This is a genomic window from Pseudomonas sp. (assembly GCF_050739775.1).
Classification (GTDB): Bacteria; Pseudomonadota; Gammaproteobacteria; order Pseudomonadales; family Pseudomonadaceae; genus Aquipseudomonas.
The window spans coordinates 56158-101380 of record NZ_JBOICA010000016.1; the positions used below are offsets into that span (position 1 = coordinate 56158).

General features: G+C 62.0%; 43 protein-coding genes (1 of these 43 cut by a window edge). 17 read left to right on the plus strand and 26 right to left on the minus strand.

Annotated elements, in window-relative coordinates:
- Positions 1–1270 carry the 5' portion of a DNA polymerase II gene (locus tag ACRESH_RS10585; RefSeq protein ID WP_431741938.1) on the minus strand. The gene continues 1091 nt to the left of window position 1, outside the view, so only the first 1270 of its 2361 coding nucleotides appear in the window; its start codon is at positions 1268–1270; its stop codon lies off the left edge, out of view.
- A 42-nt stretch (positions 1271–1312) separates the two neighbouring features.
- The gene (locus tag ACRESH_RS10590; protein ID WP_431741979.1) at positions 1313–2521 is read right to left on the minus strand and encodes an MFS transporter; all 1209 of its coding nucleotides are present in this window, start codon (positions 2519–2521) and stop codon (positions 1313–1315) included.
- 123 nt (positions 2522–2644) lie between these two features.
- Here ACRESH_RS10590 and ACRESH_RS10595 point away from each other — a divergent pair, with 123 nt between their 5' ends.
- A complete protein-coding gene (locus tag ACRESH_RS10595) occupies positions 2645–3559 on the plus strand; it encodes a LysR family transcriptional regulator (RefSeq protein WP_431741939.1) in 915 nt (304 codons plus the stop codon).
- On the opposite strand, the gene ACRESH_RS10600 is transcribed toward ACRESH_RS10595, so the two are convergent.
- The gene (locus ACRESH_RS10600) at positions 3556–4476 is read right to left on the minus strand and encodes a LysR substrate-binding domain-containing protein (RefSeq protein WP_431741940.1); all 921 of its coding nucleotides are present in this window, start codon (positions 4474–4476) and stop codon (positions 3556–3558) included. The two genes, ACRESH_RS10595 and ACRESH_RS10600, sit on opposite strands and share 4 nt — an antisense overlap.
- Positions 4477–4586: 110 nt before the next feature.
- Between ACRESH_RS10600 and ACRESH_RS10605 the strand changes: the two genes are divergently transcribed.
- The 5 genes from ACRESH_RS10605 (at position 4587) to ACRESH_RS10625 (ending at position 8050) form a co-directional block, all read left to right on the plus strand.
- Positions 4587–5204 carry a LysE family translocator gene (locus tag ACRESH_RS10605; protein ID WP_431741941.1) on the plus strand — a complete coding sequence of 206 codons (618 nt, stop codon included), beginning with the start codon at positions 4587–4589 and terminating at the stop codon, positions 5202–5204.
- A 182-nt stretch (positions 5205–5386) separates the two neighbouring features.
- A complete protein-coding gene (locus ACRESH_RS10610; protein ID WP_431741942.1) occupies positions 5387–6079 on the plus strand; it encodes a sel1 repeat family protein in 693 nt (230 codons plus the stop codon).
- A 104-nt stretch (positions 6080–6183) separates the two neighbouring features.
- Positions 6184–6882: an AzlC family ABC transporter permease gene (locus ACRESH_RS10615; RefSeq protein ID WP_431741943.1), complete on the plus strand. Its 699-nt coding sequence runs from the start codon at positions 6184–6186 to the stop codon at positions 6880–6882.
- The gene (locus ACRESH_RS10620) at positions 6879–7202 is read left to right on the plus strand and encodes an AzlD domain-containing protein (RefSeq protein WP_431741944.1); all 324 of its coding nucleotides are present in this window, start codon (positions 6879–6881) and stop codon (positions 7200–7202) included. Before ACRESH_RS10615 ends, ACRESH_RS10620 begins: the two co-directional genes overlap by 4 nt.
- A complete protein-coding gene (locus tag ACRESH_RS10625; protein WP_431741945.1) occupies positions 7199–8050 on the plus strand; it encodes an AraC family ligand binding domain-containing protein in 852 nt (283 codons plus the stop codon). The genes ACRESH_RS10620 and ACRESH_RS10625 overlap by 4 nt, the downstream gene beginning before the upstream one ends.
- 64 nt (positions 8051–8114) lie before the next feature.
- Here the strand turns inward: ACRESH_RS10625 and ahpF are convergent, their stop codons facing one another.
- From ahpF to galU, 7 genes are all read right to left on the minus strand, one after another.
- The gene (ahpF, locus tag ACRESH_RS10630) at positions 8115–9677 is read right to left on the minus strand and encodes an alkyl hydroperoxide reductase subunit F (protein WP_431741946.1); all 1563 of its coding nucleotides are present in this window, start codon (positions 9675–9677) and stop codon (positions 8115–8117) included.
- Between the two features lie 121 nt (positions 9678–9798).
- Positions 9799–10362: an alkyl hydroperoxide reductase subunit C gene (gene ahpC / locus ACRESH_RS10635; RefSeq protein ID WP_136476852.1), complete on the minus strand. Its 564-nt coding sequence runs from the start codon at positions 10360–10362 to the stop codon at positions 9799–9801.
- A gap of 134 nt (positions 10363–10496) precedes the next feature.
- Positions 10497–13040, minus strand: a complete 2544-nt coding sequence (locus tag ACRESH_RS10640; RefSeq protein WP_431741947.1) for a fimbria/pilus outer membrane usher protein — start codon at positions 13038–13040, stop codon at positions 10497–10499.
- 20 nt (positions 13041–13060) lie between these two features.
- Positions 13061–13801, minus strand: coding sequence for a fimbrial biogenesis chaperone (locus tag ACRESH_RS10645; RefSeq protein WP_431741948.1), 741 nt, complete (start codon positions 13799–13801; stop codon positions 13061–13063).
- A 61-nt stretch (positions 13802–13862) separates the two neighbouring features.
- Positions 13863–14390: a fimbrial protein gene (locus tag ACRESH_RS10650; protein WP_431741949.1), complete on the minus strand. Its 528-nt coding sequence runs from the start codon at positions 14388–14390 to the stop codon at positions 13863–13865.
- Between the two features lie 194 nt (positions 14391–14584).
- Positions 14585–15943 (minus strand): glutathione-disulfide reductase, encoded by a 1359-nt coding sequence (gorA, locus tag ACRESH_RS10655; protein WP_431741950.1) that lies wholly within the window; start codon positions 15941–15943, stop codon positions 14585–14587.
- A 94-nt stretch (positions 15944–16037) separates the two neighbouring features.
- A complete protein-coding gene (gene galU / locus ACRESH_RS10660) occupies positions 16038–16877 on the minus strand; it encodes a UTP--glucose-1-phosphate uridylyltransferase GalU (RefSeq protein ID WP_431741951.1) in 840 nt (279 codons plus the stop codon).
- A gap of 379 nt (positions 16878–17256) precedes the next feature.
- Between galU and ACRESH_RS10665 the strand changes: the two genes are divergently transcribed.
- Complete coding sequence (locus ACRESH_RS10665) at positions 17257–17985, plus strand: DUF899 domain-containing protein (RefSeq protein ID WP_431741952.1); 729 nt, start codon at positions 17257–17259, stop codon at positions 17983–17985.
- A 7-nt stretch (positions 17986–17992) separates the two neighbouring features.
- Here the strand turns inward: ACRESH_RS10665 and ACRESH_RS10670 are convergent, their stop codons facing one another.
- The gene (locus ACRESH_RS10670; RefSeq protein WP_431741953.1) at positions 17993–19135 is read right to left on the minus strand and encodes a DUF1624 domain-containing protein; all 1143 of its coding nucleotides are present in this window, start codon (positions 19133–19135) and stop codon (positions 17993–17995) included.
- A 76-nt stretch (positions 19136–19211) separates the two neighbouring features.
- Positions 19212–20129 carry a LysR family transcriptional regulator gene (locus ACRESH_RS10675; protein ID WP_431741954.1) on the minus strand — a complete coding sequence of 306 codons (918 nt, stop codon included), beginning with the start codon at positions 20127–20129 and terminating at the stop codon, positions 19212–19214.
- Positions 20130–20262: 133 nt separating this feature from the next.
- Between ACRESH_RS10675 and ampC the strand changes: the two genes are divergently transcribed.
- On the plus strand, positions 20263–21429 hold the full coding sequence (gene ampC / locus ACRESH_RS10680; RefSeq protein WP_431741980.1) for a class C beta-lactamase: 1167 nt from the start codon (positions 20263–20265) through the stop codon (positions 21427–21429).
- A 51-nt stretch (positions 21430–21480) separates the two neighbouring features.
- On the opposite strand, the gene ACRESH_RS10685 is transcribed toward ampC, so the two are convergent.
- The gene (locus ACRESH_RS10685; RefSeq protein WP_431741955.1) at positions 21481–22275 is read right to left on the minus strand and encodes a helix-turn-helix transcriptional regulator; all 795 of its coding nucleotides are present in this window, start codon (positions 22273–22275) and stop codon (positions 21481–21483) included.
- 163 nt (positions 22276–22438) lie between these two features.
- Between ACRESH_RS10685 and ACRESH_RS10690 the strand changes: the two genes are divergently transcribed.
- The 3 genes from ACRESH_RS10690 to ACRESH_RS10700 all read left to right on the plus strand — a co-directional run bounded on the left by ACRESH_RS10690 (position 22439) and on the right by ACRESH_RS10700 (position 25883).
- On the plus strand, positions 22439–23560 hold the full coding sequence (locus tag ACRESH_RS10690; protein WP_431741956.1) for a P1 family peptidase: 1122 nt from the start codon (positions 22439–22441) through the stop codon (positions 23558–23560).
- Positions 23561–23645: 85 nt separating this feature from the next.
- Entirely contained in the window at positions 23646–25019 is a 1374-nt protein-coding gene (gene ppnN / locus ACRESH_RS10695) for a nucleotide 5'-monophosphate nucleosidase PpnN (protein WP_431741957.1), read from the plus strand.
- 180 nt (positions 25020–25199) lie between these two features.
- The gene (locus ACRESH_RS10700; RefSeq protein WP_431741958.1) at positions 25200–25883 is read left to right on the plus strand and encodes a TIGR04211 family SH3 domain-containing protein; all 684 of its coding nucleotides are present in this window, start codon (positions 25200–25202) and stop codon (positions 25881–25883) included.
- 97 nt (positions 25884–25980) lie between these two features.
- Here the strand turns inward: ACRESH_RS10700 and dsdC are convergent, their stop codons facing one another.
- Both dsdC and dsdA read right to left on the minus strand, forming a co-directional pair.
- Positions 25981–26913, minus strand: coding sequence for a DNA-binding transcriptional regulator DsdC (dsdC, locus tag ACRESH_RS10705; RefSeq protein ID WP_431741981.1), 933 nt, complete (start codon positions 26911–26913; stop codon positions 25981–25983).
- A gap of 2 nt (positions 26914–26915) precedes the next feature.
- Positions 26916–28268: a D-serine ammonia-lyase gene (gene dsdA, locus ACRESH_RS10710; protein ID WP_431741959.1), complete on the minus strand. Its 1353-nt coding sequence runs from the start codon at positions 28266–28268 to the stop codon at positions 26916–26918.
- Between the two features lie 180 nt (positions 28269–28448).
- On the opposite strand from dsdA, the gene fusA reads away from it, so the two are divergent.
- Entirely contained in the window at positions 28449–30554 is a 2106-nt protein-coding gene (gene fusA, locus ACRESH_RS10715; RefSeq protein WP_431741960.1) for an elongation factor G, read from the plus strand.
- A gap of 52 nt (positions 30555–30606) precedes the next feature.
- Positions 30607–31329: a GNAT family N-acetyltransferase gene (locus ACRESH_RS10720; RefSeq protein WP_431741961.1), complete on the plus strand. Its 723-nt coding sequence runs from the start codon at positions 30607–30609 to the stop codon at positions 31327–31329.
- Here the strand turns inward: ACRESH_RS10720 and ACRESH_RS10725 are convergent.
- Positions 31326–32219 (minus strand): LysR family transcriptional regulator, encoded by an 894-nt coding sequence (locus tag ACRESH_RS10725; RefSeq protein ID WP_431741962.1) that lies wholly within the window; start codon positions 32217–32219, stop codon positions 31326–31328. The two genes, ACRESH_RS10720 and ACRESH_RS10725, sit on opposite strands and share 4 nt — an antisense overlap.
- A gap of 111 nt (positions 32220–32330) precedes the next feature.
- Between ACRESH_RS10725 and argC the strand changes: the two genes are divergently transcribed.
- Positions 32331–33263, plus strand: coding sequence for an N-acetyl-gamma-glutamyl-phosphate reductase (argC, locus tag ACRESH_RS10730; RefSeq protein WP_431741963.1), 933 nt, complete (start codon positions 32331–32333; stop codon positions 33261–33263).
- A 47-nt stretch (positions 33264–33310) separates the two neighbouring features.
- Here argC and ACRESH_RS10735 read toward each other — a convergent pair whose 3' ends face one another.
- Positions 33311–33664, minus strand: coding sequence for an SH3 domain-containing protein (locus ACRESH_RS10735; RefSeq protein WP_431741964.1), 354 nt, complete (start codon positions 33662–33664; stop codon positions 33311–33313).
- A gap of 73 nt (positions 33665–33737) precedes the next feature.
- Complete coding sequence (locus tag ACRESH_RS10740; protein ID WP_431741965.1) at positions 33738–34589, minus strand: CAP domain-containing protein; 852 nt, start codon at positions 34587–34589, stop codon at positions 33738–33740.
- Between the two features lie 134 nt (positions 34590–34723).
- Between ACRESH_RS10740 and ACRESH_RS10745 the strand changes: the two genes are divergently transcribed.
- Together ACRESH_RS10745 and ACRESH_RS10750 are read left to right on the plus strand one after the other, a co-directional pair.
- Positions 34724–35338 carry a cell wall hydrolase gene (locus ACRESH_RS10745; RefSeq protein ID WP_431741966.1) on the plus strand — a complete coding sequence of 205 codons (615 nt, stop codon included), beginning with the start codon at positions 34724–34726 and terminating at the stop codon, positions 35336–35338.
- 427 nt (positions 35339–35765) lie between these two features.
- Positions 35766–37094 (plus strand): IS110 family transposase, encoded by a 1329-nt coding sequence (locus tag ACRESH_RS10750; protein WP_431741967.1) that lies wholly within the window; start codon positions 35766–35768, stop codon positions 37092–37094.
- Between the two features lie 46 nt (positions 37095–37140).
- Here ACRESH_RS10750 and ACRESH_RS10755 read toward each other — a convergent pair whose 3' ends face one another.
- The 8 genes from ACRESH_RS10755 to ACRESH_RS10790 are packed head-to-tail and all read right to left on the minus strand — an operon-like array spanning position 37141 to position 43253.
- Positions 37141–38058, minus strand: a complete 918-nt coding sequence (locus ACRESH_RS10755; protein ID WP_431741968.1) for a metal ABC transporter substrate-binding protein — start codon at positions 38056–38058, stop codon at positions 37141–37143.
- Positions 38055–38954, minus strand: coding sequence for a metal ABC transporter permease (locus ACRESH_RS10760; RefSeq protein WP_431741969.1), 900 nt, complete (start codon positions 38952–38954; stop codon positions 38055–38057). Before ACRESH_RS10760 ends, ACRESH_RS10755 begins: the two co-directional genes overlap by 4 nt.
- Entirely contained in the window at positions 38954–39703 is a 750-nt protein-coding gene (locus ACRESH_RS10765) for a metal ABC transporter ATP-binding protein (protein WP_431741970.1), read from the minus strand. The genes ACRESH_RS10760 and ACRESH_RS10765 overlap by 1 nt, the downstream gene beginning before the upstream one ends.
- Complete coding sequence (locus ACRESH_RS10770; RefSeq protein ID WP_431741971.1) at positions 39700–40620, minus strand: metal ABC transporter substrate-binding protein; 921 nt, start codon at positions 40618–40620, stop codon at positions 39700–39702. The genes ACRESH_RS10765 and ACRESH_RS10770 overlap by 4 nt, the downstream gene beginning before the upstream one ends.
- Positions 40621–40634: 14 nt before the next feature.
- Positions 40635–41204 (minus strand): DUF6162 family protein, encoded by a 570-nt coding sequence (locus ACRESH_RS10775; protein ID WP_431741972.1) that lies wholly within the window; start codon positions 41202–41204, stop codon positions 40635–40637.
- Positions 41201–41521, minus strand: a complete 321-nt coding sequence (locus ACRESH_RS10780; RefSeq protein WP_431741973.1) for a hypothetical protein — start codon at positions 41519–41521, stop codon at positions 41201–41203. Before ACRESH_RS10780 ends, ACRESH_RS10775 begins: the two co-directional genes overlap by 4 nt.
- Complete coding sequence (locus tag ACRESH_RS10785; RefSeq protein ID WP_431741974.1) at positions 41521–42057, minus strand: thiamine pyrophosphate-binding protein; 537 nt, start codon at positions 42055–42057, stop codon at positions 41521–41523. The genes ACRESH_RS10780 and ACRESH_RS10785 overlap by 1 nt, the downstream gene beginning before the upstream one ends.
- Positions 42054–43253: a PepSY-associated TM helix domain-containing protein gene (locus tag ACRESH_RS10790; RefSeq protein ID WP_431741975.1), complete on the minus strand. Its 1200-nt coding sequence runs from the start codon at positions 43251–43253 to the stop codon at positions 42054–42056. The genes ACRESH_RS10785 and ACRESH_RS10790 overlap by 4 nt, the downstream gene beginning before the upstream one ends.
- A gap of 226 nt (positions 43254–43479) precedes the next feature.
- Here ACRESH_RS10790 and ACRESH_RS10795 point away from each other — a divergent pair.
- On the plus strand, positions 43480–45223 hold a 1744-nt coding region (locus tag ACRESH_RS10795; RefSeq protein ID WP_431741976.1), incomplete at its 3' end, for a condensation domain-containing protein.

Sequence of the window (45223 nt, forward strand, 5' to 3'; positions counted from 1 at the left end):
GGCTCTTGTAGTCGAGCACCAGCACCGACTCGTACAGGCCGGGGCGCGAGTCCATGACAAAGCCGCCGGGGCTGGCTTCATCCGGACGCTCGCCCTGGTTCGGTGCGACAAAGCCCTGGCGGTGCATCAACGGCATGTACAAATGGCAGAACGCAGCCACCGAGCCACCACTGCGGTCAGCCGGCAAACCGGTAACCGTGGCCCGTTCGAGCAAGAAGGTCAGCAGTTCAGTCTTGGCGAAAATGCGCGTGACCAGCTCGCAGTCCTTGAGGTTGTAGCGGGCCAGGGCCGGCTTGTCCTCGGCGAACATGCGGTTGATTTCGTCCATGCGCTGGTACGGCGTGTCGATGGCCTTGCCCTCGCCGAGCAGGGTCTGGGCCACGTTTTCCAGGCTGAACGAAGGGAAGCTCCAGGTCGCCGAACGCAACGCCTCGATGCCGTCGATGATCAGGCGGCCACTGGCACCGGCAAAAAAGTGCGTACGGCTACCATGCTCGCGCCACTCCATTGCCTCACCCTCGCGCCCCAGACACAGGGGTACCTGTAACTGCTCGGCGTGCGCCTGCAACACGCGCAGGTCGAATTGCACCAGGTTCCAGCCGATGATCGCATCGGGATCATGCAGCGCCAGCCAGTGGTTCAAGCGCTCGAGCAACTGCGCACGGTTGTCGCAATACTCAAGGTCGAAGTCCAAGCCCTCGGCATCGCCGTTGGCTGGGCCGAGCATATACACCTGACGCTGGCCGCAGCCTTCCAGAGCAATGGAATACAGCTCGCCACGCTCGGTGGTTTCAATATCCAGCGACACCAGTTTCAGTGTCGGCCGGTAGTCGGGCGCCGGTTTGAGCTGGGCATCCTGCAGCACACCATGTTCGTCCGGCGTACCGCTGAAGCTGACCGGAGCGGTGATGAAGCGCTCCATCAGGTAGCGCTCGGGCGGGCGAATGTCGGCCTCGTAGACTTGCACGCCAGCGGCGCGCAAGCGCTTTTCCAGTTGCATCAACTGGCGATGCTGGCGGCAGTACAGGCCGAGCACCGGCCGTTGTTCGAAGTCACGCAGTTCCAGCGGGCGCAGCTCCACCCCGTGTTCGCCGCGCAGCGCCGCCTGTGCTTGCTGACGCTGGGCAGCGGGAATAAAGGCCACTGAGGTCTGCAGCGGCAAGCACAGGCGACGCGGGCCCTGGTCAGTGGCCAGCCAGAACTCGACACGGGTGCCGGCCGGGGTATCGCGCCAATGCCGGGTCAGGACAAAGCCCTGCTGTAACTCCACCGCTGCAACCTCGAAACAAGCTATCTGAGCAGCGATTCTACCTTAGCCGGCCACCCGTGCGCCCGGCGCAAAGCCATGGCGATGAGCGCGACCGGCAATGAGCAAGGCCAGGCCGATCAATAGCAACAGCACCCAGGTAAAACTGCCCACGCCCCAGTGAGTTAGCAACAACCCGCCGAGCAGACCACCAGCGGCAATGGCCAGATTCCACACGGTCACGATCATCGACTGGGCGACATCGGCGCCCTCTCCTGCGGCGTCGGCACTGGCGGTCTGCAGCAAGGTCGGCGCGCCGCCGTAGGTCAGCCCCCAAAGAGCTACGCTGACAAACACCAACAGTGCAGACTGGCCGACAAACCCGAGCACCAACGCCACCGTGGCAAAGCCGGCCAGGCTCAACAGCACCAGCTTGCGCAAATGCCGGTCGACCCAGGTGCCCACCAGGGCGATACCGGCCAGGGCGGCGATGCCGAAGGTCAGCAGCACCAGGCCGGTACTCGCCGCCAGTCCCGCAGCAGCGAGGAACGGCACGATATAGGTGTACAGCACGTTATGAGCCAAGACCCAGGTAAGAATCACCAGCAAAACCGCCAACACCCCTGGCGTGCGCAGCACTTGGGCGACACCCGGGCGCTGGCCAGGTTTGTGCCCTTCAAAGTCCGGCACCTTGCACAGCACCCAGGCGACCAGGCCCAGGGTTGAGACCGAGACCAGGGCAAAGGTCATCCGCCAGCCGATCAGCTCACCCAACCAGGTACCGGCCGGCACCCCCAGCGACAGCGCCACGGGCGCACCGATCATGGCCACGGCCATGGCTCGACCCTGCTGGGCAGGGCTGACCATGCGCCGCGCATGCCCGGCTATCACCCCCCAGGCCAGGCCCGCGGCGACCCCGGTCATAAAGCGCGCCACCAGGGTCAGCAGGTAGGATTGCGACAAGGCGGTCAGGGTGTTGAACAGCAAGAAGCCGACAATCGCCAGCAACAGCACCGGACGCCGGCGCCAGCCCTGAGTCAGGGTCACCAGCGGAATGGCGGTGAGTAACGACCCCAGGGCATACACCGTGACCAGTTGCCCAGTCATGGCCTCGCTGATCTGCATGCCCGCCGAGATCTGCCCAAGCAGCCCGGCCGGCAAGGTTTCGCTGAGAATAGCAATGAAGCCGGTCATGGCCAGGGCCAACAACCCGCTGAGCGGCAACGGTTGTTCAATAACTTCGGGCACCACTGGGGTGTCGGCTATGCAACTCATCTGAGTCATGGTGAAACTCCTGGGTAAAAGACCGGGATAACCTTACCGGCGGCGACCACTACGGAAAAAGACGGGTAGTATTCCGCACATCCAGGACACAGATGTCCGCAATAGGAGTTTCAGGTGGATAGCCTCAATGGTTTCGTGGTGTTTGTCCGGGTGGCCGAAACCCGCAGCTTCGTCGCTTCCGCCCAGTCTCTAGGGGTGAGTGCCTCGGCCATTGGCAAGCGGGTGGCGCGTCTGGAAGCACGCCTGGGGGTGCGCCTGTTTCACCGCAGCACCCGCAGCATCACCCTCACCGCCGAGGGCATGGTGTTTCTCGAACGCAGCCGACGCATCCTCGCCGAAATCGAAGCCACCGAGCTTGAGCTGTCGCAGTCAACCGAAACGCCGCGCGGCCGCCTACGGGTCAGCCTGCCGCAGGTCACAGCCTTGGTGATGCCGGCCTTGAGCGAATTCATGGCGCTATACCCGGAGGTTGAACTGGATCTGGATTTCAGCGACCGCATGGTCGATATCATCGGTGAAGGCTTCGACGTGGTGATGCGCGGCGGTACGCCGTCAGACTCGCGTCTGAACGCGAAATTCCTCGGCCACTTCCACCACCTGCTGGTGGCGTCGCCCGGCTACTTGCAACGCTGCGGCACCCCACGCCACCCTGACGACCTGGCCCGGCACACCTGTCTGCACTATCGCTTTCCCAGCAGCGGCAAACTCGAGCGCTGGCCATTACGCCGCGAACAGCCCGAGCGCGACTATGAGATCCCGGTGTCGATGGTCTGCAACCATGTCGAAACCCGGATCTGCTTTGCCATGCGCGATCGTGGCATCACCTGCCTGCCGGATTTCACCGTAGGCCAGCAATTGGCCAAGGGTGAACTGGTCACAGTGCTCGGCGACTACCTGGAGCGGCACGGCAGCTTATACCTGCTGTGGCCGTCCGGTCGGCAGGTGCCGCCACGCTTGCGGGTGTTCATCGACTTCATGGCTGAGCGGGTGTTTGCTGAACATGAGCGCTACATTCCGCACAGCCATTAGTCATATAAATAATCAATCCCGTGCAAGGGGGGATGCGGCACCCGGCCACGCAGAAACTCACCCAGCGCCCGCACTTGCCGGGCCTGGGGGCTGGACCTTGGCCAGGTCAGGTAGTAACCCTCTGCAGTGGCCACGGCCTGGGGAAACGGCATGACCAGCCGGCCGCTGTCGAGCTCGCCCTGAGCCAGCAGCAAGTCGACCACGGCAATGCCCGCGCCCTGCTGGGCAGCACTGATGCCCTGGTCGAGGGTGTCAAACAGCTGGCCACGGTCGATCGTCACCTGCGTGGCGCCCAAGCGAGTCAGCCAGCGCCGCCAGTCGCGGCGGTCTGCCGAGGGGTGCAGCAGCTCACAGTGGTTCAAGGCGTTCAGGTCCTGCACAGTCGCCGCGTGATGGTCCGGGCTGCACACCGGCACCAACCACTCATCAAACAGCTTGAGGCTGTCGAGCTCGGCGGCAAAACGCCCGTCAGCCAGCAGAACCGCGGCCTCGAAGGGCTCGCTATAGAAATCGACGTGATCGAAATCCATCCACACGCTGGACAGCTGCACACGACTGTGTGGGTCCTGCCGGCGAAACTGCTCGAGCACCTTCAGCAACCAGCGTATGGTCAGGGTCGATGGCGCCTTCAGGCGAATGCCGTTGCGCTCCTGTTTAAGCAGCCCACAGGCATTCTCGATGATCTTGAACCCGACTTTCAGCTCCTGGGCCAGCAAACGCCCCGGCTCGGTAAGCGACAGTTTCGGCCCGCGGCGCTCGAACAAAGCGCAGTCGAACAAACCCTCGAGGGTCTTGATATGGTGGCTGATAGCGCCTTGGGTCAGCACCAGTTCCTGGGCAGCCCGGGTGAAGGAGCCATAGCGCGCCGCCACCTCGAAAGCCCGCAGGGCCTGCAGGGCAGGAATTCGTTCGGACATGGCCGGCCTCAAGCATGAGTAAAACTAATAGAAAGCCATAGCAACAGGCGTTTTACAAGGACTGGGCGGCTGCCGAGAATGCCACTCACCCCCTGCTGCCGAGTTCACCGATGAACACCGCCCTGCTGTTGAGCTATGCCCTGACGGTTCTGCTGCTGATCGCCACCCCAGGCCCGGTGGTGGCCCTGGTCATCAACACCGCCACCAGCGTCGGCCGCCGCCAGGCCCTGGCTACTGCCCTGGGCACCAACGGCGCTTCACTGGTACTGATCGCCGTGGCAACCAGTGTGATTGTCACCAGCGCGGTGATCGACCCGCGCTGGCTTGCGGCTTTGAGCCTGGTCGGTTGCCTGTTCATTGCCTACCTGGCCGTTGGCAGCCTGCGCCAGGCGCTACACGCCGACGACGCCGGAGCGTTGCCGGACAAAACGCCCGGCGGCCTCTGGCAGGGTTTTTTCATCGGCCTGTCGAATCCCAAGGACATCCTGTTTTTTGTGGCCTTTTTCCCACAGTTCATCCAGGTCAGTACTCATGTAGGTCACAGCCTGTTACTACTTTCTCTAACCTGGGTGGTGATAGATCTGGCGATACTGGGTCTGTACATCCTGATGACCGAGAAGTTGGTCACCCCGCGACGCCGCCGCCTGATCAGCCTGGCCAGCGGCGCTGTGCTGCTGGTGATCGCTGCGCTGGGACTGTTCTACAATCTTGATTTGCTCTGGCCCTGAACCGCCGTGGCTTTCAGCTCCGGCCCCGGTACGGTTAGAATAAACACCAAACACACAGGCCCCTTCGAACCACACTATGGACAGTCGGATTGAATCCTGAATTTCACCGCCACTCGCAATTATCCATGCACAGCCGCCAGCCCCCGTACCACAGAGGCAGAACCTTGATACGAGCGCACCTCATGCGCGGCCTGATCGCCGGGCTAACGCCGGCCTGCGCCCTGGCCGACGGCGTGCAGATCACCCCGCATGCCGACCTGTTGTACCGCCAGGCCGTTAGTCTCATCGATCAGACAGACAACCAGAGCAGCAGCCTCAGCCTCAAGACCAACACCAGCACCAGCACCAGCACCAGCGGCCAGGACCTGGCACAACAGGGTAAAGCCCTGGGACGCACCCTGGCACCGGCCGTGAGCCTGCTGAAGAAAGCCGTGGAGCTTGACCACCCGGTAGCTCGCTACCGCCTGGCGCTCTACTACATGACCTACCTGCCTGCCGAGCAGATTCCGCCAGCAGCCTGCCCGCTGTTACAGGCCAGCCTGGCCCAGGGCTTTGCGCCGTCAGCCCTGGGGATCGAGGCCTGGTGCACGGATTACCGCCAAAGCCCTGCATTTGCCAGGGACCTTGAGAATATCCCGAGCGTGGCTAGCCGCTACGCTTCCTACTACCCGCAACCTGCGGAGCGCTTGCTGTGCAACCGTGAAAAGCCCCAGGGTCTGGCCATGCAGTGGGGGCGCCAACACGACTTCCAGGCCGAAATCTACCGGTTGCAGGGCAATAACAACCCGAGTCAACGTCAGTTTTACTGGCGTAAAGCTGTCGATCTCAACGGCTGCTTCGCCGTCCAGCAGCGTTTACTCAGCAACAACCACTGAGCCTTGCCGTAGAGCATGCGTGACCTTGGACAGCAAGATCGTTCAAGTCACCGGCACGCGGCTCTGGCATGCTGTGCAACCTTGTTCAGTTGTCGCAGACGTCCATGTCCAATCCGCCGTTCGCCCGCCAAGCCTTTATCCAGGGTGCCATTGCCATTCTGCCGTTGTCCCTGGCCGTTGCCCCTTGGGGTCTGCTGGCCGGCTCCATGGCCATCGAAGCCGACCTCACCCCTTGGGAAGGCCAGGGCCTGTCGGCCATCGTTTTTGCGGGCGCCGCCCAGCTTGTGGCAATTGGCATGATCAAGGGTGGGGCCAACCTGTTCTCGATCCTGTTGACTACCTTGCTGCTGACCTCTCAACACTTGCTGTATGGTCTGTCGATGCGACCGGTACTGTCGGGGCTGCCAACCCGCTGGCGGCTGGGCCTGGGTTTTTTGCTCACCGACGAGTTCTTCGCCCTGACCAGCCAGTATGACCAGCAGCAGTTCAACCGCTGGTACGCCCTGGGGGTGGGCCTGACATTCTATATTGCCTGGAACCTGTTCACCCTGGCCGGCATCATCCTCGGCCAGAACATCCCGCACCTGGACCAACTGGGCCTGGATTTTTCCATCGTCGCCACCTTTGTCGCCCTGATCGCACCACTGGTGCGCAACCTGCCCACCGTGGTCTGCGTCGCGGTGTCGCTGTTCAGTTCGGTGCTGTTCAGCTTCTGGCACTGGGAAACCGGCCTGGTGGCGGCCGGTCTGCTGGGCATGAGCACCGGCTTCATCTGCCAGAAATTCAGCGGAGCACGCTCATGATCTTTGCCTTGATTATCGGTATGGGCTTGCTGGTATTCCTCAACCGTTACGCGTTTCTCGAACCGCGTCTGCCGCTGCGTCTGAGTTCCAACGCCCGACAGTTTCTCGGTTTTGCCGTACCGGGCATGCTCACGGCGATTTGCGGGCCGATCATCTTCCTGCCCGGCCATCAACTCGACCTGAGCCTGGCCAATCCCTACCTGCTTGGCTCTGTGGTGGCGGTGGTGCTGGTGCTGTTGGCCCGCAACACCTTGATCAGCATGCTGGTGAGCATGGCTTTCTTCTTTGTCTTTCGCTGGTGGTTGAACGGCACTCCATGAACCTTGCGCCGCAGGAACAGACCCGCTTCTGGCAAGCGCCAGCGCTTGGCGATATCGAGTTGCTGCACGCCCGGTATTTCCAGCAACGCTTTGCCCCTCATGTGCATGAAGGCTATGTGATCACCATCATCGAGTCCGGTGCCCAACGCTTCTGGCATCGCGGCAGCGAGCACCTGGCGCCAGTGGGCAGCATGGTGCTGATCAACCCTGATGAACTACACACCGGGGCCAAGGCCCACGAACAAGGCTGGCGCTACCGCGGCTTCTACCCGGACAGCGAGCGCATCACCGGGGTACTGGACGAACTGGAACTCAAACGCGACGGCCTGCCCAGCTTCGAGGCCAGCGTTCTGCACGACCCGCAACTGGCCAAGGCGTTCAGCTGGTTGCACTGCTCGGCGGAACACGGCGCCAGTGCGCTGGAGCAACAGACTGCCTGGCGCGAAGCGGTGTTGTTGCTGGTGCAGCGCCATGCCCGTGTCGGTGGCGTGGCCAGCGTCCGTCAACCGGGCAACGAACCTTGTGCCGTGGCCCGGGCCAAGGAGCTGATGGACAGTCGCCTGGCCTACCCGCCCTCACTGCAAGAACTGGCCGAATCGGTCAACCTCTCGCCGTTTCACTTCGCCCGCGTTTTTCGCCAGGCTACCGGTCTGCCACCGCATGCCTGGCTCAAGCAACGGCGCCTGAGCCGAGCGCGGGAACTGCTGAAAAGCGACTGCCTGCCGTTCAACGTGGCCTTTGCGTTGGGCTTTTCTGATCAGAGCCACCTGAACCGGCAGTTCAAGCAAGCTTATGGGGTGACGCCGGGGGAATACCGGCGTGCCTGTGTCGGGGAGCGTTCGGCTTGAGCATGCAATCGCGGGGCAAGCCCGCTTGTATGGTAGGAGCTGGCTTGCCCCGCGAAGTGGTGCGTCAGGCCGGTGCTGAGGTGCGGATCAGGTGATCAAAAGCCGCCAGTGAAGCCTTGGCCCCTTCGCCCACCGCAATCACGATCTGCTTGTACGGCACAGTGGTCACGTCGCCTGCGGCAAACACGCCTGGCAGGTTGGTTTGGCCACGGGCATCGACAATGATCTCGCCACGCGGCGACAGCTCGAGCGTACCTTTGAGCCAGTCGGTGTTGGGCAACAGGCCGATCTGCACGAAGATCCCTTCCAGCACGATGTCACGCAACTCATCACTGTTGTGATCCTTGTAGCGCAGGCCATTGACCTTCTCACCGTCACCGAGCACTTCGGTGGTCAGCGCACTGGTGATCACTTTCACGTTCGGCAGACTGTGCAGCTTGCGTTGCAGCACCGCGTCGGCACGCAACTGGCTGTCGAACTCGATCAGCGTTACCTGAGCAACGATACCAGCCAGGTCAATGGCCGCTTCGACGCCTGAGTTACCACCACCGATTACTGCCACACGCTTGCCCTTGAACAGCGGGCCATCGCAGTGCGGGCAGTAGGCAACGCCACGGCTGCGGTACTCTTTTTCACCCGGCACGTTCATTTCGCGCCAGCGCGCACCGGTGGCCAGGATCACGGTCTTGGCCTTGAGCGAAGCACCACTGGCCAGGCGCACTTCGTGCAGGCCGCCGTCAGTGGCCGGAATCAGCGCTTCACCGCGTTGCAAATTCATGATGTCGACGTCGTACTGTTTGACGTGCTCTTCCAGGGCCATGGCCAGTTTCGGGCCTTCGGTCTCCTGTACCGAGATGAAGTTCTCGATGGCCATGGTGTCGAGCACCTGACCGCCAAAACGTTCAGCCGCCACACCGGTACGAATGCCTTTACGCGCAGCGTAGATCGCCGCTGCAGCGCCGGCCGGGCCACCGCCGACTACCAGTACATCGAAGGCATCTTTGGCGTTGATCTTCTCAGCCTGGCGCTCGCCAGCGCTGGTATCCAGCTTGCTGAGGATTTCTTCCAGGCCCATGCGGCCCTGGCCAAAGACCTCGCCATTGAGGTAGACGCTCGGCACCGCCATGACTTTGCGCGATTCGACCTCGGCCTGGAACAGCGCGCCGTCGATAGCGACATGGCGCACGTTGGAGTTGAGCACCGCCATCAGGTTCAACGCCTGGACCACGTCCGGGCAATTCTGGCACGACAGCGAGAAGTAGGTTTCAAAGTTGAACTCACCTTTGAGCGCGCTGATCTGCTCGATCACTTCCACACTGGCCTTGGACGGATGACCGCCAACCTGTAGCAAGGCGAGCACCAGCGAGGTGAATTCGTGGCCCATGGGGATACCGGCAAAGCGCAGGCTGATGTCGCCTCCCGGGCGGTTGAGCGAGAACGATGGGCGACGGGCGTCGCTGCCGTCCTCACGCAAGGTAATCAAAGTGGACAGGCTGGCAATTTCCACCAGCAGGTCGCGCAATTCGTGGGATTTCGCGCCGTCATCGAGGGAAGCAACGATCTCGATCGGCTGAGTGACCCGCTCCAGGTAGGTTTTCAACTGAGTTTTAAGCGTGGCGTCCAACATACGGGCGATTCCTTTTTCAAACGGTAGAAATAACAACGCCCGGGCGAAAGCGCCCGGGCGTTTTGCGGGGCGGTGACAACGTCAGGTGCGGTAAGCCACCGCCCTCGGCTGGCTCACGGTCTTAGATCTTGCCGACCAGGTCCAGCGATGGCGCCAGCGTGGCTTCGCCTTCTTTCCACTTGGCCGGGCAGACTTCGCCCGGGTGGGCAGCGACATACTGGGCAGCCTTGATCTTGCGCAGCAGTTCGCTGGCGTCACGGCCAACACCACCGTCGTTCAGTTCAACGATCTTGATCTGCCCTTCTGGGTTGATCACGAAGGTGCCACGGTCTGCGATACCGGCTTCTTCGATCAGCACGTCGAAGTTGCGCGAGATGACGTGGGTCGGGTCACCGATCAGCGGGTACTGGATCTTGCCGATGGTCTCCGAAGTGTCGTGCCAGGCTTTGTGGGTGAAGTGGGTGTCGGTGGACACGCCGTAGATTTCTACACCCAGATCTTTGAACTCGGCGTAGTTGTCGGCCAGGTCGCCCAGCTCGGTCGGGCAGACGAAAGTGAAGTCGGCCGGGTAGAAGAATACGACGGACCATTTACCCTTGAGGTCGGCTTCAGACACTTCGACGAACTTGCCCTGGTGGTAAGCAGTGGCTTTGAACGGTTTTACCTGGCTGTTGATGATAGGCATGAGTGACTCTCCTTCAGGGGGTTGAAAAATCTGATGGGAGAATCGTAGCTAATACATTCGCTCAATGCTCATTGCTAAAGCTCATGTTGCTGATTGGTTTTGGCTATAAGCGCCGGGGCGCATAGCTTGAACCCTCATAACAACGCCTCCAACGGATCGGCACGGGGGGGCTCGCAGGTAGCCGCGAACAGCGTCGGTGCACTGCCAATCGCCTTGACGCCGGCCAGCCGATAGCTCAGGAAGCACTGTTGCTGCGCGCTTTCACCCCAACGCACCTGCAATCGCCCCTGGTCGTTGACGCCCCGCACATGCAAACGGCTACCCTGGCCGACCATACCCAACTCATGACCGGACTCATCCAGCACCTGGGCACCGAACGGCAAGGCACCGCCATCGGCCAGCCGCGCGTCGATCAAAGCACTGCGTCCGCTGCGGGTTGGGTAGTACAGCAACGACGCAGCACCTGCGCGCGGCACGACTTGCTGGCTACTGATCTGCAGCTCGACATCCTGCGAGGTGCCTTTAGGGTCCAGCTCCACGGTATTGAGGCTGTAAGGCGTCAACTGCGGCAGTACGCCATAGCCACGCGTATCAAGCCGCACCTGCGGCGTCTGTTTGAGCCGTGCGTGCGCCGCACCCGGCGCATGCACAATGGCAAAGCTCTCGCCAAGCGACTGCGCGCCTGTAAGCCCTCCCGCATGGCCGACAAGCGCCCCGCGAAAGCCCAATGAAGCTTGACGATAGTCGCTGTGGTTGGCTAACGAAGCGTTCACTTCAGCGACCGGCCCGCTGTACAGCAGATTGGCGTCAAGGCCGGCAGTGTCGCGTTGATCGTCATGCCCCGTGGCAAGTCCCAGGCCGTAACCCCACTCACCATATTCACCGGCCGATGTACTGAGCCGAGTGCTGGTCGTACTCTGCCCCTTGCCATCGCTGTTCAGGGTACTGCTCAACGAACTGCGCCGGGTTTCACCGAACGGCAAACTCAAGGTCAAGCCGAACTGGTTGCGCCGTCCCGTCGATGAGTACTGCTCACGACTGGCAGTGATGCCATAGCCCAGCAAGCCATAGCGGTGGAAGTAGCCGAGCGAGTAGCTCAGATCACTTCCCTCCTGCCCCCAACGTTGCGTACGCGTGGTCTGCAGGCTCAAGCGGCCACCCTGCTCGCCCAGGCCCTGACTGACTGCAAGACTTGCACGCAGGCGTGCACGCTGCTGACCATGCAGATCGCGTCCGGCATCGTGCTGCGCGTGGGCAAAGTCGTTGAAGCCTAAGTAGCCCAGACGACTGCTGGTCAGACTGGCGCTCAGGTCAGTCATCGACGACGCCACCACCTGACGCCAGTTCAGGCGCAGCGCCTGACCGCTGGATTGTCCTTGCTGGGTCAGCTCTGCACGTGACTGGAGTACCGTCAGTGCCACAGCCCCCAGGCGACTGCTCACGGTCGCCCCCAATGCAGCAGACTGGTAGCCATCGGCACCGAGCAGGCCAGCATGGAGGCTCAAACGATTGCTCACGCCCTGTTGCCAACTGCCCTGGGCATGCTCCGGCCCGGTGTCACCCAGGCCGTCGCGCCAGCGCCCGAGGCTGAAATCAAAGCGACTGGCGCCCGGACGCAACGCCAGGGGCGCCGCCTGATAAGGCACGGTAAACGTACGCTGGTTACCATCGGCCTCCCTTATGGTCACTTCCAGGTCATCGCTGAAACCGTTGGCATACAGGTCGCTGATTTCAAACGGGCCGGGTTGCACGGTCGACTCATGCACCACCACCCCACGCTGGCGTATGGTCAGCAACGCCGCGCTGTAGGCAACGCCACTGACCGCCGGGGCAAAACCGCGCTGCGAAGCTGGCAACATGCGCTCGTCGCTGCCAAGCCCCAAGCCCAGATAGGCGATGCTGTCGAACACCTCACCACGGCTGTAGGCCTCACCCAGTGTCAATTGTGCCTTCCACGCTGCGACATCGCGCTGCACATAGGTGGCCACGGGCTGGTAGCGCCGCTCGATGCCTTCCCCAGCTTGTAGATTGCCTTCATGGCGCCAATACCAGGCGCCGCTGTTGACGCCGCTGCGCAGCCCCAGATACGACTGGTTCCAACGCTGGCCATCGGTTCGATTCTGTTGGCTGAACAGGTTGAGGCGATAATCGATGAAGGCCACGCTCGTGCCACTGTCCCATTGTTCCGGTGGCAGATAATCGCGTGGGGTGTGCAACAATGCCTGCTGGGCCACCTGCAGCGTTAGCCGCAGCCCGGAGAAGTCCAGTTGCTCGCTGGCTTCAAGCTCCAGCGCCGACAACGGCAGGCAGCTATCTGCGCGCTGTAGCTGTTCGCGTATGGACGCCGCAAGTTGTGCCCCATCAATTGCCAGGGCCTGGAGCAAAGCGTCGGTGTAACAAGGGCTGGCCTGCAGGTCGTCGCCTTGCCGACGCAAGGGCACCGACCAACGTCCACTCCAGTCCTCATTGATCACCACATCCAGGATCTGATCGCCTTCGGGTACCGCGTCGGCATGCTGGAAACGGCTGACATCAGCAGCAGGTCCGCTTTCTCCCTGCAAAAACCTGGCATCGAATTCCACTGCGGCAGCCTGAGCACAACCACCCGCCAGCCCTATTCCAACGCACAGCAGTACCCGAACCGGCAGCCGCTGGCGGCCGGTAGAAAGCGTTTTCATTGAAGTCTATCCCAGTGTATTCAGTGCGTGCGCACAACCTCGGCAGGCTGTTGTGCAGGCAGCACAGCACCATAGTCATTGACACTGGCAAAGTGCACGGTAGCCATTGATTCCTTGCTCTGATCCAGGCCCTGCACCGCAAACAGTTGTGTCGACAAGGGGGCGATATGGTTGCTGATTGCCTCGTATTCCCGCCTCCCCAGATGCACGGACAGTTCACTGAGGTTGACGTGGTAGCGGCTGGGGTTGTGCGCTTCGAGCATCCAGGCGTTGTCGTGCTTGAGTAAACGCCAAGTCAACGCTTGCGGGGCATGCTGGGCGTTACCCGCAAGACCTTGGGGGCGATACAGCAGCTTGATCCGTGAACGCACGGATAACTGCAAGGCATTACCCTGGCCCTTGGGAGAAATGTCCAGCACGTTGAGCCAGTAAAGGCTCTCACGGTCTTGAGCAAAGTCGTGTTCGCCCTGAAACAGCCGCAACACCTGTCCCTTGCCCGGATCGAGTCGAAACAGCGCGGGTGTCAGGCTGAAAGGCACCTGTAGCTGCTCCACTGGCACGTCCGCTCGGCCATCATCGATCCACACTTGTACTAGCGAGGGATGCTTCCCGTTGTTACTCAGGCTTACCGTGACTTCCGCTTCCTCGGCGGGATAGATTACCCGGGTCGTAGCAATGACCACGTTGGCGTTGACCGTTCCACTAAACAGGCAGGCAGCCAGCAGCCACCCACGGCAGAACGGCAGGCAGGATCCTTTCATCGGCGTTTCCTGGATCGACAGAGAACAGAGCAAGGCAGCCCGTAAAGGGCTGCCCGAGGTATCAAGGGTAGATCAGGGTGTACTGCACACGGGTGTTCACCAGCCCTGGGGTAGTGTTACCCAACGAATAGTATTCAGCCGAGTAGTTGAGCAGTGCCTGACTGTTGGTGATGTTGACGATCTGCGAGTTCTGATTGCCCTGGGCCCCTGCCAGGTTCATCGGCGTGTTGCTGCTGTTGCGCAGTTGAACCTCGACGTTATCGCTTCCACCCGCATCAACAATCAGCCGCCCTTGCGGGTTGACGGTAGGGCCGGATTCAAAATAGGTGGACACGCGATTCAAACCGGCTGAGCAGTTAGTCAGCCGCAAAGAAAAAGGCGTATTGCCCGCAACCTGACCGGGATTGGTCAGCAGGCTGGCCTGCACCGCCGGCATGTTTACCGTCACATTATTCTGGCCGCCATTGACAAGGCAGGTGCCCGCCAAAACGCTACCGTTGAAACTCATCTGACCGTTGGCTTGTGCCAGGCCTGCACTCAGGAGAAGACTGCAACCCAGCGCGAGAAGAGATTTTTTTGAAGACTTCATGTCTGACATCCTAATGCGAAATGATGGGGACAATCAGGCCTTGGCCTGACTCGGCGCTGCCAAGCAACGCCGAGCCAGTATCTGGATTTTCCCTATCTGCGAATGTCAGTTGCATTCCACCCGGACGACCGTTTTCTATACTGCCCAGGTAGGAAAAACACCGCCCCTGCGAGACAGACCCACAGGATCGTGACTCAACGCGAAATCGGCGTACGCAGGGTGACGAACTCTTCCGCCGCCGTCGGATGCACCCCGATGGTTTCGTCGAACTGTTGCTTGGTCGCCCCGGCCTTTAGGGCGATACCCAGGCCTTGGATGATCTCGCCGGCATCCGGGCCAACCATATGACAACCCAGCACGCGGTCGCTGTCGGCATCGACCACCAGTTTCATCAGGGTCTTTTCCTGGACTTCAGTCAGGGTAAGCTTCATCGGCCGGAAGCGGCTTTCGAAGATCTGCACCTTGTACCCTTGTTCCAGTGCCTGCTCTTGCGTCAGGCCCACGGTGCCGATCGGCGGCTGGCTGAACACCGCCGTGGGAATGTTCTGGTAGTCCACCGGGCGGTACAGCTCTGGCTTGAACAACCGCCGGACCACGGCCATGCCTTCGGCCAGGGCTACCGGCGTCAGTTGCACCCGGCCGATCACATCGCCAATGGCCAGGATCGACGGCTCAGTGGTCTGGTACAGGTCATCGACGCGAATGAAGCCGCGGGGATCGAGCTCCACACCGGTGTTTTCCAGGCCCAGGTTGTCGAGCATCGGCCGCCGTCCGGTGGCGTAGAACACGCAGTCGGCAACCCATTCGCGACCATCCTTGAGGGTGGCCTTGAGGCTACCGTCGTCCTGACGCTCGATGCGTTGGATGTCGCTGTTGAACTGCAGGCCCATACCGCGCTTTTCCAGCTCTTCCTTCAGGTGCGTGCGCACCCCGCTGTCGAAGCCGCGCAGGAACAGATCGCCGCGGTACAGCAGCGTAGTTTTCGCCCCCAGGCCCTGGAAGATACCGGCGAACTCAACAGCGATATAGCCACCGCCTACCACCAGCACGCGCTTGGGCAGGTCCTTGAGGAAGAACGCCTCGTTGGAACTGATCGCCAACTCCTTGCCCGCAATGTCGGGAATCTGCGGCCAGCCACCCGTGGCGATGAGGATGTGCTCGGCGCTGTAGCGCTGGCCATCGACTTCCACTTCATGGGCGCCAGTCAGTCTGGCGTGCCCTTCAAGCAAGGTCACCCCGCTGTTGACCAGCAGGTTGCGGTAGATGCCATTGAGCCGCTCGATCTCGCGGTTCTTGTTGGCGATCAACTGCCCCCAGTCGAACTGCGCGTCTTCCAGCGACCAGCCAAAGCCTGTGGCCTGCTCGAAGTCATCGGCAAAATGCGCGCCGTAGACCAGCAATTTTTTCGGCACGCAGCCGACGTTGACGCAGGTACCCCCCAGGTAGCGGCTTTCGGCAACCGCCACTTTTGCACCGAAGCCTGCGGCAAAACGCGCAGCGCGCACACCGCCGGACCCGGCACCAATCACGAACAGATCAAAATCGTAGGGCATCTCGATGCTCTCAAGCTGCAAGTTTTAAGCTACAGGCTACAAGTAAAAGCCGTTCGCGATCTACTTGCAGCTTGTAGCTTACCGCTTGAAGCTGTTAGTAAGCCTTACCGGTCTTGTAGAAGTTCTCGAAGCAGAAGTTGGTCGCTTCGATGTAACCTTCGGCGCCACCGCAGTCGAAACGCTTGCCCTTGAACTTGTAGGCAATAACGCAGCCATCCTGGGCCTGTTTCATCAGTGCGTCGGTGATCTGGATCTCACCGCCCTTGCCCGGCTCGGTTTCTTCGATCAGCTTGAAGATGTCCGGAGTCATGATGTAACGGCCGATGATCGCCAGGTTCGACGGGGCATCTTCAGGTTTTGGCTTCTCGACCATGTTACGTACACGGTACAGGTCATCGCCGATCAGGTCACCGGCGATCACACCGTATTTGCTGGTTTCCTGCGGGTCGACTTCCATGATCGCAACAATGGTGCAGCGGTACTGTTTGTACAGCTTGGCCATCTGCTTGAGTACGCCGTCGCCTTCAAGGTTGACGCACAGGTCGTCCGCCAGCACCACGGCGAAAGGTTCGTCGCCGATCAGTGGGCGGCCGGTCAGGATCGCGTGACCCAGGCCTTTCATTTCAGTCTGACGGGTGTAGGAGAACGAGCACTCGTCGAGCAGGCGACGGATGCCGACCAGGTATTTTTCCTTGTCGGTGCCCTTGATCTGGTTTTCCAGCTCATAGCTGATGTCGAAGTGGTCTTCCAGGGCACGCTTGCCGCGGCCGGTAACAATGGAAATCTCGTTCAGTCCAGCTTCCAGCGCTTCTTCAACGCCGTACTGGATCAGTGGCTTGTTCACCACCGGCAGCATTTCCTTGGGCATGGCTTTGGTAGCAGGCAGGAAGCGAGTGCCGTAACCGGCTGCCGGGAACAAGCATTTCTTGATCATATACGTCCTTAACAAGGGCTTTGCGTACGAAATTCGGCGCAGTCTAATCAGGCGGCGGTCACCTTACAATGCCCCCCATCAGCTGGCCGATGCCATGATAGAGAAATCCTAGTGTAGATAGTTCCCGAGGAAGGTAAATATTGCGCTCAACGCGGGCAGCGATTCGGCCTGATCGGACGGTGGGAGCGCGGTCACTTGCGGACTGCCAGCCGCCGGCGGCGTGCCGTTCATGTTCAAGCCGCCAGCTGAATCGATTAGCTCGCATAGCACGTCAGCTGTGCATTACCGCTCATCAGCCAGGCACCGCTGTCGAGCCAACCCTGTCGAATCCCCTCTCGCCCGGACGACCATCAGTACATCCCCCCGCAGGAGCGTGACCATGGACAACTACCGCAGCCCGCAAGTGGTTTCCCGCAGCGAATGGCTCAGTGCCCGCCGACAGTTGCTGCTGCATGAAAAGGCCCTGACCCATCAGCGCGACGAGCTCAGCAGAGCCCGGCGGGCGCTGCCCTGGGTACGGATCGATGAGCACTACAGCTTCGAAGGACCCCAGGGACATCTGGGCCTGGCCGACCTGTTCGCCGGACGCAGCCAGCTACTGGTCTATCACTTCATGTTCGGCGACGGTTGGAGTGAAGGTTGCGACGGCTGCTCCTTCCTGGCCGACCACTTCGATGGCGCCAACTTGCACCTGGCCCATCACGATGTTTCGCTGGTGGCTGTGTCCCAGGCACCCTTTGCCCAGTTCCAGGCATTCAAGCAACGCATGGGCTGGAAGTTCCCCTGGGTTTCGTCCCACGCCAGCCACTTCAACAGGGCGTTTGGCGTCAGTGTCAGCGACGACGGCAACAGCCAGTACAACTACGAACCCTACTCAGGCAACGAAACCGAACTACCAGGTTTGAGCGTGTTCTATCGCGACGCCGACGGGACGATCTTCCACACCTACTCAAGCTATGCCCGAGGCCTGGACATCCTGATCGGCGCTTACAACTTCCTCGATCTGATGCCCAAGGGCCGCAACGAAGAAGGCACCATGGACTGGGTGCGTCATCACGACCGCTACGAGGGCGGCGATGCCGACAAGCCCCACTGCTGCCACGATTGAACAGGGCTCAGAAGTACTTGAGCCAGGCAATATCCCGACGTTGCTGTTTCAGCGCCGCGAACCAGCGCGTCGGGTAATACAGCACAATCGCCAACCCCAGGCTGCACAACCAGACGTCCGCGACCTGATCGAAACCGAAGTGCCCGCCCTGGTTCAGTCCCCACCGTGCAACCGCAATCAGGTACAACGCCTTGAGCACGTACAGGTGCAGCAAGTAGAAGAACATCGGCGCAGCCCCGAACAGCGCCAGCACGGGCACCCAGCGACGGATCTGATAGCGCTCCAGCAGGGCCAGCAGCACCAGGCACAGGCCCAGGGTGGGCAGCAGGAACATCAGCGACGGCGGGTACTTGCGTGCGCTGAGGAAACTCATGGTGGTGCGCAGGGCATCAGCTGTCGCTACCCAAGGCTGCTCACCGTAGACATTGATGTAGCGGATGGCGACGAACGCTAGCAACAGCCCGACACCCCAACGCGTCAACAACCTCCGCCGTCGTCCCGGATCCATACTCTGGGCAAACCAGGGGCCGACGCCCCAACCCAGCAGGATCACGCCGATCCACGGCAGTACCGGGTAGGTGGTGCGGGCACGGGTGAGTCCTCCCAGATCGATGAACTCACGCTGGTGCAGGATCGCCCAAGGCACAAACCAGGGTGAATTGCTGCTCAACACCAGCGGATCAAGCAGGTTGTGTCCGGCCACAATCAAGGCGCCGAGGCCCAGCAGCACCCCGCGTGGCAAATACAGCGCGCCAGCCAGGACAATCATGCAGATGCCGATGCACCAGATCACCTGCAGCCACAGCGTTTGTGGCAACAGGGTTCCGTTCCAGGCCAGGTTGACCAGGGTCAGCTCCAGCAGCACCAGGAACAGCCCGCGCTTGAGCAGAAACAACGAGGTGTCACGGCGGCTGTGCTTCTGGCTGTAGAGCCAGGCAGACAGCCCGGTCAGAAAGATGAACACGGGCGCACACAGGGCACTGAGCAGACGGGTGAAAAACAGCTCGGGCGCGACGCTCAGGGCGTCCATCGGATCACCCACCTGACGGTGCAGGAAGAAGGTTTCGCGCACGTGGTCGAGTAGCATCAACAGCATTACCAGACCACGCAGGGCGTCGATCGATTGCAGGCGGGGGTGACTGGAGGGCATGGTGGGCTCACGACAGAAGTAAACGGTATAACGTAACATATTTTTATCGTCGGGCTGTATCCCACCGGGCGTTGCCCTACAGTATTGCGCGCAAACTCGGGTCACCGATGTGGCCCTGGCCTGCTGCCAAGGCGCTGCGCAACCAGGTCTTGAACGCTAGCATCGCCGTGGTCTCGGCCCGCGACTGCAAGCGCGTCAACCAGTAGCTGCCGGTGCTGATGCTGACCGCGAACGGCTGGTGAATGGCGCCACTGGCCAATAGCCGTTCGAACATCAAGGGCGGCGCCAGGGCTACGCCAACACCTTGTTGCGCGGCCTCCATCATGCCCAGCGAAGAGTCGAAGATCACCGTGCGCGCGGGTTGTAGCGTGCCAGGAACACCCGCGGCGATGAACCACTCGGTCCACTCATCGGCACGGTAGGAGCGCAGCAAGGTCTGTTGCAGCACGTCCGCCGGCGACTGCAACTGCCCAGCGATCTGCGGTGTACAGAGCAGCGACAGCGGTGCTTCGAACAAGGGCAATGCGTCGATACCGTGCCAGGCGCCGCTGCCGAAACGGATCGCGTAGTCCAGCCCTTCGGCGGCGACATCCACACGGTTGTTGTTGGTGGACAGGCGCAAATCGATAAAGGGGTGCCGGGCCTGGAAGTCCGCCAGACGCGGCAGCAACCAGCCGACGGCAAAAGTACCCACGGCGCCTACCGTGAGTACCTCCCGATAGTGCCCACCTTCGAAGCGGTCCAGGGCTTGGGCGATGCGGTCAAAACATTCACGCAGCACTGGCAACAGGGTTTCCCCCTCGCTGGTCAGCATCAGACCGCGGGGCAGGCGCTTGAACAGCGTGACCTTGAGCTGGGCCTCGAGGCTTTTGACCTGATGGCTGACGGCAGCCTGGGTCACGCACAACTCGATCGCTGCCCGGGTGAAACTCAGGTGCCGCGCCGAGGCCTCGAAGGCCCGCAAGGAATTCAGCGGCAGATGCGTCCGGATCATTCAGACTCCACAATTTTTCTAATGGCTGCTGCGAAATATCATCGTTTGTCGCGGATCGGCAAAGCGCCTAGATTGGCGGTCCTTGCTGCAGCCAGGCTCACTACCATCCACTCACATGGAACCTTGCCCGATGATGCACCATAAAACCAAGGTCAAGCCAGGGATTCTGGCAGCTGTAACACTTGCCCTGGCGACCGTCCAGAGCGTCGCGAGCGCCCTTCCCGAGGCGCAACTGGCGTCGACGGTGAACGCCGCAGTGCGCCCGCTGATGCAACAACACGCCATTCCCGGCATGGCCGTAGCCATCAGCCTCAACGGTAAGCAGCATTACTTTAACTACGGGGTGGCGTCGAAACAGACCGGCCAGGCCGTTAGCGCCGACACGCTGTTCGAGATCGGCTCGGTGAGCAAAACCTTCACCGCCACCCTCGCAGCCTTGGCCCAGGCCAACGGCAAGCTGTCGCTGAGCGATACGGCCAGCAAGCACTGGCCTGAACTGAAGGGCACCGCGTTCGATGGCATCACCCTGCTCAACCTCGGCACCTACAGCGCTGGCGGCCTGCCCCTGCAGTTCCCCGAGCAGGTCAAGGACCAGGCCACCCTGCTCAACTACTACCGCCATTGGAAGGCCGACTATGCCCCCGGTACGCATCGGCTGTATTCCAACCCGAGCCTGGGCTTGTTCGGTTACTTGGCCGCGAAAAGTCTGGACACCTCATTTACTGACCTGATGCAAAAGCAGCTGCTCCCGCAACTGGGCCTGCAACACACCTTCGTCCAGGTGCCCACAGCACAAATGGGCGACTATGCCCAAGGCTACGACAAGGATGACCGAGCCGTGCGGGTCGGTCCGGGAGCGCTGGATGCCGAGGCCTATGGACTGAAAACCAGCTCCGCCGACCTGCTCCGCTACCTCGACGTGAACATGCAGTCGCAAAGCCTCAGCGCAGCGTTGCAGCGCGCCATGGCAACGACCCAGACCGGCTATTACCGCGTGGGCGAAATGACCCAGGGCCTGGGCTGGGAGCAGTACCGCTACCCGGTAACCCTGGATCAGTTGCTGGCGGGGAACGCCTCCTCGATGGCCCTCGACCCCCATCGGGTAACCTGGCTGAAACCGGCCCAGGCGCTTGCGGACAACACACTGCTGAACAAGACCGGTTCGACCAACGGCTTTGGCGCCTACGTACTGTTCGTACCCTCAAAACGCATCGGCATCGTGCTGCTGGCGAACAAGAACTACCCGAATGCCGAACGGGTGAAAGTGGCCCATGCGATTCTCACCGCGCTGGACCACTAGCACCCTTACGGCGTGCCGTTGCGACCGTGCAAACGGTAGCCGCCGCGTTATTCACTCCTGTGTTTGCTGTTGAGTCAGCCGTTGCAAAAACAGGCTGAACAGTTCCGATTGTGACGAAACACCCAACTTGGCGTACAGGTTGCGGCGGTGCACTTTCACTGTTTCCTGGGAGATGGCCAGGCGTTTGGCAATCGCTTTGCTGGAGTTGCCACGCAGCACCAGGCGGGCGATTTCCAGCTCGCGGGCCGACAGGGTATCGCTGCCGAAGTGCTCCAGCGCGCGCTCCACCGGAGTGACCTGGGCAGCGTTGTCCTGGGTCGGGTTCTGCAGTTGCCAGTGTTGACGCAAGAGCGCCAGCAGCCAGGGCGCGTAAAGCGTCATCTGGCCCAGATGTGCGGTTTCAAAGCGTTGGTTGGCACCCAGGGAAATCGCCAGCATCTGCCCCGGTGCCAGGTTAAGGATCAACTGTAGCTCGTCCTCGCCAATGGCCGAGCGAAAGTAGTTCTGGAAATAGTCGCTCTTGCGAAACTCGTCCGGCGCCACCTCTTCCATGCGGTAGACCCCGTCGGCCAGGCCGTCTTGCATGGCCTGGTTGAAGGGGTCAAGCAGGTACAGGCCACTGAGGTACAGGGGCATGGGCGATGGCGCAGCACTGAAGCCGCGATCGAATTCGGCCAGCACCACGGGGGCGCAGTCGTTCTCGGCAAAGATCACCAGACCGTTGTCGAATGGCAGCATCTGGTTCAGCAACGTCAGGGTCTGGTGCCAGAACCCCGGCCGCCCCAACTGCTCGATCACCTTGGCCAGCCCGTGATGATGGGCCGCTGCTTCGAATAGCGTATGCACCGATAACTCCTGGGGGGTAACGATTGGGGGTAATCGCCAACGGCGGGCCGAGCTCCTAGACTCTGCACACCGGCACGCAGTATTGCGGTTGCCCGCCCCGTTTGTCATGTGCGGCATGATCCAGCGGCCGGCCTTCGAACCTTTCCGATGGAGCAGTGAAACAATGCGTATTCGTGACCTGGGCATTCGTATTGGCGTGGGCAAACCCGGCGTCTACAACGCCATCACCGATGTACCCGGCGTACGCGTGGGCCATCACACGATCCACCGCGAAGCGGGTGAACTGGCGGTGCACACCGGCGTCACCGTGATCGAGCCACGGCCACAGCCGGCACATCTGCAACCGTGCTTCGCCGGCGTCCATGTGCTCAACGGCAATGGCGACGCCAGCGGCCTGGAGTGGATTCGCGAAGCGGGCCTGCTGACCACCCCTATCGCCTACACCAACACCCACAGTGTCGGCGTGGTCCGCGACGCCCTGGTGGCTGCCGAGCGCGAGCTGGGCAAACAACGCACCTACTGGTGCATGCCCACGGTGCTGGAAACCTACGACGGCGTGCTCAATGACATCTGGGGCCAGCATGTCACTGCCGAACACGTCCATGCCGCCCTGGCCGATGCCCGCTCGGGACCCGTGGCCGAAGGCTGCGTGGGGGGCGGCACCGGGATGATCTGCCACGAGTTCAAGGGTGGCATCGGCACCTCCTCGCGGGTGCTGAACGCCGAGGCCGGTGGCTGGACCGTCGGCGCCCTGGTGCAGGCCAACTACGGCGTGCGCGAAGCACTACGGGTCGGCGGTTATCCAGTGGGCCAGGTGCTGGGCAAGTTGCCTTCACCGTTTCGCGGCAGCGAAAGCGTCGGTGAAGCCGGCATGGGCTCGATCGTCGTGACCCTCGCCACCGACGCCCCGCTGCTGCCCCACCAGTGCACGCGCCTGGCCCAGCGCGCCAGCGTGGGCCTGGCACGGGTCGGTGGCGGCACCGAGGACACCAGCGGCGACATCTTCGTAGCCTTTTCGGTGGGCAACAACGATCTGCCGGTGACCAATGTCGGCCGCCCGGGTGTACCGACCACTACCGTGCAGATGGTCAACAACGACCACATCTCCGCGCTGTTCTGCGCGGCGGCCGATGCTGTGGAGGAAGCCATCCTCAACGCGATGCTTGCGGCCAGCGACCTTCAGGCCAACGGCCAGCAGGCCCTGGCGCTGAAGCCCGGGCAACTGCTCGACGCTTTGCAGGCGGTTGGCTGGAAGGCCGATCCTCAGGCACAGGAAAAGGCCTGAGCACAAAGTCACTCGTTGCTGCGACAATTTGTCGGTATGGTGGTGTTCTGAAGATGGACGTTTACCCGCTCACAGGAAACCCAGAATGCCCCAACGTGAAGTTATCAATGCATCCGTCAGCCCAAAAGGCAGCCTGGAAACACTGTCTCAACGTGAAGTACAGCAACTGAGTGAAGCCGGTTCCGGCAGCCTGTACACCCTGTTCCGCCAGTGCGCGCTGGCGATCCTCAACACCGGCGCGCATGTCGATAACGCCAAGACCATCCTCGAAGCCTACAAAGACTTCGAGGTGCGCATTCACCAACAGGATCGCGGTGTGCGCCTGGAGCTGCTCAATGCCCCGGCCGACGCCTTCGTCGATGGCGAGATGATCGCCAGCACCCGCGAAATGCTCTTCAGCGCCCTGCGCGACATCGTCTACACCGAAAGCGAACTGGCCAGCCAGCGCATCGACCTGGAAAGCTCCCAGGGCATCACCGACTACGTCTTCCACCTGCTGCGCAACGCCCGCACCCTGCGCCCGGGCGTGGAGCCGAAGATGGTGGTGTGCTGGGGCGGTCATTCGATCAGCAGCGAGGAATACCAGTACACCAAGAAGGTCGGCCACGAGCTGGGCCTGCGCAAGCTGGACGTCTGCACCGGCTGTGGCCCGGGCGTGATGAAGGGCCCGATGAAGGGCGCAACCATTGCCCATGCCAAGCAGCGCATGAGCGGCAGCCGCTACCTGGGCCTGACCGAGCCTGGCATCATCGCCGCCGAAGCGCCTAACCCGATCGTCAACGAGCTGGTGATCCTGCCGGACATCGAAAAACGTCTGGAAGCCTTCGTCCGCGTCGGCCACGGCATCATCATCTTCCCCGGTGGCGCCGGGACTGCCGAAGAGTTCCTGTACCTGCTCGGCATTCTCATGCACCCGGACAACCGCGACCTGCCGTTCCCGGTCATCCTCACCGGGCCGAAAAGCGCCGAACCCTATCTGCAGCAGTTGCATGCCTTCGTACAAGCCACCCTCGGCGAAGAAGCCGGCAGCTACTACCAGATCATCATCGACAACCCGGCCGAAGTGGCCCGACAGATGGTCGAAGGGCTCAAGCAGGTCAAGCAGTTCCGCCGCGAGCGCAACGACGCCTTCCACTTCAACTGGCTGCTGAAGATCGAAGAAAGCTTCCAGCGCCCCTTCGACCCGACCCACGAGAACATGGCCAGCCTGCAACTGCGCCACGACCTGCCAGCCCATGAACTGGCCGCCAACCTGCGCCGGGCGTTCTCCGGGATTGTCGCCGGCAACGTCAAGGACAAGGGTATCCGCCTGATCGAAAAAAGCGGCCCTTACCAGATCCATGGCGATACCGCCGTGCTGCACCCCTTGGGCAAGCTGCTGGAAGCCTTCGTGGCCCAGCACCGGATGAAGCTGCCCGGTGGCGCCGAGTACGTGCCCTGCTACCGCGTCGTGAGCTGATCCAGCCCCTGCGCTGATTGCGGGCACAGCTTGTGCCCGCAACATTTGCTGCCATTTTCCTACCTATTTCAGTGAACCTGCCTGCAGAAAAGTGGTCTTTCAGCTGGCGGCTTGCGTGCGCGCCCGTGTTCACCGGCCCAGTCATCGGGCTTTTATTTTTTACTTCCCGCGAAGACCATCATGCCTATCTCTCGTCCTGTTCCTGCGGCGCTTGCCCCTGTTTCCTCTTCTGCCCTGCGCCCGCGCAACAGGCTTGCCCTCGGCCTGATCGGCGCGCTGATTGCCCTGAGCGGCCCGGTGCAGGCCGAAGAAACCACCAGCAACGAACGCTGGGTCAGCGACAGCCTGAACACCTTCGTGCGCAGCGGGCCTACCAATGGCCACCGCATCGTCGGCAACCTCAAGTCCGGACAGAAAGTCACCCTGCTCACCACCCAAGGCGACTACAGCCAGGTACGCGGTGAATCCGGCGATATCGTCTGGATTACCAGCAGCGACCTGCAGCCGGTTCCCGGCCAGGCCGAGCGCGTGCCGCAACTGACCGAGCAGGTCAGTCAATTGAGCCAGCAGCTCAAGACCATCGACGACAGCTGGAACACCCGCGTGCAGGGCATGCAGGAAACCCTGGACTCGCGCAAAGCCCTGATCGAGGAACTGCAAGCACACAGCAAGGCGCTCAATGCCGAGTTGAGCGAAACCCAGTCGCAGCTGCGCAGCACCCAGGCGCGCCTGGGCGATGAGAACAAACAGGTATTGATGCGTTACATGGTCTACGGTGGCGGTATCGCCGGTGCCGGCTTGCTCGCCGGCCTGATTCTTCCGGCCCTGAGCCGTGGACGCAAACGCAACGACCGCTGGTTCTGAGTGGGAGCGGAGTCATCCGCGAAGGACTGCATAGCAGTCCCACATTCTGGGGCCGCTACGCGCCCCTTCGCGGATGAATCCCACAAGCGTCAGCCCATCACTGCGCACATTCGCGCAACCACTCGATCATCACCCGCACCCGCACTGGCACTGACTCCCGCAAAGGATGCACGAGGTAATAGCCCTGCCCGGCCGCCGCCTCGAAATCGCCAAACGGCAAGATCAACTGCCCCTGATCGATCAATGGTTGCACCAGTTGCCGACGGCCCATGGCTACTCCCACATGGTTGCTCGCAGCCAGCGCACACAGATCAGCACGGTCGAAGGTCATCCCCGCGCTCGGCAGGTACGCCTGCGCATTATGCAGACGCGCCCAACGCTGCCATTCGGCATCGAAAGCCGCATGTTCCCAGGCCAGGGCATCATGCAACAGGGTGCACTGCTGCAAGCGCTCTGGCGCATCAATCAGGCCGTGGCGCTCGGCATATTGGCGACTGCACACCGGCGCGACCTGTTCAGTCATCAGTAGCTGGCCGACAAGGCCAGGAAATTCCCCATCACCGTACAGCAGTGCCAGGTCGATATGCCGGGCACGAAAATCCACCGCCTCGTTACCGGTGCGAATATCCAGGCTGATTTGCGGATAACGCTGCTGGAAATCCGCCAGCCGCGGCACCAGCCAGCACTGGGTGATGGACGGTCGGGCATAGAGGGTCAACGCACCGCTGACGGTGGAAATCGAATCCGCTTGCAGGGCTTCTTCCAGGTCCTCCAGCAATCCCTGCACAAGACGGTACAGCCGCTCGCCTTCTGCCGTCAGGCGTATCTGCCGGGTCAGGCGCTCGAACAGGCGCAGCTCCAGTGCCTGCTCGAGCCGGGCGATGCGATGGCTGACGGCGCTCGGGGTCAGGCACAGTTCCTCAGCCGCCAGGGTAAAGCTCAAGTTCCGTGCAGCTACGGCAAAGGTGTGCAGATTGGCAAACTGCGCCCCCGCCAGGCGTGCGCCAAGGCGCGGCGGCAAGTTGAGCACGGTCATTGCCCAGCCAGCACTGCGCGGCCCTGGGCCAGGTAAGCGTCCATTTCGGCCCGCGGCACCATGCTGCCTCCGGTGCCCCAGACCAGATGGGTAGCCTGTGCCATGCGCGCTGCAGTCAGGTTCAGACGCTGGCGATAGCCCTGTTGCTCCTGCAGCACCCGGACCATGCCCGGCACACCGGCCAGTGCCGATGGCTCCAGCTCATAGCCTTCGCACGCCTGCATCTGCGCCAGCAGACGGTACAAGGTGGCGTCGTCGACGGTGTAGTAGCCATCGATCAGACGCTGCATCGCCCGGCCGACAAAGCCCGAAGGCCGGCCTACCGCCAGGCCGTCGGCAGCGGTCTGGTTGTCGATACCGAAGTCATACACCGAGACGTCATCGTGCAGCCCGGTATAGACACCGAGGAACATGCATGGCGAATGGGTCGGCTCGGCGAACAGGCAATGCACCGCATCACCGAACACCAGCTTGAGGCCGAAGGCCACGCCGCCAGGACCACCGCCCACGCCGCAGGGCAGGTAGACAAACAACGGATGCTCGGCATCCACCGCAATGTCCTGCTCTGCCAACTGCTGCTGCAGGCGCTCGGCCGCCACGGCATAACCGAGGAACAGGTTGTGCGAGTTCTCGTCGTCAACGAAATGGCAACGCGGATCTGCTTCGGCCTCCCGCCGCCCCTGCTCCACCGCCACGCTGTAGTCGGCGCTGTATTCGCGGACTTCGACGCCATGGGCACGCAAACGGTCCTTTTTCCATTGCCGGGCGTCAGCCGACATGTGCACCGTGGCCTTCAAGCCCAGGCGCGCACTGATGATGCCGATCGACAAGCCGAGGTTACCGGTAGACCCCACGGCGATGCTGTACTGGCCGAAGAAAGCCCGCGCCGCTTCACTGTCGAGTTTGGCGTAGTCATCGCCCGGTTTCAGCAAGCCGCCAGCCAGCGCCAGGTCTTCGGCATGCTTGAGCACTTCATAGATGCCGCCACGCGCCTTGATCGACCCGGAAATCGGCAGCAGGTTGTCAGCCTTGAGCCACAGCGCACCGCCTTCAGGCAATTGATGCTCGGCACGCAACACCTCGTGCAGGGCCGACAGCGGCAGCAGTGGCGACTCGATAATGCCTTTGCTGACCGCCGTTTCGGCGAAGGCCGACTGGATGAACGGCGCGAAACGCTGCAAACGGTCACGGGCCTCACGCACATCCTGCCTGCTCAGCGGCACATCACCCAAGGCCTGCTCGCTCGCTGCAAGCTGCGGGTTAAACCAGCTGGCCGCACGTAACGCCATCAGATCAGCGATCAGTGGATGAGTCAGGCACCACGCGTTTACGGGTTTTTCCAGCGGCATTGTCGTACTCCATTGGCAAGCGGATAGAACGATTAAGCGTCAGGCAAAGGGCGCTTTACAACCGATGCTTGCTCACACCATGGCTGAGCCCTGTTCAACCATGCACCGCCGTGCAAGCTGGCCCACTTCTGCTACCTTGGGAGAACCCTCTTCATCCGCATCACGCACAGGTGACCCATCATGGCGCGCACCACCCCCATCGAGCTGTACCGCAACATCGGCATTGTCGCCCATGTTGACGCCGGCAAGACCACCACCACCGAACGCATCCTGTTTTACACCGGGGTCAACTACAAGATGGGCGAGGTGCACGACGGTGCCGCGACCATGGACTGGATGGCCCAGGAACAGGAACGCGGAATCACCATTACCTCCGCCGCCACCACGGCGTTCTGGCAAGGTTCGACCAAACAGTTCCCCAGCAAGTACCGCTTCAACATTATCGACACCCCCGGCCACGTCGACTTCACCATCGAGGTGGAACGCTCGTTGCGCGTGCTCGACGGCGCGGTGGTGGTGTTCAGCGGCGCCGATGGCGTAGAGCCGCAATCGGAGACGGTCTGGCGCCAGGCCAACAAGTACCATGTACCGCGCCTGGCCTATGTCAACAAGATGGACCGCCAGGGCGCTGACTTCCTGCGCGTGGTCAAGCAGATCGACAAGCGCCTGGGCCACCATCCGGTGCCAATCCAGCTGGCGATTGGCGCCGAGGAACATTTCTCCGGCCAGGTCGACCTGGTGAAGATGAAGGCCATCTACTGGAACGAAGACGACCAGGGCACGAGCTATCGCGAAGAAGACATCCCAGCTGATATGCAGGACCTGGCCAATGAATGGCGCGCGCACATGATCGAAGCCGCCGCCGAGGCCAATGACGAATTCATGGAGCTCTACCTCAACGGTCAGGAACTGAGCAATGAGCAGATCAAGGCCGGCCTGCGCCAGCGCACCCTGGCCAATGAAATCGTCCCGGCCATCTGCGGCTCCTCGTTCAAGAACAAGGGCGTGCCGCTGATGCTTGACGCGGTGATCGACTACCTGCCGGCACCCTCGGAAATCCCGGCGATCAACGGCACCGACCCTGATCACGAAGATAAACACCTGGAGCGTCACGCCGACGACAGCGAACCCTTCTCGGCCCTGGCGTTCAAGATCGCCACCGACCCCTTCGTCGGCACCTTGACCTTCGCCCGGGTCTATTCCGGTGTGCTCAGTTCCGGCGATGCGGTGCTCAACTCGGTCAAGGGCAAAAAGGAACGGGTTGGCCGCATGGTGCAGATGCACGCCAATCAGCGCGCCGAAATCAAAGCCGTGTGCGCCGGCGACATTGCCGCGTTGATCGGCATGAAAGATGTCACCACCGGCGACACCCTGTGCGACATCAACAAGCCGATCATCCTCGAACGCATGGACTTCCCTGACCCGGTGATCTCGGTGGCGGTAGAACCCAAGACCAAGGCCGACCAGGAAAAAATGGGCATCGCCCTGAGCAAGCTGGCCCAGGAAGACCCCTCATTCCGCGTGCGCACCGATGAAGAAACGGCGCAAACCATCATCTCCGGCATGGGTGAGCTGCACCTGGATATCATCGTCGACCGCATGAAGCGCGAATTCGGTGTCGAGGCCAATATTGGCAAGCCGCAGGTCGCCTACCGCGAGAAAATCCGCAATACCTGCGAGATCGAAGGCAAGTTCGTCCGCCAGTCCGGTGGCCGCGGTCAATACGGCCACTGCTGGATTCGCTTCGCACCGGGCGAGGAAGGCAAGGAAGGCCTGGAGTTCGTCAATGAGGTAGTGGGTGGCGTGGTGCCCCGCGAGTACATCCCGGCGATCCAGAAAGGCATCGAAGAACAGATGAAGAACGGGGTGCTGGCCGGTTATCCGCTGATCGGCCTGAAGGCTACCGTGTTCGACGGCTCGTACCACGACGTCGACTCCAATGAAATGGCCTTCAAGGTCGCCGCCTCCATGGCCACCAAGCAACTGGCGCAAAAAGGCGGCGCAGTGCTGCTGGAGCCGGTGATGAAAGTCGAGGTGGTGACACCCGAGGAGTTTCAGGGCGACATCCTCGGCGATCTGAGCCGACGCCGCGGGTTGATCCAGGAAGGTGAAGATAGCCCGGCTGGCAAGGTGGTACGGGCCGAGGTGCCGCTGGGCGAGATGTTCGGATACTCCACCCAGATGCGCTCCATGACCCAAGGCCGAGCCAGTTACACAATGGAATTCACCAAATACGCCGAGGCGCCATCGAGCATTGCCGATGTGATCATCAAAAAGCAGGGGTAACGCCCACAGACCTGTAGACTTGCCCCAAGCTTTTTCGTTTGGAGTTTGCCCCATGTTCGCCCTCACCCACTTTGTCGCCCCGCCCGAGGAGTCGATCAAGAGCCAGATCCTGCAGATGGTGGTCGACTACCTGACCGACATCAGTGCTGTCGGCATCACCCCGAGCAACCCGCTGTACAACCTCTACCAGTACGCCATCGGCTTCGAGGTACACCTGTACCTGGAAGCCATGGCCGGATCACGCGACCTGTGCGTCGAACTGATCGTGGCCACCGACCCGCGTGATCCACAGACCGTTACCGGTTTTCTCTTGTACCTTCCTGTGCAGGACGATCCCGAGGCCTGTAGCGTGGCTTACCTTGCCGTGCACAACCAATACCGCCGCCAGGGCATCGCCCGGGCCATGCTGGCACAGATGACCGAACGCTACCCCCATGCGGAACTGGCCTGCGCGGTGAGCAAGGTCGCGTACTTCGAGGCCATGGACTTTGCAGTCATCGCCGCCCGTGGGCCCCAGGTGCTGATGAACACTCGCGATCATGCCAGCGAGGGTCTGGTGGCAGTGCTCGACATGGCGCCGATCTACCGTACGGTTGAAGTGCAGCAGATCCATACCTACTTGCTTCAGCAGCATGGCAAGCGGGCCATGGTCGATGCCGAGAAGCAACGCGACCGCCACCTGGACCAGTTGCAGCGTAAAGCCCTGGCCTTTGTCCAGGAGCGCCTGGGTGAGCGCGCCTGGCAGCAACGTGGCACCCAGGTGCGGTTGGTCTAACGGCTGGCCTGCACCGCCAGCTCGACCAACACCTGCAGCACAAAGCCGGTGCTCTGCTCGACCTGCCCTTGCCGACTGGCAATTCCCAGGTGACGCCACAACCCCGGGCGCAGCGGGCGCATGCACAACCGTGGGTCAGGCTCCGGCGAACTGGCTTCATGGGGCAGCAAAGTGGCGCCGTAACCGGCCGCTACCAGACTCTTGATCGCGTCGTTGTAGTTGAGCTGGATTCGCGCGTCCGGTTGCAGGCCAGCCGTGGCGAACCAATCGCTGGTCACCCGCGACAACTGGGTGGTGCTGTCATTCAGGATCAGCGCCCGACTGGCCAACCAGGCAGGCGTGATGCGCGATGGCGGCGCCCAGCTGGCAGGGATGAAAGCCATGATCGGGTCGCGGCGCCAGGGCTGGATCTGCACGCCTTTGACCGCGGCTTGCGGCAGTGCCACCAGACCCAGATCCAGGGTGCCGTCCTGCAGACGGCCCAGGGATTCACGCGAGGTCAGCACCTGCACCTGCACATCGATCCCGGGGTGGCGCACGCCGAGAATATCCAGCGCTTGCGGCAGCAGGTGGGCGATGGCACCGGTCGACGCCCCCAGGCGCACCCGGCCACTCAGGCCCTGAACCTGGCGTTGCACCTCATCCAGCGCCTGTTCGGCATCGGCCAACAGGCGGCGCGCACGCTCGAGCAAGGTTTCACCAATGGCCGTGGGATGGATCTGTCCGCGCTGACGAGATAGCAATGGCGTGCCGATACGCGCCTCCAGATCGGCAATGTGCAGGCTTACGGTGGGCGGGGCGAGGTTGAGGAGTCGGGCGGCCTGGGCAAAGGAGCCGAGGTCGGCAATCACCACCAAGGTCCGCAGGCGGTCGAGACTGATTTCACGCATGGGCTTTTGTCATTCAGTATTTATGAATGTCAGCATCATGATATTCAAATTTTCTTTCGTCCAGATCGGCGCGAGCATAGGCACTCCCTGTCCTGATTCATTGAGAGCACCATGCACCAGCCTCTTGTCTTTATCGATGGCGACCAAGGCACCACCGGCCTGCTGATCCACGCCCGCTTGCACGGACGCGATGACCTGCGCTTGCTGACCCTGCCCGACAGCGAGCGCAAGGACCCTCAGCGCCGCGCCGAGGCGATCAACAGTGCCGATGTGGCGCTGCTGTGCCTGCCCGATGACGCGGCACGACAGGCGGTGGCGGCGATCGCCAACCCGAAGGTGCGGGTGATTGACGCCAGCTCCGCGCATCGCACCACGCCAGGTTGGGTTTACGGCTTGCCCGAACTGGACGAACGACAGGCCGAGCGGATCGCCCTGGCCAAGCGGGTCAGCAATCCCGGCTGCTATCCCACTGGCGCCATTGCCTTGTTGCGACCATTGGTGGGCGCAGGGCTAGTACCAGCTGACTACCCGCTGACCGTCAATGCGCTGTCGGGCTATTCCGGCGGCGGCCGTGCCGCGGTCGAACGCCACGAAACAGCTGGAGTACAAGCGGCCCAAGGGGTGCTGGTATATGGGCTGAACCTGGATCACAAGCATGTGCCGGAGATTCAGCAGCATGCCGGCTTGTCGCACCGGCCGGTGTTCGTGCCCAGTTATGGCAGTTACCGCCAGGGTATTGTCTTGACCATTGCCCTGCAGACGCGCCTGTTGCCGGCCGGGGTCAGTGCTGCTCGTCTGCATGAGTGCCTGCATCAGCATTACCACGGCTCGCGCTATGTGCAGGTGGCGCCGCTGGAGCATGGCGAGGCACCACCAGTGCTTGATCCGCAAGCGGTGAATGACAGCAACGATCTGCGCCTGGCGGTGTTTGCCAATGAGGCCCATGGGCAGGTGCTGCTGACGGCCGTATTCGACAATCTGGGCAAGGGTGCCTCGGGGGCAGCGGTGCAGAACCTGGAACTGATGCTGGCGGCAATGGCCTGACTAGAGGGCGCTTCGCGGGGCTTGCCCCGCGATTTGGCCGGATCAGATTACAAAACCGGCCGCACCACCGCCAACGGCACCCACCCGGCAGTGCCATCAGTGTCCTTGCAACACCACACCCAGCCATTCAACTGCCTACCGCCCAGCAGACGCTCACCCGGATCCACCTCCAGCTCTCGGGCGCAATAATCCTCCAGCGCTCTGCCACGGTTGCCATCCAGCCGCTCAATCACCTGGCCCGGCACCCAACCGTCCTGCTGACCGGGGGTACTGCACAAGTACCAGCTGTCCCAACCTTCCTCACCTTCATAGCATTCGCCAACGACCAGCGCAGCACCCTTGGCAAAGGTAATGGGCTGCGGGTATTCGCTTCTATGCTGAGCAACAACCAAAAATTTCACTTGCTCACCTCCATTTGAACACTGGCCCGCTTGCGCGAATTTACCTGGCACCCTAGCTTTTTGAAGACGGTGCTTACGGCGCGCCGAACATGGCGGTCCAGTAGATCCCGGCATCGCTCTTGGGATCGACCGCATAGGCGGCGCCCAGCTCACTGAACTGCGGGTTCATCAGGTTGGCGCAATGGCCGGGGCTGGCCAGCCAGCCATCGACCACCTTGCGCGGGGTGTCCTGCCCGGCGGCGATGTTCTCGCCGCTCTGCTGGCCGGCATAGCCCGCCAGTTCCGCTCTATCGCCCGGGGTATGGCCATCGCGATCGCGGTGGTCGAGGAAATTCTGATTGGCCATGGCCCGTGTATGGGTTTCGGCAGCGCCGGCCAGGACGGCGTTCCAGGCCAACGGTGTGGTAGCGCTAAAGGTCTGGGTGCCGCACTGGCGCTGTTGGCTGCGGGCACTGTTGATCATCTCAAGCAGCTTCTGGCCTTCGGCCTGCCAGTCGCCCAGCTTCCCGGCCAACAGCGGCCGCGCCAGGACAATGCGCCAATCGCGACCTTGCTGACTGACGCCGATATCAATGAACTGCGGGGCGAGTACCACCTGACAGAAACTTTCCTGCACCGCTTTCATGGCGGCCTGGGCGTCCTGGGGACCATTGAGGGTGATGGCCTGGACATTGACCATTGGATAACTTGCCTGCGCCAGGGCCGAGCGCAGATCCACACTGCCGGTAGCGGGCAGCACCAGCCGAGGGTCGTTGGCCAGTGGCGGCAGCTCCAGCGACGCCTGCCCGCCACAGCGCTGGGCCTGGCTGCGGTAGCTGTTGATCGCATCGACCAACTGCAACGGCTCGCTAGCCTGGGTTGCGCTGGCGACCAGCAAGGCCAGCGGCAGGCTGGCAAGACCCAGTACGGATGACAGGACGCGCATGAAAATCTCCCTTGAACGGACTGCGCCCATGATGCGCGATGTCGCCCGTCGTCGAACAGCTGGAATGTTTTGAGCGCCGTGTGGTCGACCCTATAACGGGAAGTTTTACTCCCCTCACCTGCCAAAGGTCCCGTATGCGCCTGCCGATGATTGTAGCCTGCCTGGTCCTGGCCTTCTCAGCCCCCCTGACGCTGGCCACTGAATCCAAAGCCCAGGTGGCCGAGGAAAAAGCCCAAGTGCTGGAGCAAAAAGCAACTGTTCAACCCGATGCGCCCCCGGCGACCAAGAGTAAAGCCATCACTCAGAGCGAAGTCCAGGCGGTGGATCCGGCCGGCGTGGCGGCCCTGGACGACGCCATCACCTGTATGGCGCGCAGCATCTATTGGGAATCGAAGGGCGGCAAGGCCGCGGACATGGAAGCAGTGGCCAGCGTGGTGATGAACCGTCTGGGGCATGACGGGTTCCCGGACACCGTCTGTGGCGTGGTCAAGCAAGGCTCCGAGACCGGTAATTGCCAGTTTTCCTGGTGGTGTGACGGGCGCTCGGATTCGGTCCAGGAAGAAACCCGCTATGCCATCGCCAAGGAAATCGCACGCAAGGCGCTGAACCGGCAACTGGATGACCGTACCCGTGGTGCGTTGTACTTCCATGACCGCCGCGTTTCACCGGACTGGGCGCGCGCCTATGTGAAGACCACCGAGACCGGGGATTTCCTCTTTTACAAACCGCGCAAGGGAACAGCACGGTAACCCCGCTTGTGGGGTGGGGTGGGGTGGGCTGTGGCTGGGCTTTACCGCACAACCCCATGCCCTGGGTTTGGCGGGGCAAGCCCGCTTCTACCTGTGGGAGATCACCCAGCCCTCCGGGCTGCGCTGTCGCGCAGCAAACATGAAGTGCATGGCTTCAGGTCTGCAGCGGCGCTGACATTTTGAAAAGCAAAAGGCGGCTGGCCCGGTAGGGCCAGCCGCCTTTTGCTTTGTTAGGGTTTGAGCGCGCGGGACAGAGATCGTAGCCAGCACTGGTGTGTGTCCGCACACCCGCGTGGGAGAGTGATCCGCACGGTATCGGCGTGAAGTCCCTGTAGGCATCAGCTTAACCAGCTGTGACCACGTATGAGAGAGTGAACCCTTTCGCCACCGTGTGCCCCGCGCGCCCTTTATCCTGCGAGGATTCACTATGGCGCGCAAGCCTTCCAAACAACGCTTTACAGTCGTTCATCCAGATTGTGCTGCGATCGATGTCGGCAGCCGAGAGCACTTTGTCGCGGTCGATCCTCGGCACGAGGACCCCGTCCAGTCGTTCACATCCTTCACTGACGACCTGCATAAATTGGCCGATTGGCTTGAGAGTTTGCAGGTCAAGGTCGTTGCGATGGAATCCACAGGCGTTTACTGGATTCCGATTTACGAAATTCTCAGTGAGCGGGGATTCGAGGTCTATCTCGTCAACGCCCGTGCTACCCGGCAAATCACTGGCCGTAAGTCGGATGTGTTGGACTGCCAATGGATCTGGCAGCTGATGACCCACGGCCTTCTGCGAGGCGCTTTCCGCCCCAGTGATCCGACTTGCTGTGTCCGCTCACTGGTCAGGCAACGGGCTTTCAAAGTGAAAGACCAAGCTCAAACCCTGAACCGGATGCAGAAGGCGCTGAGCCAAATGAACATCCAATTGGCCAATGTCATCAGTGATATTTCCGGTGTCACTGGCATGAGGATTTTGCGAGCGATCATCGCAGGCGAACGAGATCCTGCTCGGCTTGCCGAGTTAACCGACGCACGTATCAAAGCTGGTAAAGACACTATTGCGCGTAGTCTTCATGGCAATTGGCGCCGTGAGCATCTGCATGCGCTGGAGCAGGAATTGGCTGCATACGATTTCCTGGAGCAGCAAATCGCCGAGTGCGACGACGTCATAAGCAAAGCTTTGGAACAACTGCCGGTGCTGGAGAGTGCGCCGCAACCCTCCAGGAAGGTTCTGCGAAGCCCGCATCGGACTGGAGCTCAGCAGACGGCTTTACATCAGGGACTGTGGCGAGTTCTGGGGGTGGATTTGACCGCTATTCCGACAATTGGAGTAGATACCGCGTTAGTGCTGGCGGGCGAGATAGGCTCTGACCTTTCACGATTTCCGTCTTCACAGCACTTTTGCTCTTGGTTAGGTCTGGCTCCACCAACTCGAATTTCGGGCGGCCGCCAGTTATCGGGGGGAGGCCCCAAAGTAATCAATCGAGCAGCTCAAGCACTCAAGCAGGCAGCCTCCAATGCCCGCAACGACAAGGGGTTCATCGGGGCATCCCATCGGGCCAGGCTGACCCGTATGGACACCAGCTGTGCAATCAAGGCTACAGCGCATCAACTTGCCCGACTGGTCTACACACTCCTCACAAAGAAACAGACCTATGTTGAACAGGGCCTTGATGCATTTGAAGCCAGAAGCCAAGACCGACAGCTCCGGGCTTTGCTTCGCAAAGCCCGGAAACTGGGGTATCAGCTTGTGGCAGCCTAAGAGACTTAAGAATCAGTGGCTTATATTTTGTTTGATGAGAGCGGGTTCAGCTGTTACCTGGCACCAATGCCCCCACCACTTGCTCGACACTGGCTTTCAACCCCACCAGGGTATCTTGCGGATCGGTATCGACCACCACCAGCTTGGCGCCAGAGGCGGCGATCACGTCGGCCAGTTCTTTGCTCGGCTGTTTGTGATGCAGCACCAGTGCTGCACCCTGGCCCTTGAGTTCGTCGCCAAGGCGCTTGAGGGCCGCCGCATCCCACTGATCGTCCGCCACACGCGGGTGATCGATCAGGTCGAGGTTGAGGCCGCTGATCAAATAGTCCAGACGCTCCGACAGGTTGACCACGCTCAGGTTGTCAGCCTCAGCCAGGCGTGATTCGCTGCCAGCGCTGAGTTCCAGCAACTGGCGCTTGAGGTTGGCCAGGTTGGCCTGGATCTTCGTTTGCTCGCTCGGGCTCAGGCGGCCGAGGTCGTTGGCCAGGACGTCGGCCATGCGCCCGAAGTTAGTGGGGTTGAGCCAGGGGTAGGCGGTAAAGGCATTGTTGCCTTGCACGGCGATTCCCGGCAGGGCCCCGTCCACCGGGCGGGCGGCGTCGATCTCAACGATACGGATGTTGCTGCGCCGTGCTACCGGATAGAGCGGATCGTCACTCCAGATCGAACGCAAGGCGATCACCGCATCGGCCTGGCTTGCCGCTTTCTGCAGGCTCGGGCCACCACGGCCGCTGAAGTAGGAAGGCTGGCGCGACGCCGGAATATTCTCCGGTGCGGCGCGCTGCAGCTTGACCGCCGTGCCGTCGAGCAGGGCGTTGGCCAGGGCATGGGTGACCGGCAGCGAGGCGAGGACGGTGACGGTCGCCTGTTGTTTGGCCGCAGCCGGGGTGTTCTGCGCCAGGCCCAGGGTGGGCAGGCCGGCCAGGGCCAGGGCCAGGCACAGGTGCTTGAGTTCGAAGGTCATGCCGGGTTTCCTTGCAGGCGTGGAACAAGGCCGCGGGCCAGGGCGGCAAGGGCGAAGCAGCCGCCGGCGACGAGGATGATCGCCGCGCCCGAGGGCACCGGCAGGTCAAAGACGATGGGCAGCAGGATACCGACCAGGGTGCTCAGGGTGGCGATCAGCACCGAAGCCCAGAAGAAACCCTTGAGCGACTGGCTGATCAGGCGCGCCGCGGCGGCCGGAATCACCAGCAGGGCGCCGACCAGGATGGCGCCGATGACCTTCACTGCGGCCACCGTGACCAGGGTGACAAGCACCACGAACAGGTAGTCCAGGCTTTTCACCGCCACGCCACGCACCGCCGCCAGTTGCGGGTTGAAGCTGGCCAGCATGATGCGGTTGTACAGCGGCAGGGCCAGCGCCAGTACCAGCGTGCCGGCAATGCCGAGCACCAGCAGGTCCTGGCCACCGACAGTGAGCACCGAGCCGAACAACACGTTCTCGAGGATGTGCACGTTGATCTTGCCGGCCAGCATCAGCAGCAGGCTGGCGCCCAGGGCCAGGGACACCGAGAGAAACACGCCGATCAGGGTGTCTGGCGACAGCCCGGTGCGGTTGCGCAAGAAGTTCAGCAGGATGCCGAACAGCAGGCAGTAGCCGAACAGGCTGGCGTAAGGACCGGTGTAGGGTTCGCCGAGCAGGATGCCGATGGCTACCCCGGTCAGCGCGGCGTGGCCGACGGCTTCGGAGAAGAAGGCAAAGCGCTTGACCACCACCAGGGTGCCGAGCCCGCCCAGCACCGGGCCGATCATCAAGCCGGCGAGCAAGGCATTGACCACAAAGCCATAGGCCAGGGCCTCAGGCAGGTAGCCGGAACTGGCCCAGCCCTGGATCAGCAGGCGAAATTCTTCGTAGTTCATCAGGCGGTGCTCTCGCTGCGCGGGTGGATGGAGAACAGGCTGAGCAAACTCTCCGGAGTCAGGGCCTGTTTCGGCGGGGCGTCGAACAGTACCCGGCGGCTGAGCCCGGTGACCTTGTCAGCCAGGCGCGCCACCGCTTGCAGGTCATGCTCGATCCACAGCACCGTAGTGCCAGCGGCGCGCCAGTCCAGCAACAAGCGTTCGAACACCTGGGTGCCGGCTTCGTCCAGCGCCGACATCGGCTCATCCAGCACCAACAGCTGCGGCGCCGGGATCAGGCCCTGGGCCAGCAGCACGCGCTGACGTTCGCCACCGGAGAGGGCGCCCATGCGTCGCTTGCGTTTATCGAGCATGCCGACCCGCTCCAGTGCGGCATCGATGGCCGGGGCAGCCTTGCGTGACAGGCCAAGAAACGCCGGGCGGCGTTGGCACATGGCGGCCATGAAGTCGTCGATGGTCATCGGCAGGCCACGGTCGAATTCCAGCGCCTGGGGAACATAGCCGATCACCTGGGTATCGCCTGGCCAGGTCAACGTCAGTTGGCCCTGGTGCGGCATCTGCCCGAGCAGGGTCTTGACCAGCGAGCTCTTGCCGCCGCCGTTGGGGCCCACCAGTGCGTGTACGCTACCGGCGGCGACCTTGAAGCTGACCTGGTCGAGAATGCGCGTGCGGCCCAGGCTGAGGTCGATGCCGGTGAACTCGATGGCGGGCCCGCACGGCAGGGTGATGACGGTTTCGGCAACGGTCATGCCTTGGACTCCTTGATCGCCCGGACCACGGTGTCGAGGTTGCGCTTCATCTCTACCTCATACTTCTCCTTGCTGTAGTCGCCGTAGGAGATGTGGGTCAGCGGGTAGATCTTCACCCCGGACTCGCGCTGGATGGTCTCAACATAGGCCGACGGGAAGTCCATCTCCGAGAAGATCACCTTCACGTCCAAGGCCTTGAGCTGGTCGATGGTCTTCTTCAACTGGCTCGGGCTGGGCTCGATGCCGTGGGCCGGCTCGACCACCGCGGTGACTTCCAGGCCGAATTCGCGCACCAGGTAGTCGTAGGCGGCGTGGATGGTGGCAACGCGAAACTCCGCGCCCGGTGCTTCAGTGACCTGGGCCAGGGCGTCGGCGCGCAGCTTGCGCAGGCGCTTGGCATAGGCGCGGGCGTTCTGGCTGTAGTACTTGGCATTGTCCGGGTCGAGCTTGCCCAGCTCGCGGGCGATGTTGTTGACCTGGGCGATGCTGGCGCTGATCGACAGGAAAGTGTGCGGATTGACCACCTTGCCAGCACCGCGGGCGGCCACACCGGTGGCGGCCAGCAGCGGTACGTTGGTATTGGACTCGATCACGGTGATCTGCGGCTTCTCGCTGGCAGTGATCATGCGGTCGGCAAAGTCATCGTGGCCAATGCCGTTGAGCACCACCACATCGAGGCTGCCAATACGCTTGATGTCCTCGGCCCGTGGCTCATAGGCATGGGGGTTGAAGCCGGCCGGAATCAGCGGCACCACTTCGGCCTTGTCGCCGACGATGTTGGTCACGTAGCTGTAGTACGGATGCAGGGTGATGCCGATACGCAGCGGCTTGCCATTGCTGTCGGCCTGGGCCAGACCGGGCAGGGCCACAGCAATGAACACAGTCAAAAGACGGCGGGCGAGGGCGGAGCGGAGCATGGGGCGTCCTTGTGTCAGTGGCGGTGCTGGCGGGTGACGCCAGCGTCGTATTGGGCGGCTATCTGCTGCCAGCCGGCGGCGATCAGGGCGGCAGGTTTCAGCTCGGCAGGGACACTGGCGTCAGCCTGGCGCTGCAGCCAGATATCGGCAGCGCCGTCATGGGCCGCTGGCACCAGCAAGAGGAAGCTGCCGGCCACTGTCGGTGACTGGCTCAGGCCCAGGTAGGCCTGTGCGCCGAGCAGTTGCCATTGATGCTCGCCGCGGCTGGCGCTACTGGCATCCTGGACAAACGGCGGGAAGCCTTCTTCGGCCAGCACCGCCACCTCAAGCAGGGTCGGGTCTTCTTCGCGACGCAGCTGGATTTCTTCGAAGGCCACCCGCAGGTCGGCATACACCCCTTGCTCGGCGGCGCTGAGGTCGCGCCTGGCATCGAGTTGATGGGCCTCGATGCTGACTTCGTCATGGCGCTCGCCGCGCAGGGCGACGATGCCCGCGGCCAGCGCCAGGATCAGCAGGCTGACCAGCAACACATACAAGGTTTCATGCCCGGCGCCGGCCGGGCGCACCAGCTGGACCCGGCTCATTGCTCGATATCTGCGTAGTCGATTTCCACCACGTGACCGGGGCCCGCGTCGAACAGCACGTAGAACTCGCCCTCGGGGCGCTTGAAGGTCAGTTTCGAATTTTCCCCGAGCTTGCCGGGTACCAGGATCTCTTCGTTGTAGCCGATCACATCGAGGGTCACGCCGGGCGCGCCGCTGCCATCGGAAAAGCCGCCCGTGCACTCGATCTGCCCAGCGTCGATCGGCTTGCATTCGCACATCGGGTTGTGGGCCAGGGCCGGGCTGGCAGCGCCCAGTAACAACAGGGGCAGGAGCAGCCTGCGGACGGTGGACTTCATCATTTGCCTCCTTGTTCGTTCAGCCAGGCGACGGTGGCCGGCGATGCCTTGCTCAGCGGTACGGCGGCCTGGTGCATGCTGCCGTCCCAGCCTTCGAGGGTGATCCAGATGTCGGCGTCCGGGCGGGTCTTGGCCGGGATCGGCAGGCTGGTGCCCATGCGGTAGGGCGGGCCGAAGAAGATCGTGCCGGCGGCGCGCAGGCTGCGTGGTTTGCCGATGCGCAGGTAGACGGCCTTGACCTGGTCGATGCAGGTCTTGCAGAGGCTGGCGTTGAAGGACTTGAAGTAGCCGGCCGGACCGTCGGCCACTGGCGCCTCGTTGCGCAGTTCGGCCAGGTTTACCCGCCAGGGGCCGACCTGGATTTCGCCCAGTTCACGTTCGCCCAGGCCGCTGTCGCCACGGAACAGCGCCGCATCGGCAAAGTACTTGGGCATGAAGCCCAGCGGGATCAGCAACAGCAGGATGTTCAGGTGAAAACGCCATTTGTGCCAGAAACGGCTCAGCGGGCTTTGCGGCGCAACTGCTGCCTTGCTCATAGGCTGGCCTCCGAAGCGATGTCGGCGGGGGCTTCAGGGCGCGCCGTGCGTTCATTGCGTTTGAGCGCCGCGGCGGTGGCCTGGGCGGTGCGTTTGGTCCAGATCAGCAGGCCGCTGAGCACCATCATCGACAGCACCAGGCCGAAGAAGGCCCAGATCAGCTTGATGGTCAGGCCACCGAAGTCACCGGTGTGCAATGGGCGCATGGATTCGGTGACGAACTCCAGGGCCGAACGGTCGCTGACCAGGAACTGCGAATCGATTTTGCTGTTGTACGGGTTGACGTTGGCCGTCTGGAACATCAACGGATACCAACCGCGTCCGCCCAGGTAGATATGGGCATAGGCGTTGCCGGGCAGCGATACGAAACTCACGTCGAGGCCGGGAATCTGCTCTTTGGCGATGCGCGTGGCTTCATCCAGGTCGATGCGTGGCGCAGGTTCCCCGGATTCGGTGCGCGGCACGTCCTCGCGGGCAATCACCGGCACCACAGGCTCGGTGGAAATGCTCACGTGGTTGTCGGCCAGGATTGCCTGGATCAGGAACCAGGTGCCGGTGATGGAGATCACCGCAATGAACCAGATCGACCAGATCCCGCTCAGGCGATGGAAATCGCCCCAGAAGATCCGCGTGCCATGGTTAAAGCGCAAGGTCGGCTTGAAGAAACTCTTCCAGAACCGTTTATAGACCACAAGCCCGGTGACCAGCGACGCCAGCATCGGCAGGCCGAGCAGCGACACCAGGTACCAGCCCCAGCTGAAGCCATTGGTGAAGGGCACCAGCCACCAGCCATGCAGGGCGCGGGTGAATGCCTCAAAGCTGAACGATGGGCTCTTGCCCTGAATCGCCCCGGTATAGGGGTTGACGTACAGGGTCGGGGCGCTGCCATCGGGGTAGGTGACGGCAGCGTTCAGGGCGAAGTGCGAACCGTCCGGTTGGCTAATGAAACGCACGGCCATGTCCGGCTCGGCCTTGTACAGGGCATCGAGCACTTGCTGGAAGCTCAGGCGTTCGGCGTCATCGTTGGGCTTGCTGGCGCGCACATCGGGGTTTGCCAGCCAGACGATCTCCTGGCTGACCACCGCCAGGGTGCCGGTGACGCAGACAATCAGGACGAAGAACCAGATCGGCAGGGCGAGCCAGCTATGGACCAGGAACCACAGTCTGGATTTGGACTTTTTCGGTTTTTGGGACATTGCAGGTGTCTTTTCAGAGAAATTGAGGTCGAGCCGATGCTCAGCGTTGGGGCTGTAACTATTAAGACGAATGAGAATCGTAAAACCCGCAGGGCTAGTTGAAAGAAAATGTTTCAGCGGGCGGGCGGTCACCACGTTCGACGGTTAATTTTCCGCTTTGGCCATCCGTTTCCCTTGGATATCGACCCTCACAGGTTCGTTGCCCTCTCAAGATGGATGACTGCTGATGAACGCTGAAGATGCGCTGAAACTTGCCCGACGCTATATCGACCTGCCTTTGGAAAAGCGTCGGCTGTTTCTCCAGGCGCTACAGCGCGAAGGGGTGGACTTCGCTCAGTTGCCTATCCCGTCTCGTGAGGTGGCGCTGCAAGAACAGGTGATTTCCTACGCCCAGCAACGCATGTGGTTGCTCTGGCAATTGGACCCGCAGAGCGCGGCCTACAACCTGCCGAGCGCTGTGCGCCTGCGCGGCACGCTCAACCTGCAAGCACTGGAGCAGGCTTTTGCCGACCTGGTGCAGCGCCATGCCACCTTGCGTACCGCGTTTGTCCGCCAGGAGGATGGCAGTGTCGAACCCGTGGCAATCACTGCGCCGGTGCAGATCGAGCAGCAGGATTTCACCCATCTGGATGCCGAGGCGCGGGAGCAGCAAGTACACGCCGCGGCGCGCCAGCAGGTGTTGCAGCCTTTCGACCTGGAAAACGGACCCTTGCTGCGGGTGGCGATGCTGCGCTTGCAGGCGCACGAGCATGTCTTGCTACTGACCCTTCATCACATCGTCTCCGATGGCTGGTCGATGAATGTGCTGATCGATGAATTCACCCATTGTTATCAGGCGCGTGACCTGCAGCACACACCGCAGTTGCCGGCCCTGGGCCTACAGTACAGTGACTATGCCCTGTGGCAGCGGCGCTGGCTGGAGGCAGGGGAGCAGGAGCGCCAACTGGCGTACTGGCGCGCGCAGTTGGGCGACGATCATCCACCGCTCGAGCTGGCGCTGGATCATCCGCGCCCGGCGTTGCCCAGTTATGCCGGTACACGTCACGAGTTGCTGCTCGACAGCGACTTGGCCGAGCAACTGCGCGCCCTGGCCCGCCAACAGAGCGTCACCCTGTTCATGCTCTTGCTCGGTGCCTTCAGCGTGTTGCTGCAGCGCTATAGCGGCCAATGTGATGTGCGTGTCGGTGTACCGATCGCCAACCGCAACCGGCGAGAAGTCGAAGGCCTCATCGGCTTTTTCGTTAATACCCAGGTATTGCGGACACGGCTTGACCCGCAGATGTCGGTTTCAGCCCTGCTTGCGCAGATCAAGGACAGCGCCCTCGGCGCCCAGGCACATCAGGAACTGCCGTTCGAGCAACTGGTCGATGCTCTCAGGCTGGAGCGCAATCTGGGCCAGAACCCGCTGTTCCAGGTGATGTACAACCATCAGCCGCAGGTGGCCGATGTCAGTGCCCTGAAGGTCGGCAATGACCTGCAGCTTGAAGTGATCGAGCCCCGCAGCCGTACCACGCAATTCGACTTGACCCTGGATACCTACGAAAAAGGCGGCAGCCTGCACGCCGCATTGACCTTCGCCAACGAACTGTTCGAGCTGGCGACCATCGAACGTATGGGCCGGCACTGGCTGGGGCTGTTGCGCGCGATGGTTGCTGACCCGGAGCAAAGCATCGGCAACCTGCCATTGCTCGATGGCCAGCAGCACGAGCAGATTGTCCGGCAGTGGAACGACACCCGCGTGGGCTACGCCCTGGATTGGCCGGTGCATGCCCGTTTCGAAGCCCAGGCCCAGCAGCAGCCTGATGCGCCAGCCCTGGCCTTTGCCGGCCAGCAACTCAGTTATGCCCAGCTCAATGCCCGGGCCAACCAGCTGGCACACCTGCTGATCGCGCGCGGGGTGGGGCCGGATGTGCTGGTGGGCATCGCCGTGGAGCGTTCGCTGGAGATGGTCATCGGCCTGCTGGCGATCC

Coding starts and splice junctions, on each gene's coding strand:
- ACRESH_RS10590 (WP_431741979.1), bottom strand. CDS start 2,521: ATGAGTTGCATAGCCGACACCCCAGTGGTGCCCGAAGTTATTGAACAA.
- ACRESH_RS10600 (WP_431741940.1), bottom strand. CDS start 4,476: ATGTCCGAACGAATTCCTGCCCTGCAGGCCCTGCGGGCTTTCGAGGTG.
- ACRESH_RS10605 (WP_431741941.1), top strand. CDS start 4,587: ATGAACACCGCCCTGCTGTTGAGCTATGCCCTGACGGTTCTGCTGCTG.
- ACRESH_RS10610 (WP_431741942.1), top strand. CDS start 5,387: ATGCGCGGCCTGATCGCCGGGCTAACGCCGGCCTGCGCCCTGGCCGAC.
- ACRESH_RS10615 (WP_431741943.1), top strand. CDS start 6,184: ATGTCCAATCCGCCGTTCGCCCGCCAAGCCTTTATCCAGGGTGCCATT.
- ACRESH_RS10620 (WP_431741944.1), top strand. CDS start 6,879: ATGATCTTTGCCTTGATTATCGGTATGGGCTTGCTGGTATTCCTCAAC.
- ACRESH_RS10625 (WP_431741945.1), top strand. CDS start 7,199: ATGAACCTTGCGCCGCAGGAACAGACCCGCTTCTGGCAAGCGCCAGCG.
- ahpF (WP_431741946.1), bottom strand. CDS start 9,677: ATGTTGGACGCCACGCTTAAAACTCAGTTGAAAACCTACCTGGAGCGG.
- ahpC (WP_136476852.1), bottom strand. CDS start 10,362: ATGCCTATCATCAACAGCCAGGTAAAACCGTTCAAAGCCACTGCTTAC.
- ACRESH_RS10640 (WP_431741947.1), bottom strand. CDS start 13,040: ATGAAAACGCTTTCTACCGGCCGCCAGCGGCTGCCGGTTCGGGTACTG.
- ACRESH_RS10645 (WP_431741948.1), bottom strand. CDS start 13,801: ATGAAAGGATCCTGCCTGCCGTTCTGCCGTGGGTGGCTGCTGGCTGCC.
- ACRESH_RS10650 (WP_431741949.1), bottom strand. CDS start 14,390: ATGAAGTCTTCAAAAAAATCTCTTCTCGCGCTGGGTTGCAGTCTTCTC.
- gorA (WP_431741950.1), bottom strand. CDS start 15,943: ATGCCCTACGATTTTGATCTGTTCGTGATTGGTGCCGGGTCCGGCGGT.
- galU (WP_431741951.1), bottom strand. CDS start 16,877: ATGATCAAGAAATGCTTGTTCCCGGCAGCCGGTTACGGCACTCGCTTC.
- ACRESH_RS10665 (WP_431741952.1), top strand. CDS start 17,257: ATGGACAACTACCGCAGCCCGCAAGTGGTTTCCCGCAGCGAATGGCTC.
- ACRESH_RS10670 (WP_431741953.1), bottom strand. CDS start 19,135: ATGCCCTCCAGTCACCCCCGCCTGCAATCGATCGACGCCCTGCGTGGT.
- ACRESH_RS10675 (WP_431741954.1), bottom strand. CDS start 20,129: ATGATCCGGACGCATCTGCCGCTGAATTCCTTGCGGGCCTTCGAGGCC.
- ampC (WP_431741980.1), top strand. CDS start 20,263: ATGCACCATAAAACCAAGGTCAAGCCAGGGATTCTGGCAGCTGTAACA.
- ACRESH_RS10690 (WP_431741956.1), top strand. CDS start 22,439: ATGCGTATTCGTGACCTGGGCATTCGTATTGGCGTGGGCAAACCCGGC.
- ppnN (WP_431741957.1), top strand. CDS start 23,646: ATGCCCCAACGTGAAGTTATCAATGCATCCGTCAGCCCAAAAGGCAGC.
- ACRESH_RS10700 (WP_431741958.1), top strand. CDS start 25,200: ATGCCTATCTCTCGTCCTGTTCCTGCGGCGCTTGCCCCTGTTTCCTCT.
- dsdA (WP_431741959.1), bottom strand. CDS start 28,268: ATGCCGCTGGAAAAACCCGTAAACGCGTGGTGCCTGACTCATCCACTG.
- fusA (WP_431741960.1), top strand. CDS start 28,449: ATGGCGCGCACCACCCCCATCGAGCTGTACCGCAACATCGGCATTGTC.
- ACRESH_RS10720 (WP_431741961.1), top strand. CDS start 30,607: ATGTTCGCCCTCACCCACTTTGTCGCCCCGCCCGAGGAGTCGATCAAG.
- ACRESH_RS10725 (WP_431741962.1), bottom strand. CDS start 32,219: ATGCGTGAAATCAGTCTCGACCGCCTGCGGACCTTGGTGGTGATTGCC.
- argC (WP_431741963.1), top strand. CDS start 32,331: ATGCACCAGCCTCTTGTCTTTATCGATGGCGACCAAGGCACCACCGGC.
- ACRESH_RS10740 (WP_431741965.1), bottom strand. CDS start 34,589: ATGCGCGTCCTGTCATCCGTACTGGGTCTTGCCAGCCTGCCGCTGGCC.
- ACRESH_RS10745 (WP_431741966.1), top strand. CDS start 34,724: ATGCGCCTGCCGATGATTGTAGCCTGCCTGGTCCTGGCCTTCTCAGCC.
- ACRESH_RS10750 (WP_431741967.1), top strand. CDS start 35,766: ATGGCGCGCAAGCCTTCCAAACAACGCTTTACAGTCGTTCATCCAGAT.
- ACRESH_RS10755 (WP_431741968.1), bottom strand. CDS start 38,058: ATGACCTTCGAACTCAAGCACCTGTGCCTGGCCCTGGCCCTGGCCGGC.
- ACRESH_RS10760 (WP_431741969.1), bottom strand. CDS start 38,954: ATGAACTACGAAGAATTTCGCCTGCTGATCCAGGGCTGGGCCAGTTCC.
- ACRESH_RS10765 (WP_431741970.1), bottom strand. CDS start 39,703: ATGACCGTTGCCGAAACCGTCATCACCCTGCCGTGCGGGCCCGCCATC.
- ACRESH_RS10770 (WP_431741971.1), bottom strand. CDS start 40,620: ATGCTCCGCTCCGCCCTCGCCCGCCGTCTTTTGACTGTGTTCATTGCT.
- ACRESH_RS10775 (WP_431741972.1), bottom strand. CDS start 41,204: ATGAGCCGGGTCCAGCTGGTGCGCCCGGCCGGCGCCGGGCATGAAACC.
- ACRESH_RS10780 (WP_431741973.1), bottom strand. CDS start 41,521: ATGAAGTCCACCGTCCGCAGGCTGCTCCTGCCCCTGTTGTTACTGGGC.
- ACRESH_RS10785 (WP_431741974.1), bottom strand. CDS start 42,057: ATGAGCAAGGCAGCAGTTGCGCCGCAAAGCCCGCTGAGCCGTTTCTGG.
- ACRESH_RS10790 (WP_431741975.1), bottom strand. CDS start 43,253: ATGTCCCAAAAACCGAAAAAGTCCAAATCCAGACTGTGGTTCCTGGTC.